This window comes from Streptomyces sp. NPDC059850 (assembly GCF_042731515.1).
Lineage (GTDB): Bacteria > Actinomycetota > Actinomycetes > Streptomycetales > Streptomycetaceae > Streptomyces.
On record NZ_JBHWJI010000004.1, the window covers coordinates 111,659 to 169,329 of the forward strand.

Genomic DNA, 57,671 nt, shown 5'->3' on the forward strand with positions numbered 1-57,671 from the left:
TGCCCGTGACCTGGCGCAGCCGGTGGGGGTCGCCGGTCGTCTCCACGACGTCCAGTTCCGCTTCGTCGGCGGTGTCGGCGGTGTCGGCGGTGTCGGCGGTGTCGGCGGCGCTCCCGGTGCCGAGGGGGCCCAGCCGGATCGGGTGGCCGCGGGTCTGGTGTGCCGTCGCGCTCACGGAGTCGGCGGCGACAGAGAGCAGGTCGACGGGTTCGCGGCGGTAGTCGGGTTCCTTGTCCAGCTTGGTCAGCAGCAGAAGGTCGTCCACGAGCAGGCTGATGCGCTCGGCGTTCTGGGCGATCAGCCGGTCGCCCTCGCGCCGTTCGGCGCTGGACCGCTCCTCGTGTCGCAGGGCCAGTTCGGCGAAGCCCTGGATGGAGGTGAGCGGGGTGCGCAGTTCGTGTCCGGCGTCGGCGACGAACCGGCGCAGCCGGTCCTCGGAGAACTCCCGTTCGCGCAGGGCCTGTTGGAGCCTGTCCAGCATGGTGTTCAGTACGGTGCCGAGGCGGCCCGTCTCGGTGCGGGGGTCGGTGTCCGGCAGCCGGGGGCTCAGATCACCGGCCGTGATGTCCTGCGCGGCCCGCTCCATACGGGTCAGCGGCAGCAGGCCGATGCGGACGACCCACCGGCTGAGCGCGATCAGGCCGGTGACGGTGGCCGCCAGCACGATGACGTTGAGCCACAGCAGTTTGGCGGTGGCACCGTCGAACGTGTCCAGGGGCAGCGCGACCACGTACGAGGTGCGCTCGGGGCCCGTCTTCTTCTGGATCCGCCAGTGTCCGTCGCCGGACACGGCCGGGACGGTGCCAGGACGGCCCTTGGACAGCCACAACTCGCCTATGGAAGCTGGCAGTTGCGGCCCCGGAGCCTCGCCGCCGCCGAGGATGCCGCGCCGGTGCCCTGACGCGCCGTAGAAGGTGATGCGGAAGTCGGAGGGCAGGGTCACCGAGCCGGGGTCCGGGGGCCGGGGCATCTGCTCGGAGCCGATATCGCGGGAGAAGGTGTGCGGCGGCAATTGGAAGTCGTCGAGCTGCTGGTCGACGCGGTCGAGCAGCCATGAGCGCAGCACCAGGAACCCGATGGCCTGGGCGGCGAGGACCGCGACGGCGGCCAGCAGCGCCGCGCCCCACACCAGACGGCTGCGCAGCGACGCGGGCCGTCCGCCACGCAGACCGGTGAGGCGGATCATCCGTCGGCCCGCTGCTGGGTGTGGTCGCGCGGCAGGCGCAGGCAGTAGCCCACGCCCCGCTCGGTGTGGATGAGCGGCGGATCGAGGTGGTCGATCTTGCGCCGCAGATAGCGCACATACGTCTCCACGATGCGGGCGTCGCCGGAGAAGTCGAAGCCCCACACGCGGTCGAGGATCCGGCTCTTGCTCAGCACCCGGTTGGCGTTCTCCAACAGCAGGGTGAGCAGCTTGAACTCGGTGGGGGACAGCGCGATGTACTGCCCCGCCCGGTGCACCTCGTGTGCCCGCTCGTCCAGTTCGAGGTCCGCGTAACGCAGCACCTCGGTATCGTCCTCGCCCGCGCCGTACGGCACATCGTGACCCGTACGGCGCAGGATGGCGCGGATGCGCAGCAGCACCTCCTCGATGCTGAACGGCTTGCCGACGTAGTCGTCGCCGCCCGCACCGAGACCGGCGATACGGTCGCCCACCTCGGTACGGGCCGTCAGGAACAGGACCGGTGTCCGCACCCCCACCACACGAAGATTCCGGGTGATCTCGAAACCGTCGAGGTCGGGCAGCATCACATCGAGCACCAGCAGATCCGGGCGGAACCGCTCGACCTCCAGCAGGCCGTCACGGCCGGTGGCGGCGCTGCTCACCTGGTATCCGGCCAGGCCCAGGGCCGACTCCAGCAACAGGCGGATGCCGGGGTCGTCCTCGACCACGAGGATGCGGTGGGTGAGCTGGGTGGCGGGCTGCTCGGCCATGGTGCGTGGTGGTCCGTTCTGCCGTCGCTTACTTCGATTTCGTGGCGGCGCAGTCGTACAGGCTGGTGGCGATGCCCATCATGCCGGTGGAGCCGCCTGACCCGCCGCCGTAGGCGGAGGCGGGGACCTTGGCGCAGTGGTCGCCGATCCACTGGGTGCGCTGGGTGGCGGGGCTGTCGGCGCCGCCCATCATGGCGCCGGGGCCCACGCCGCGCGAGCCCGGCTCGGAGCCCAGGACGTAGCGCAGCTCGCCCTTTTCCGTCCACGTCCGCAGCTGGCGGACGGAAGGCGCGTCGTCGGTGCCGATGAAGCCGCCCATGCCGATGACCGTGGCGTCGCTGTTCAGGATGTACGAGGACGCGGCCATGGCGCCCCCTTCGGCGGCGAGGCTGATCCGGGCGGAGCCGGAGTGTTCGACCGCGTAGTCGAGGATCTTGCGCTGATCGGCGCTGAGGCCGGTGCCGCCCATGAGCCGCGCCATGCCGCCCATGCCGTCCGCGCCACGCAAGTTTCCGGCGCCACCGCTGTCGTTGCCGCCACTGCCGCCGCCGAGGTCGGGCATCCCCGAAGGCGCGCCCTTCGGCTGCTTGCCCGAGCCCGCGCCCGGCATGCCACCCGGGCCGCCACCCGGGCCCCCGGGCAGTTCGAACCCACCCGGGCCGCCACCGGGGCCCCGGCCGAACGGCATGCCCCCGGAGATGGCCGGTCCGGCCGTGGGATTGGCGCCGCCCATCGCGGACGTCGTCCCCGGCACGCTGACCGCCCAGGCGCCGGGCGCCAGCAGCACCGCCAGGACGGCGCCGCCCAGCGCGGCCGGGAGCAGCCGGTGCGCTCGGCCCGCGAGCAACAGGAGCGCGGTCGCGCCGAGTCCGGCGGCCGCCACCGGCCACGTCAGCCAGCCGTTCCAGGACGGCTCCCGCTCGATCAGCACCACCGCCCACACCACGGTGACCAGCACGGCCCCGGCCCCCGTCGGCAGGGCCCAGCGGGCACCGGCCCGGTGGGCGCGGGCCAGCGCGGTCGCGAGGCCCGCGGTGAGCGCGGCGACGGCGGGGGCCAGCTGCGTCGTGTAGTACGGGTGGAACGTGCCCTCCTGGGTGGCGAACACCAGCCCGCACACCACCAGCCATGTCCCCCACAGCACCCACCCGGAGGTGGCCAGTGGTTCGCCGGTGGCCGTCTCACCGCGTCGGCGCAGCAGCGCGACGGCCGCCGCCACGCCCAGCGCCACCGCGCAGAGCGGCAGCAACCAGCTGATCTGGCCGCCGACTTGGTCGTTGAAGAGCCGCCCGGCACCGGCCGCGCCACCGAAGGACACCCCGCCCATACCCCCGGTGGCGCCGTTCTCGCCGAAGATCCGGCCGAGCCCGTTGTAGCCGATGACCAGGTCCCAGGCCGAGCCGTCCTCGCTGCCGCCGATGTACGGGCGGTCGCCGGGCCACAGCGCCACCATGGCCACCCACCACAGCGAGGACACCGCCAGCACCGCACCCGCGATGAGCAACCGGCGCACCCGTACGAGCCACGTCCCGGCCGCCCCGGCGAGCCACGCCGCCGCGAGGGCCGGGATCACCATCCAGGCGGCCAGCATCTTCGTCAGAAACCCGGCGCCGACGAGGAAGCCACTGCCGCACAGCCACCACAGCGCGCCCCGGCCGGACGGTGTCTCCAGGGCCCGGGTCAGCGCGTACGCGGCCGCGACCAGGGTCAGCACGAGCAGCGTGTCCGGGTTGTTGTCGCGGTTGATGGCCACCGTGATGGGCGTGAGGGTCAGCACCAGCGCGGCGAGCAGCCCGGCGCCTTCGCCCGCCCAGCGGCGTACCGTCCGGTGCAGGACGAACACCGCCGCGGCACCTTCCAGCACCTGGGGCAGGAGCATCGCCCAGCCGTGCAGGCCGAACACCTTGGTGCTGAGGACCTGCGGCCACAGCGCGGCCGGTGGCTTGTCGACGGTGAGCACCCCGGCCGGGTCGTACGCGCCGAAGACGACGTTGGTCCAGCTGCCGCCCATCGACTTCACCGCGGCCGCGTAGTAGCTGTTGCCCCAGCCGAGCGAGCCGGGGGCCCAGCCGTAGAGCGCCGCGGCCAGCAGCAGGATCGCGCCGAGCGCGGCCGGGGCGGCCCGGCGGGGGCCGTGTGACGTTCGGGTCATGGTGCGCTTCGCTTTCCTGAGGGGGGTACGGAGACTCACGGGCGCCGGAAGACGGCCAGCCGCAGCACCAGGAAGCGCACGGCGGTGACCAGCACGGAGGAGGCGGCCAGGACGAGCGCTTCGGCGCCCGTCGAGCCGTCCGGGCTGCTCTGGCGGTACAGCAGTACGGCGGCGGAGGTGACGAGGTAGCCCAGGACGAACAGGGCGCCCGCGCCCAGGTGTGCCCGTCCCACACCCGTCTCCGACCAGCGGAACGTGAGGCGGCGGTTGGCCTCGGTGTTGAGCACGGTGAGCACCAGCAGCGACACGAGGTTCGCCAGCACCGGCGGCCACCAGCCGCGCAGCAGCCAGTAGAGCAGCGCCTGTCCGATGGTCGAGACGATGCCGATGGCGACGAAGCAGCCGACCTCCCAGGTGAACCGGGACCGGCCGGTGTCGGGGGCCAGCACCGCGTCCGGGTGTTCGGCGGCCGGGGCGGGACGGCGCGGCAGCGCGACCCGGGCGGCGCCGGACGCCTTCAGCCGCGCCATCCGGTACAGGCCCCGCAGGTCGTCGGTGGCGGTGCCGACGACGTCGACCCGGGTGTCCACGTCCTCGATCCAGTCGACCGGGACCTCGTGGATGCGCAGCCCGTTGTGCTCGGCCAGCAGCAGGAGTTCGGTGTCGAAGAACCAGGCGTCGTCCCGCGTCTTCTCCAGCAGCGGGCGCAGCACCTCCGTACGGGCCGCCTTGAAGCCGCACTGCGCGTCGCTGAACCGGGCCCCGTGGGTCAGCCGGATCAGCCCGTTGTAGCAGCGCGAGATCGCCTCGCGGCGGGGCCCGCGCACGGTCCGCGCGCCGGACGCCAGCCGACTGCCGATGGCCAGGTCGGAATGGCCGCTGGCCAGGGGCGCGATCAGGGGCAGCAGCCCGTCGAGCCCGGTCGACAGGTCGACGTCCATGTACGCGACGATGTCGGCCTCGCTGGCGCCCCACACCGTACGCAGCGCCAGGCCACGGCCCTTGCGGTCCAGGTGGAACACGTCCACGCCGGGCAGTTCGCGGGCCAGTTCCATCGCCACCTCGAAGGTGCGGTCGACGCTGGCGTTGTCCGCCACCGTGATCCGCCAGGGGAACGGCAGTTGCTCACGCAGCTTGGTGTGCAGGGTGCGCAGGCAGCCGGGCAGGGCCCGCTCCTCGTTGTAGACAGGCACGACGAACTCAACGGTGGTGGTGCCACGAGCGATGCTCGGGCCATGGGATGTCTGGGGCATGGGGCAGAACCCTGGCGGCCCAACCAGGGAACTCCGCGACAGCGAGCTGGGAATTCGCCGAGAGTCCGCTGAGTCCTCGCTGAGAACTGTCGGCGAGGTCCGGGCGAGTGGTACCGCGGTACCACTGGCAGGCCGAAGTGTCCCCCGCGGTCCCAGTCCCGCGACCGGTGGCGCTCGTAGCGTCGAACGCATCAGTCGCGAGAAAGGCCCACCCATGATCGAAGCGCGTGAGTTGACGAAGCGGTACGGGGACAAGACGGTGGTCGACCGGTTGAGTTTCACCGTCAAGCCCGGTGAGGTGACCGGCTTCCTGGGTCCCAACGGCGCGGGCAAATCCACCACCATGCGCATGATCATCGGCCTGGACTCCCCCACCGGCGGCTCGGTCACCGTGGGCGGACGCCCGTACGCCCGCCACGCCGCGCCGTTGCGGGAGATCGGCACGCTGCTGGAGGCCAAGTCCGTCCACCCGGGGCGCACCGCGGTCAGCCATCTGATGACGCTCGCGCACACCCACGGCATCCCGCGCCGCCGGGTGGACGAGGTGATCGAACTGGCCGGACTGGGCAGCGTGGCCGACAAGCGCGTGGGCGCCTTCTCGCTCGGCATGGGCCAGCGGCTCGGCATCGCGGCGGCACTCCTCGGCGACCCGGCGGTCGTCATGCTCGACGAACCGGTCAACGGCCTCGACCCGGAGGGCGTGCTGTGGGTGCGCAATCTCCTGCGCGGGCTGGCCGACGAGGGCCGGGCCGTGATGCTCTCCTCGCATCTGATGAGCGAGACCGCGCTGATCGCCGACCATCTGGTGATCATCGGACGTGGCCGCCTGCTCGCGGACACCACGGTCGACGGCTTCACCCAGGAGGCCGGTGGCGGGGGCGTGAAGGTCGCCACTGCCGAGGCCGTGAAACTCCGCGCGCTGCTGGCGGGTCCCGAGGTCACGATCGCCTCCTCCTCCGACGAGGAACTGCTGGTCACCGGACGCGACGCCCGCGAGATCGGCGCGATCGCCGCCCGGCACGGGGTGCCGCTGTACGAACTCACCCCGCACTCCGTGTCGTTGGAGCAGGCCTTCATGGATCTCACCCGCGACTCCATCGAATACCACAGCGCTCCCGCCGAGACCGACCGAAAGGCCGCCTGATGTCTGCCACCACCCTTTCCCCTTACAAGGTGACCGGCCCGCGGGTCCTGCGTGCGGAGTGGGCCAAGTTCTGGTCGCTGCGCTCCAGCTGGATCACCCTGGGCGTGGCTGTGGTGCTGCTGATGCTCTTCGGGGCGATCGCCAGCTACACGTACAGCCCCGGCGCCGTCGCGACCGGCGGTCCGCCTGGCCCGGGAAGCACCGGCGCCGACAGCGACCCCGTCAGCCTGGCCCTGACCGGTGTGTCCTTCGCGCAGCTTGCCATCGGCGTGCTCGGGGTGCTGCTCTCGGCGGGCGAGTACAGCACCGGCATGATCCGCTCCACCCTCGCCGCCGTCCCGCGACGGCTGCCGGTCCTGTGGTCCAAGAGCCTGGTGATCGGACCCATCGCCGTGCTCCTCACCACCCTCGGCGCGCTGGCCGCGTTCCAGCTGGGCACCCCGGGCCTGGACGGTGAGAAGATCGCGCTCGCTCTGGGCGACGACGGTGTGCTGCGCAGCCTGGCCGGTGCCGGGGTCTACCTCGGCCTGGTGGCCGTGTTCGGCGTCGCCCTGGGCGTGCTGATCCGCTCCTCCGCCGGGGCCATCGCGGCGCTGGTCGGGACCCTGCTCATCCTCCCCGGCCTGGCCTCGCTGCTGCCCGACTCGATGTACGACACGCTCAGCCCCTATTTCCCCAGCAACGCCGGATCGGCCGTCTACGCCCTGCACCAGGCCACGAACTCCCTCTCACCCGGCGCCGGGCTCGCCGTCTTCGCGGGCTGGGTGCTGCTGACCCTCGCCGGGGCCGCCTTCCGGCTCGCCCGTACCGACGCCTGACCAGGGCGGGAGGACAATGGTGGCGATGAGTCCGGAACACGCGGCAGCCGCCGCGGACACCGCCCGGGGGACGGCGCTCCCGCCGTCCCCCGGGTTCGACGCCGCCTGGGCGCATCCGGTCCTGGGCCGTCTGCTGCGCGGCCAGCGGGAGCGGCAGCGGCTGGACCGGCGGCATCCGTGGCTGCTGGACACCGCCGTGGTGCTGTTCGTCGTCCTGGTCAGCGTGCCCGACCTGCTGTGGGGCAGTGGCAGCTCGCCCTTCGGGGACACGGACTCCCGCGACCAGCTGCCGTCCGCCGTCCCGTTCGTCTTCACCGCCGCGCTCGCCGTGCCGCTGTGGTGGCGGCGCAGGGCTCCGGCCGCCACCTTCTTCGTGATCGCGCTGGTGTCCCTGGCCCAGTGGTCGCTGGGCCTGTGGCTGCCGTCCGGTATCAGCGCCCTCATCGCCCTGTACACCCTGGCCCGGCAGGGTTCGCTGCGGGTGCTGGGCTGGGCCGCCGCGCTGGCAGCCACCAATGTGGTGCTGGCCGTGTGCGTCCTGGTGCCGGTCCGCCATCCGCTGCCCGGCGTGTTCTTCCTGCTGGGGACGGTGACGGCGGCCACCGCCGTCGGCCTGACGCTCCGTATCCGCCGGATGTATCTGGCGGCACTGGAGGACCGGGCCAGGCGGCTGGAGGTCGAACAGGAGCAACGTGTCCGGCTCACCGCCGCCGCCGAGCGGTCCCGGGTGGCCCGCGAGATGCACGACATCGTCGGCCACAACCTCTCCGTCATGGTCAGTGTCGCGGACGGCGCCGCGACCCTCGCCGCCACCAGGCACGAGCGCTCCGCCGAGGCGCTGCGCATCCTCGGCGACACCGGCCGCCAGGCCATGGACGAACTGCGCCGGGTGCTGGGCGTCCTGCGGGAGGAGCAGGAGGACGCGACGTCGCTCAGCCCGCAGCCGGGGATCCGCGATCTGGACCCGCTGCTGACGCGGGTGCGGGCGGCGGGGCTGGCGGTCACCTACCGGACCGTGGGCGGTCTCGACGCCCTGGGCGACGGCGTACAGCTCACCGTGTACCGCGTCGTCCAGGAGGCGCTGACCAACACGCTCAAGCACGCGGGGACGGGCTCCGCCGCCGAGGTCACCGTGGCCGCCGACACCGGCACCGTACGGATCCGGGTGGCGGACACCGGACCACCGCCGGGCGCGCCGACCGGCGCGGACGCGGGCTCAGACGGCACCGGACAAGGACACGGCCCAGGACACGGCCTGGTCGGCATCCGCCAGCGGGCCGCCATGTACGGCGGCGCCGTCACCATCGGCCCGCGCGGCAGCGGACACGGCTGGCTCGTGGACGTCGTGCTCGACGTGCCGTCCGCCCCGGCGGCACCAGGAGAGCGGCTGCCATGACCACCGTGCTGATCGCCGACGACCAGCCGCTGCAGCGCCTCGGCTTCAGCATGCTCCTGGAGGGCACCCCCGGCCTGACACCGGTCGGCCAGGCCGAGCACGGCGCCGAGGCCGTCCGGCTCGCCGCGGAACTGCGCCCCGACGTCGTCCTCATGGACATCCGCATGCCCGGCATGGACGGCCTGGAGGCGACACGCCGGATCGTCGCCACCGGCGGCCGCACCCGGGTGCTGATCGTGACCACCTTCGACCTCGACGAGTACGCGTACGAGGGGCTGCTGGCCGGGGCCAGTGGCTTTCTGCTCAAGGACGCCCGCCCCGAGGAGGTCGTGGCGGGCATCCGCGCGGTCGCGACCGGCGACGCCGTCGTGGCTCCACGGCTGACCCGGCGGCTGCTGGACGCCTACGCCCACCAGGTGCTCGCACCGCCCGGTGCGCCCGCGCCCGAGGATCCCCGGCTACGGGCGCTCAGCGACCGCGAACGGGAGGTGCTGGTCGCCATCGGCCAGGGCTGGACGAACGCGGAGATCGCGGAACGGCTCGTCCTCACCGAGTCCACGGTGAAGAAGCACGTCGGCCGGGTCCTCGCCAAGATCGGGGCCCGCGACCGCGTCCAGGCCGTGATCACGGCGTACGACACCGGGCTGGTCAGGGCGAAGCCGTAGGCGGCGGTGCGTCGCATACTGGCCACATGGCTGCTGCGGCGGGGCGGGAAGGTGAGGCGTTCCGGGAGTTCGTGCGGTTCACGCCCCGGCTCGGCGGGATGGTCGCGTCCGCGGTGGGCTATCGCACCGGCGGGCTGCCACCGGCCGTGCACCGGGGGCTGCCCTCCCCCTGGCTGACGTTGATCTTCTCGCTGGACGGCCCCGTGACCAGCGGGTTCACCCTGGAGCAGGCGCGGGGCGCGGACGCGGTGCGGACCGACATCGTCGTGGGCGGGCTGCACCAGAGCCCGGCGTACATCATCCAGCCGGAGCACGAGAGCGGAGTGCAGCTGGCCGTGCATCCGCTGGCGGCACGCAGGCTGCTCGGCCTTCCCGCGGGCGCGCTCGCGGAGCAGCTCGTGGTGTCGGGGACGGAGGTGCTGGGCGCGCGGGCCGCGGAGATCCACGAGCGGATGCGGGAGCGGCAGGGGTGGGAGGAGCGGTTCGCCCTCCTCGGCTCGTATCTGAGGGCGCGCGCGGCCGGGACGGACGGGGCCGCGCCGGTCCGACGCGAGGTGGTCGAGGCCTGGGCGTGGCTGGCCCGGCACCGGGGCGCGGGGACGCTGCGCGGGCTGGCCGAGCACGTGGCGCTCAGCCCTCGGCGGCTCACGGCGCTCTTCCGTGCCGAGACCGGTCTGAGCCCGAAACAGGCCGCCCGGCTGATGCGGTTCGAGCACGCCAAGGCCACCGTGGCCGGGGTCGTCGCCGCGGGCGGCTCGCCCGATCTGGCGCGGGTCGCGGCCGACTGCGGCTACTACGACCATTCGCATCTGGTGCGGGACTTCCGCCAGTACACCGGTGTCAGCCCCACGGCCTGGCTGGCCGAAGAGTGCCGGAATATCCAAGCGGGCGGGCACCGGAACGGCGAAGAGTGAAAGGCATGAACACCATGGAAAACCAGCAGCGTGCCCCGAGCGTCTGGCCGACCCTCCAGGCCCATGACGCGCCCGCCCTGATCGACTTCCTCGTCGGCACGGTCGGCTTCCTGCGCACCGCCGTGTACGAGGACGGCGACCGGGTGGCACACGCCCAGCTCGACTGGCCCGAGGGCGGCGCCATCATGCTCGGCTCCCACAAACCGGACAGCGCGGATTGGTGTCTGCGGCCGGGCACCTTCGGCGCCTACGTGGTCACCGACCACGTCGACAACCTGTATCAGCGGCTGAGCGCGGCGGGGGTGAAGGTCATCCGGGAGATCGCGGACCAGCCGTACGGCAGCCGCGAGTTCGCGATCGCCGACCCCGAGGGCAACAAGTGGTCCTTCGGCACCTACCGGGGCGAGCCCCGCCCGGCGGGCTGACCCGCCACGTGGCCGCCCGCCGGGCGAAGGCCTCTCCGGCCACCTGCGGCAGGTGGCCGGAGAGGCCCGGTCACGGCATCAGCCGAGGTTGAAATCGAGGTTGGTCACATACCAGGCGTCCTTGATCTTGGTGGACTCCACCTTCACATCCAGCTGCCCCGGCTTCACCCCGGTGGAGTTGGACACGATGACCTTGTCGAGCGTCTGCCCGTCGATGGTGATCTTGTCGGCGGGAATCGTCGCCTTGTCCCCGGTGGCCGGGGTCTTGGCGACCTCCACCTTCGGCTCGCCCGGGGACTGCTTGGGCGTGAACGACTCATGGAACCTTGTGACGCTCTCGCGCATCTGCCGCACCTCGGGCGCGTTACCGCTACACCTCTCCGGGGTGCCGACCTGCGCGGGCGACGACCCCTGGGCCGGGGCCGCCATCACCAGACACCCTTCCTTCGGCTTCTTCTGCACGACCGCGGTGACCCACGTGGCCACCGCCTCCTCGGCCGTGGTCTGGCGGGGCTCCGAGGCCTGCGAATCCGCCGACCCCTCCCCCTTCTTCTCCGCCCCGGCGCCGGTCGAGTTGCTCGCCACCGGCTTCTTCTCCACGGTGCCGGAGTCCGATTCCGCCTCCTTGGAGCAGCCCGTGACCCCGACGACGGCCGCCACCACGGCGGCCCCGGCGATCCAGCGGATGGTTCTGTTCCTGTAGCCCTCTGACACGCTTTCAGGAGCCTTTCCGTAGACATCTATACGGCCGATGTCACCCCGAGGCGTCTCTGACCGAGACGCCACATCGCCCATGGAGACGAGCGGGGCGGTCGAATGGTTCGCCGCCCCGCCCCACTCGGCGTCGCGTGTGACTGGCCACGAACCCTGACCGACTGACAAGATCATTTTGGATGACACCGCACACCGGCAAGCGAAGGGCGGACATTTGTCCGAGAAGTTCGGCCACGAGGAGTACGACTACATCATCGTCGGGGCCGGTTCGGCCGGTTGCGTGCTCGCGGCGCGGCTGTCCGAAGACCCGGAGAGAACGGTCCTCCTCCTGGAAGCCGGGGCGGCGGACACCAAGGCGGAGCTGGCCGTGCCACCCGCCTGGCCCGCGCTGTGGGGTACGGAGGTCGACTACGCGTACACCACCGTGCCGCAGGCCGGTACGGGCGGCCTGGCGCAGCCGTGGCCCCGGGGCCGGACGCTGGGCGGTTCGAGCGCCATCAACGCGATGGTGTTCCTGCGCGGACACCGCAACGACTTCGACCGCTGGGCGGCGGCCGGTTGCGCGGGATGGGGGTACGACGCGCTCCTGCCGTACTTCCGGCGGATGGAGACCGTCACCGGTAAGGACCCGGAGTTCCGCGGCGACAGCGGCCCGATGCGTCCGGCGCAGGCGCGGGACGGCAACCCGCTCTCGCAGGTCTTCGTCGATGCCGCCGCGTCGGCCGGGCACCCGACGACCGACGACTTCAACGGCGCCGACCAGGAGGGCGCCGGATGGCACGACCTGAGCATCGCGGACGGCGAGCGGCAGGGCACCGCCACCGCCTATCTGCACCCGGTCAGCGCGCAGCGGCCGAACCTGACGGTGTCCACCGACTCGCGCGCGCACCGGCTGCTCGTCGAGGGCAACCGGTGTACGGGCGTGGAGTTCCGGCGGGGCGGTGAGCCGGTCACCGCGCACGCCCGTGGCGAGGTGATCCTCAGCTCCGGCGCCGTCGACTCGCCCCGGCTGCTTCTGCTGTCGGGCATCGGACCGGCCGACGAACTGCGGCGGGCCGGGGTGGACGTCCGCCACGACCTGCCCGGTGTGGGGCGCAATCTGCACGACCATCCGCTGTGCGGGGTCGTCTACGAGGCGAGCAGGCCGGTGCCGGACGGACTCACCAACCACGCCGAGACCTCGATGCTGTGGCGCAGCGACGCGTCCGCCGAGGGCCCCGACATGCAGCTGATGTTCATTCATGTGCCGTTCCACCCACCGGGCATGGAGGCACCGCAGAACAGCTTCACCCTCGGAGTGGCGACCGTGCCCGAGAGCCGGGGCTCGGTACGCATCGCCGACGCCGACCCAAAGACGCCGCCGCTGATCGATCCGAACTACCTCGGCGAGGAGTCGGACGTCCGGCGCATGCTCCACGGCATCGAGGTGGCGCGGGACATCGCGGCCGCGGGCCCCTTCGCGGCGTGGCGCTCGCGCGAGGTGCTCGCCGGGGACGACGTCAAGGACGAGGCGGGGCTGCGCGCCTTCCTGGCGCGCGGCACCGGCACGTACTACCACCCCGTGGGCAGCTGCGCGATGGGGGTCGGCGAGGACGCCGTGGTCGCCCCGGATCTGACCGTGCACGGCCTTGAGGGGCTGCGGGTGGTGGACGCGTCGGTCATGCCGACGATCGTCTCCGTCAACACGAACCCCGCGACGATCGCCATCGCGGAGAAGGCGGCCGACCTCATCCGCCAGGCGGCGTAGGCCGCCCTCCTTCCGGGCCCCCATTTTTTTCGGGCCCCGGAAGGAGGCACCGGTCCGGCGCCGGGCCGCGCCCATGCGGGGCGCGGCCCGCTCGGCGACCCTGGGGGGTGTGACCCACCAGCCCCCTGCGCATGACGCGCGGAGCAGGCCGCCGACCGGTGCCGCACGCGTCGACTACAGCGGCGCGGTGTACGGCTCGCTGCTCGCCGCCTCCGTGGTGGCCGGTGTCGGCACACTCGGCTCGTATCCACGGCTGGAACTCGTACTGCTCCTGCTGTGTACCGGTGTGGTGTTCTGGGCCGCGCACGTCTTCTCCCGCCTCTTCGGCGTCCGGATGGCGCAGGAGCCCGGAAGCCGGGCGACGGTTCGCCGCGTGTGCGCCGACGAGCGGCCCATCCTCGAAGCGGCTGTTCCGCCAGCCGTCGCCGTGGCGATCAGCCCGCTCTTCGGGCTGGGCGTCGAGGGCGCGGCATGGCTGGCGCTCGGTGTCGCGCTGGCGGGGCAGGTCGGCTGGGCAGCGCTGGCCGCCGTCCGTGTCGGCGCCCCGCGCCGTCTGGTCCTGATCGCCGGTGCGGCCAATCTGCTCCTCGGCTTGGTCATCGTGATCTTCAAAGTCGCGCTCCAGCACTGACCCGACGCTGACCCGACGCCGATACAGGCGGTCGGGCCGACGCGGAGGGCGCCGGGACACTTCCGGGAAGGTCGTGTTCATGTCACGCTATGGGAGCGCTCCCATAGCGTGACCACACGCCATCCTCAAAGGAGAGACATGGCTCTTCCACAACGGCACGGCCGACGCCGCGTGACGGCACTCGGGCTCGGGCTCCTGGCCGCCACCGTCATGACGATGGCCGGGACCGCCGGTGCGGCGACCGGCCCCGTTCAGGACCGGACGGCGCCCGGATCCGCCAAGACCCCGACCGCGACCGGCTCCGCCAAGACCCCGACCGCGACCGGCTCCGCCAAGGCCTCCACCCTGGGCGCCCAAGCGGCCCAGTCCGGGCGGTACTTCGGGGCCGCCGTGGCCGCGGGCAAGCTCGGGGACGCCACGTACACGGGGATCCTGGGCCGGGAATTCAACATGGTCACCCCGGAGAACGAGATGAAGTGGGACACGATCGAGCGCTCCCGCGGCTCGTTCAACTTCGCTCCCGCCGACCAGATCGTCAACCACGCCACCTCGCGCGGACAGCGATTACGGGGACACACCCTGGTCTGGCACTCCCAGCTGCCCAGCTGGGTCAGCTCCATCGGCGACGCCACCACCCTGCGCAGCGTGATGAAGAACCACATCACCACCACGATGGCCCACTACAAGGGCAAGATCTACGCGTGGGACGTGGTGAACGAGGCGTTCGCCGACGGCGGCAGCGGCCAGCACCGCCCCTCGGTGTTCCAGAACGTGCTGGGCAACGGCTTCATCGAGGAGGCCTTCCGCGCCGCACGGTCGGCCGACCCGGCTGCCAAGCTCTGCTACAACGACTACAACATCGAGGACTGGAACGCCGCGAAGACCCAGGCCGTCTACCGCATGGTGCGCGACTTCAAGGCGCGCGGGGTGCCCATCGACTGCGTCGGCCTCCAGGCCCACTTCGGCACCGGTGGCCCGCCGTCCAGCTTCCAGACCACTCTGTCCAGCTTCGCCGCCCTCGGCGTGGACGTGCAGATCACCGAGCTGGACATCGCGCAGGCGCCGACGACCGCGTACGCGAACACCGTCAAGGCCTGCATGAACGTCCCGCGCTGCAACGGCATCACCGTCTGGGGCATCCGGGACCGCGACTCCTGGCGCGCCGGGGAGAACCCGCTGCTCTTCGACAACAACGGCAACAAGAAGCCCGCCTACAACGCCACGCTCACCGCGATGGGCGGCACCCCGGCGGCCAAGGCCACACCCAAGACCACACCCGAAACCACGCCCAAGAACGCGTCCGCACTGCCCTCCACCTTCCGCTGGAACTCCAGCGGCATCCTGATGTCCCCGAAGCCGGACGCCACCCACAACATCGCCGGGCTCAAGGACCCGACGGTGGTCCGCCACAACGGCAAGTGGCACGTGTTCGCCAGCGTCGCCAGCGCCTCCGGCTACAACCTGGTCTACCTGAGCTTCACCGACTGGTCCCAGGCGGCCTCGGCCACCCATCACTACCTGGACCGCAGCGGCATCGGAACCGGCTACCGGGCCGCGCCGCAGGTGTTCTTCTTCGCCCCCAAGAACACGTGGTACCTGGTGTACCAGACCGGGAACGCCTCGTACTCGACCAACAGCGACATCAGCAACCCGAACGGCTGGAGCGCCCCGCGCCACTTCTACTCCTCGATGCCGGACATCATCAAGCAGAACATCGGCAACGGCTACTGGGTGGACATGTGGGTGATCTGTGACAGCGCCAACTGCTACCTGTTCTCCTCCGACGACAACGGTCACCTGTACCGCTCGCAGACCACCCTGGCCCAGTTCCCGAACGGGTTCACCAACACCGTCATCGCGGCCCAGGACTCCAACAAATACGCCCTGTTCGAAGCGAGCAACGTCTACAAGGTGCAGGGCAGCAATCAATACCTGCTGATCGTCGAGGCGATCGGATCGGACGGCAAACGCTACTTCCGCTCCTGGACCTCCGGCAGCATCGCGGGCTCGTGGACCCCGCTGGCCGCCTCCGAGAGCAACCCCTTCGCCCGGGCCAACAACACCACCTTCCCCGCAGGCGCCTGGACCAAGGACGTCAGCCACGGCGAGCTGATCCGCGCCGGAACCGACCAGACGCTCACCGTCGACCCGTGCCAGCTCCAGTACCTCTACCAGGGCATGAACCCGAACGCCAGCGGTGACTACAACACCCTCCCATGGCGCCTCGGCCTCCTCACCCAGACCAACTCCACCTGCTGACCCACCGGAAACCGGCGCAGGAGCCCCGGAACCCCCAGCGCAACCCGGCAATCAGCCCAGAAAGCTCAGCCGGACCTTGCGGTGGGGGTTGTCCAGGCTGGCGTCCGCCAACCTCCGTACCGATCACGAGTCGTAGCGCTTGGTTACCACCATCGTCGTCATCGCCGGGTTCCGGCGCTTGGATCGTCAAGTAGAAACCGTCAGAATCGTACGGCTCCGCGAAGATCTCGCTGCTGGGGTCATCCAGTGAAGCCCACATGCCGACACACCGGAAGTGGGCTGTGACCAGCACCCGGAGGTCGGCGACAGCCTTCTCCCGCTCCTCCGTGGTGAACGCCGCCGGCGCCTGGTGAAGCCGTAGGCAAACGTACTCGTACCACAGACTGTGGGCGCCGCTGAGAAGATCGGCACGAGCAGCAGCGTCTGTCAGCGCCGCAAGGTGCTTGCGCGGGTAGTAGTCCAGTCGCTGTTCCCGGCGGTCGCGGACGCTGACAGGGACGGTGGCGAGGGCGCTTTCCGACGCTCCGTACCTCAAGACGACTGGGGGTGGCTCAGGTACTATTCCAAGCTCCATTCCGCCTGCAGGCTAAACAAATGCGGTGCGCGCCAGAAGCGGATTATCACTCCCGCTCAGGCGGGAAGGACGCCTCGCGCGGGCGCCGCAAGATATCAGCCGAGGAACGACAGCCTGACCTGACGGCGCGGGTTGTCGCGGTTGGTGTCGACCAGGCACACCGACTGCCACGTGCCGAGCGCCAGGCTGCCGCCGATGACCGGGAGGGTGGCGTGGGGCGGGACGATGGCCGGGAGGACGTGGTCGCGGCCGTGGCCCGGGGAGCCGTGGCGGTGGCGCCAGCGGTCGTCGGCGGGGAGCAGGTCGCGGAGGGCGGCGAGGAGGTCGGTGTCGCTGCCCGCGCCCGTTTCCAGGATCGCGATACCGGCGGTGGCGTGCGGGACGAAGACGTTGAGCAGGCCATCGGCGCCCCGCGCCACCTCGCGCAGATACGCCTCGCAGTCGGCGGTGAGGTCGGCGACGGTCTCGGTGCCGCCGGTGGTGATGTCGAGTGTGTGGGTGCGGAAAGTAGCCATGACTCCATCCTCGTACGTGCTCGCTTTAAAACTCCCGCAACAAAGGTCCGAGGGGCAAGACGCCGTTGACCTGTGCCGGACGTCGTCGCTAGCTTCGAGGACATGCCTACGTCAGCCCTGCTCACCACGCGCGGTCATATCGACCTGCTGCGGGTGGCGTCCGCCACGTGTCCCGGCGCCTGCTGACTTTTTCGCGTACCTCCCCCTCCTTCTCGTTCTCGCCGTACCGCGCTGACCGCTGAACACGTCATGCCGTGCGGGCGCCGAGGCGTATCCCCTCCCTGGAGTCCCCGTGTCCCCGGTTCTTCTCGAACCGGTCGTGCCCCTGTCCGCGCGCCGCCGCACCGTACCCCGTTGGCTGCGCCGCACGACCGGTCCTCTTCTTCTGCTGGTGCTCTGGCAGGTGTGCAGCGCGACCGGTGTGCTGCCCGCCGACATGCTCGCCGCGCCCGGCACCATCGCCGGTACCGCCTCCGGTCTGCTCCGGGACGGCACGCTGCCGCACGCCATGCTGGTGTCGGTGCAGCGGGTGCTGAACGGGCTGGTCATCGGCGGGATCGTCGGGGTCGGGCTGGCGCTGGTCTCCGGTCTTTCGCGGCTCGGTGAGGACCTGGTCGACGCGACCGTGCAGATGCTGCGCAGCATCCCCTGGGTCGGGATGATCCCCCTGTTCATCATCTGGATGGGCATCGGCGAGGCGCCGAAGATCGCGCTCATCGCGCTCGGTGTCGCGTTCCATCTGTATCTGAACGTGTACGCGGGCATCCGCGGCGTGGACGCGCAGCTCATCGAGGCCGGAAACGCGCTGGGACTCGGGCGCTGGGGGCTGATCCGCCATGTCGTACTGCCCGGGGCGCTGCCCGGGGCCATGACCGGGCTGCGGTACTCGCTGGCCACCGCCTGGCTGGCGCTGGTCTTCGGCGAGACGATCAACGCGGACGACGGGATCGGCTTCCTGCTCAACCGCGCGCGGGAGTTCTTCCAGACCGATGTGATCGTGGTCTGCCTGATCGTCTACGCCGCCCTCGGCCTGCTCGCCGATTTCATCGTCCGCACTCTGGAGAGGCTGCTGCTGCAATGGCGACCGACCTTCACCGGCAAGTGACACACGTCGAAACGGCTGATGACGCCGTACGGGTCGGCTCACTCACCCGCTCCTTCGACGGCCGCGCCGTCATCGACAACCTCGAACTGACCATCCAGCAGGGCGAGTTCGTGGCACTGCTCGGCCGCAGCGGCTGCGGCAAGTCGACGCTGCTGCGCGTACTGGCCGGGCTCGACCGGGAGATCGAGGGCGAGGTGCTGGTGCCGCGCCGCAAGGCCGTCGCCTTCCAGGCGCCCCGGCTGATGCCGTGGAAGAAGGTGTGGCGCAATGTGCTGCTCGGACTTCCCGGCCGCCCGGGGCGGGAGGTCGCCGAGAAGGCGCTGGAGGAGGTCGGGCTCGGCCACCGGACCGACGCATGGCCCAAGACCCTGTCCGGCGGCGAGGCGCAGCGCGCCTCGCTGGCCCGGGCGCTGGTGCGCGAACCCGATCTGCTGCTGCTCGACGAGCCGTTCGGCGCGCTGGACGCGCTGACCCGGATCACCGCACAGCGGCTGGTCGCCGAGTTGTGGCAGCGGCGCGGCTGCGCGGTGCTGCTGGTGACGCACGACGTCGAGGAGGCGTTGCTGCTCGCCGACCGGGTGCTGGTGATGGACGGCGGTGTCATCGCGCACGAGGTCCGGGTGAACCGGGACCGGCCGCGTGACATCGGCGATCCGTACCTCACGGACCTGCGCGCCGAACTGCTGGACCGGCTGGGCGTGGACGCGCCCGAGACCGCCGAGGTGGAGAAGGTCGCGTAACCAGTCGCGTCACCACCCCTCACCCCCCGTCCCCTCTTGTACGACCCTCACGAACGGAACCCCGCTGACATGAGACGGCGAATCCTCCCGGCCCTGCTCATCTCCCTCGCTCTGCCGCTGTCCGCATGCGTCAGCTCGAACACCCAGAACGCGTCCTCCGGCTCCGGCGGCCACGTCGACGGCAAGGGCGATGTGACGCTCAACGTCGGCGACCAGAAGGGCAATGACGAGGCGGTGCTGCGCGCCGCCGGTGAGCTGGAGAACCTCCCGTACAAGATCAAGTGGTCGACGTTCACCTCCGGCCCGCCGATCCTGGAAGCCGTCAGCGCCAAGGCCGTGGACATCGGCGGCGTCGGCAACACCCCGCCCGTCTTCGCCGCAGCCGCCAAGTCCAAGATCAAGATCGTGGGCGCCAAGCACGGCACGGCCGACGGCGAGGCGATCGTGGTGAAGAAGGGCTCGCCGCTGAAGAAGACCGCCGATCTCAAGGGCAAGAACGTGGCGGTGGCGCAGGGCAGTTCGGCCCACTACCAGCTCGTCGCCTCGCTCGCGAAGGCCGGGCTCTCGATCAAGGACGTCAAGGTCAGTTTCCTGCAGCCCGCCGACGCGCTGGCGGCCTTCAAGGGCGGCAAGGTGGACGCCTGGGCCATCTGGGACCCGTACACCGCACAGGCGGAGCGCCAGGCGGACGCGCGGGCCATCACCACCGGCAAGGGGGTGACCAACGGCCTCAACTTCCAGGTCGCCAACCCGGCCTCCCTCGACGACAAGAAGAAGACGAAGGTCATCAAGGACTACCTGGAGCGGCTGCGCCGGGCCCAGAACTGGGTCTACAAGCACCCCGAGGCGTGGGCCAAGGTGTGGGGCAAGGAGACCGGGCTGCCATACGACGTGGCGCTGGACTCCGTGAAGCGGACCAACGGCACCCGCGTGTACACCGCCGTCGACAAGCCCGCCATCGCCTCCGAGCAGCAGATCGCGGACACGTTCGCCAAGCTGAAGCTCACCCCGCGCCGCTTCAACTTCTCGGACTACGTGGACACCCGCTTCAACGGCGGTCTGCCGCCGTCCAGCACCGCGCCGCGCACCTTCCCGAAGGGCTCCTGATGTCCGCCCATCTCCACTGGTTCCTGCCCACGGGCGGAGACGGGCGCAGCCTCGTCGACCGGCACGCCTACACCGGCGGTGACCGTTCGCGCATCACGCCGGTGAGGGGCGTCCGGACACCGGACATCGACTACCTCACGCAGATCGCCAAGGCCGCCGAACACCTGGGGTTCGAGGCGGTGCTGACCCCGACCGGCACCTGGTGCGAGGACGCCTGGCTGACGACGGCCGCACTCGCCCAGCACACCGAGCGGCTGAAGTTCCTGGTGGCCTTCCGGCCGGGACTGATCTCACCGGTGCTGGCCGCGCAGATGGCGGCGACGTACCAGCGGATCACCCGGGGGCGGCTGCTGCTCAACATCGTCACCGGCGGTGACTCCGCCGAGCAGCGGCACTTCGGCGACCATCTCGACCATGACCAGCGATACGCCCGCACGGCGGAGTTCCTGGAGGTCGTACGGGGGGTGTGGGGCGGCAAGCCCTACGACTTCGACGGCGAGCACTACCAGATCGCGGGCGGACTGACCGCCGTACCGCCGGACCCCCTGCCGCAGATCTTCTTCGGCGGCTCCTCCCCGGCCGCCGGGCCGGTCGCCGCCCGGCACACGGATGTCTATCTGACCTGGGGCGAACCGCCCGCCCAGGTCAAGGAGAAGATCGACTGGATCCGGGGGCTCGCGGAGCGGGAGGGCCGGGAGGTCCGGTTCGGCATCCGGCTGCACACCATCGCGCGTGACTCCTCGCGCGAGGCGTGGGCCGTCGCCGACCGGCTGCTGGACGATCTCGACCCGCAGGCAGTCGCCGGGGCCCAACAGGCCCTGGGGCGCAGCGAGTCGGTCGGCCAGCAGCGGATGCTGGCCCTGCACGGCGGTTCGCGCGACAAGCTGGAGATCTCGCCCAACCTGTGGGCGGGGATCGGGCTGGTGCGCGGCGGCGCGGGCACGGCCCTGGTGGGCAGCCACGCGGAGGTGGCCGACCGGATCGAGGAGTACCACGCCCTGGGCGTCGAGCACTTCATCCTCTCCGGCTACCCGCACCTGGAGGAGGCGTACTGGTTCGGCGAGGGCGTGACACCGGAACTGGCCTCGCGCGGCCTGGTGGCGGACACCCCGGCCCCGGGCGGCGCCCCGCTGCTGGTCGCCGGGGGCCGGTAGGCCGTACGAACGTCCGTGGCCGGGCCCGCCGTTGGGGTCAGGACCACCCATGTGGTCAGGACCACCCATGTGGTCAGGACCCTCCCTCGACGAACATCAGCCTGCGGTCCAGGGCGTCCTCGCGGATCTCCAGCGCCTCGGCGTACTCGGGCGACGCGTACCAGCGGCGGGCCTCGGCCATGGAGGGGAACTCCAGGATCACCATCCTGCGCTCCTCCGGCCACTCCCCCTCCACCGCGTCCGGACGGCGGCCCCGGGCGAGGAAGCGGCCGCCGTACTGGGCGATCGAGGCAGTGGCCAGCTCTCGGTAGGCAGCGGCGCGCGACTCGTCGAGCACCTCGACCTCGGAAATGACATACGCAGGCATTTCGCCCCCCATGTCTCTTGTCGGACAGATGTCCTGGAAGGTACCACCGAACCGGCCGAGGTGATCACGCTGTCGGCATCCATCCCGGCCTAGGGGCTTTCGTTTGGATCACCGGGCGGACCAGAGGAAGATGCCAGCGATGTGGAGTCCGGCGAGGTTCGCTCGACGATGTTGCGCTGCTTGTAGGCCTCGCGGTCGAAGGCCGGGGGCCTGCCGCCTCGGCTGCCCCCGTCGCAGCCGGTGGCCACGTTGGTCGGCCGGGACCGGGATCACTGCCCGGATGCCGCGCTTGCGCACGTGGTCGCGGATGCCGCGGAATGAGTGGGCCTTGTCCGCCAGGACCATGTCCGGCCTGGTGCGCGGACGGCCACGCCGTCGGGGAACCCGGAGGCGGGCCATGACGTGAGGGAAGGCCAGGGGCATCACCGGCCTGTCCGGCAGTGAGCACGAACGCGAGGGGGCGGCACCGGGCATCCGCTGCGAGGTGGATCTTCGTGGTCAGTCCGCCGCGTGACCGGCCGGTGGCGTGGTCGGGCGCTTCGGCGTCCGGTCCGGGAGCAACGGCTCGATTCGCGCCCGTCACGCGGCGGGGCCCCTACTGGCCAAGATCATTCCTTAGCGTTAATGGCTGTGCCGTTGTTCCCCGAGACCGGTTTCCAGTCCTGAACGAGGAGCCCGAGGAGTACCTCGTCCAAGAACTCGCCCAGCACCCACGCCGAGGAGCGCAGTACGCCCTCGCGGATGAAGCCGTTGCGTTCGGCGGAGCGCAGCATGGCGTGATTGTCCGCCAGTGTCTCGATCTGCAGCCGCTGCAGGCCGCGGACCACGAAACCGTAGTAGCAGAGCGTCGCGACCACGTCCGTGCCGTAGCCCTTGCCGCGTGCCGCCGGCAGTAGCCCGAGTCCGATGTGGGCGGACCGGTGGTGGTTGTCGATGCTCCACAGCGTCGCGGTGCCGACCAGGGCGCCTCCTTCCAGCTCCACCACGGAGAACGCGACGCTGCCTTGCGCCGTGTCGTCCACCACGAGCCGCGAGTCCTTCGAACCGGGTGAGATCGGCCGCCACGGCCCGGCCTCGGCCCGCGCGGAGTTGACCACGTCGTCGTAGAGCTCGGTCCGCAGAGTGGGGATGTCGTCCTCGTGCCGGGCCCTCAGCCCGATCTTGCCGCCCTTTAACATGCGTGCTTCCTATCCGACTTGGCTCGCCTACGGCAAACGAATATATGGACAGCCCGAGTTGACGCGGTGGCGGCGGCAGCAGTCGTTGGGCGAGACGCCCGAAAACCGGTGGCATGGCCCCGTCGCGCGTCGCGCACTGCGCGCCGTGCTGGTTCTTGCTGCGGACTTTCTCACTGAAACCGGTGTACTTCTTTGCTCACCAACTGGGTGCTCACACCCACCTGCCTGCCCATCGTTCTCCGCCGTTGCCACAGGTGCGCTTCCGGACCTCACGGTCCTGGAGCGCATGAACGTCCGCTCCGTACGGCCTGATCTGCTGGAGCGGATGCACGACAACGACCACGGTCTGGCAGCCGAGTTGCTGCAGGATCCGGTCGTGCGGCGCCGTAACCGCATCGCCCTCGACTGGGACGGAGCCTGGCGTCTCGGCCGTGCGGCTAAGCGTCAAACACTCCGGCGACTTCACCTTCCTGCTCAAGCGCTGAGCCCGGCGCACCCAGCTCTCCCGGCTCGGCAACCGGTGCCCGCTACCCGGCGTCAGATCGCTCCGGCTCGCTCCCGCGTAGAAGCGCACGAGATCGATGCCCCGGCAAACCTCACCGACCGTCTCCGACCTGGGCTTCCCCCGTGCCAGCCTGCTCGGCCGCCACGTACTGTTCGGCGTTGTCCTCCATCAGGGACGCGAAGGCCAGCAGCCGTGATCCAAACGATGCCGCCTAGTAGCTGTCGTAGCTGGGCTTACCGTTCGGCCGGTAGACGCCGACGATGGTGCCGCCCTTCGTCGTCGAGACACTGACCGGCTCCAGCGCAGTGGGGATCGCTCCGTCGGCGAACAGCCGCTTGCCGGTGCCGATGATCACCGGATGGATGGTCAGCCGGTACTCGTCGACGAGGCCGTGCCGCATGAGGGTCTGGGCGAGGTCGCCACTGCCCACGACGTTGATGTTGCCGCCGTCGGACGCTTTCAGCTTGCGTACGGCATCGACGATGTCGCCCTCCAGCAGCGTGGAGTTCTGCCACTCGACGGATGTCAGGGTCCGAGACGCCACGTACTTGTGCATGCTGTTCATCCGATGGGTGAACGGGTTGTCGGGATCGGCGGTCGGCCAGTACGACGCGAAGATCTCGTACGTCTTGCGGCCGAGCAGCATCGCGTCGGAGGACTCGTACCAACCGGCGATGGCCGTGCCGACCTCGTCGTCGGCCACCGGCTTCTGCCAGCCGCCGTGCTCGAAGCCGCTCTGAGTGTCCTCGTCCGGACCGCCCGGCGCCTGCATGACGCCATCCAGCGTCAGGAACGTGCAAACGATGATCTTGCGCATGGTGCGCTCCCTTCGTCGACGGGTAGACCGCACAGCCACCGGAAACTCATCGGCGGAACTTCCGCGGCGCAGCACCAGGGCCGTCGCCTGGATCACCCCGGCTGTGAAGTGCGGTACCTCTTGGCCGACCCGAGGGGGTCTGATCCGCAGAGGGTGGTGCGGGCGCCCACCGCCAGGCATCGCCACCCGCCCGAAAATCTGTGGAACCGCGCCCCCGTGTGCCGTTACCGTGCTCCCGCCCACAGTCACCCTGCCAAGGACACGCCGTTGTACACCAAGTGAGCACCCCCAAGCGCTGATCCGTCGCGCGTCGCACATGTGCGCCGTGCTCCTTTTCGCTGCGGTCTTCTCACTGGAACCGGTGTAACTCTGTGTCCAAAAACTGGGCGGTCGTGCCCATCTGCCTGCCGATCGGTCTCCGCCGATGCCACACGTGCGCGTCCGAGCACTTCCGAGTGAACGGCACATTCCGCGTCACTGCGAACCACAAGCTCCTCAGCGCCTGGCTCCTCGCGCGAACCCAGCGGCCGGCCTGGCAGTCGCCGTACGGTCCGCCGCCGCACCGGGCACACCGCGGCCGGTGGGCGCCTGTGCCGGGGGTGGCCACGTCTCGATCCGCTGTGCGGCGTGGATACCTGTGCGGCCGGTGCGACTGATCGCAGTCCCGGGCCTGTCCGGCAGTATCCGATCCGCCGGACAGGCCCTAGTCGGCGGCCGAGCGTACGTTGGCCCGCAGGGTGTCCAGGTCCCGTCGGACCGCTTCGTACGCGGCCTTGTGCCGGGCGATGTCGGTCCGCTGACGCTCCTTCATCACGGACCACCACACCCCGAGGGTGTTGTGCTTCCGCTTGCACTCGATGTCCGCGACGGCGGTGGCCACTTCCCGCTTGGTGTGGGTGGTGTTGCCGTCGCGGCCGGTGTCCCAGGCCTTGTCCTCCCGCGCGGCCTCCGGGTTCCCGTATCGCTTGATCCCCTTGTCCACGACACAGTCCGACCAGGTGGCGAACGCCTTCCGGATACGGTGGTCCTTGGCCACCGCCGCCTCCAGCCGTTTCACGCGCCGATCCGGATACGTCCACATGCGGTTGGAGTCCGCCACGCCCTTGAGCAGCCGCGTGTCCCCCCATCCGGAGCAGCCGCCCTTGGGGGCGCCGGAGCCGGAGGACAGGCCGTACAGGGCCGCGAACTCCTGGTCCGTCATGGCGCGGCCCTTCGGCCCGGGCACGCCCAGTGGGTTCGTCTTCGGGGCCCAGCCGTAGCCCCACCGTTTCGCCCGGTCGAGGTCGAGCGGGCCGAGCGGCGTCTCCCTCACGCGGAGCGTCAGGAGCGACGACGCCCCTCCGGAACTCTTCGGGGGTTTCGGGTCCAGGGGGAAGTCGGTGAAGCCCAGCCCCACCATGCAGCGCTGGGCGAGGCGATCCCGCGCCGCGTCGAAGTCCTTCGCGGCCCGCTCACCGAGCCGGTACCGGTCCATGGGCAGCGCGGGCAGGTCGTCCGCCTCCTTGACCTGCGGCACGCCCCGCTTCTCCCCGGATGACCCGGTCGTGACACCGGCCCCGCAGCCCGCCACGACCACCGTCACCAGCAGTGCGGCGACCGACCACCGCCCGCGATGGAACCTCACAGCAATCCCCCTTCTGTCAGCAGGAGTTGGACCTTACCGCCCCAGACCGGGAAGATCCGGCGCCGGAGGAGAGTTGGCAGAAGCATGAACAAGGTGGACGTCGTGGTCGTGGGCGCCGGGCAAGCGGGGCTGTCCGGCGCGTATCACCTACGGAGGGCCGGGTACGAGCCGGGCACCGGATTCGTGGTGCTCGACCACTCCCCCGCGCCCGGCGGGGCGTGGCAGTTCCGGTGGCCGTCGCTGACGTACGGCAAGGTGCACGGGATGTACGACCTGCCCGGGATGCGGCTGACCGGCGACGACGCCCCTGCCGAGCGGCCGTCGTCCGAGGTGATCCCGGCGTACTTCGCACGCTACGAGCGCGCCTTCGACCTGCGGGTCGTCCGGCCCGTGCACGTCACCGCCGTACGGGACACCGGCGACGACGGCAGGCTAGGGGTGGAGACCTCGGCCGGGGCGTGGTCCGCCCGCGCGCTGATCAACGCCACCGGCACCTGGGACCGCCCCTTCTGGCCGCGCTACCCCGGTCAGGAGACCTTCCGGGGGCGGCAGCTGCACACCGCGCAGTACCCGGGCCCTGAGGCGTTCGCCGGGCGGCGGGTGATCGTCGTCGGGGGCGGGACGTCCGGGGTGCAGCATCTGCTGGAGATCGCCGAGGTGGCGGCCGCGACCACCTGGGTCACCCGCCGCCCGCCGGTCTTCCGCGCCGGGCCGTTCGGCGAGGACCAGGGGCGGGCCGCGGTGTCGCTGGTGGAGGAGCGGGTACGGCGGGGGCTGCCGCCGCAGAGCGTGGTGTCGGTGACCGGCCTGCCCATGACGGAGGCGATGGAGCGGGCCCGGGCGCGCGGTGTGCTGGACCGGCTGCCGATGTTCGACCGGGTCACTCCGTCCGGGGTGAGCTGGGCGGACGGCAGCACGGTGGCGGCGGACGTCATCCTGTGGGCCACCGGTTTCCGTGCCGCGATCGACCATCTCGCCCCGCTGCGGCTGCGCGAGCCGGGCGGCGGGATCGCCGTCGAGGGGACCCGGGCCGTCCGGGATCCGCGCGTGCATCTGGTCGGCTACGGGCCGTCGGCCAGCACGATCGGGGCGAACCGGGCGGGCCGGGCCGCGGTGCGCGAGATCCGGGCGCTGCTGGACGCGGCCCCCGCCCCGGCTGTCGTCTGACGTGGCGGGCCGGTGCCGGGCCCTGAACCGCCCGCGCCGTCCGTCGACGCAGCGTCGTCCACCCGCCCGCAGGCCGGGCATGGGCGCCCGGGCGGGGTCGACGCGTACGGCACGCGCCCGACACGTACCGCGCGCGGCCGACGCGTACGGCGCGGGGCCGACACCGTACGGCGCGGGGCCGCCCGTCCCGGGCGCGCGCCCGGGAACAGGACCCGGCTCACGCGCCCGGCTTCGACCCCAGCGTCGAGTCCCGTACGACCAGTTCCGGCTGGAGGACGATCCGCTGGTGGCGGTGGGCGTCCGCGTCCTCGCCGGTCTCCTCGATCAGCAGCTCGGCCGCCGTACGCCCCATCCGGAACGCGGGCTGGCGCACCGAGGTCAGCGGCACCGCCGCGGCCGCCGCGAACTCGATGTCGTCGTACCCCACCAGCGCCACATCGCCCGGCACCGACACCCCGGCCGCGAAGAGCGCCTGGAGGACGCCCAGCGCCAGCAGGTCGTTCGCGCAGAACACCGCCGTCGGCCGGGGTGAGATGCCCAGCAGCCGGGCCCCGGCGTCGCGGCCCGCGGCCACGTCCAGCCGGGCGGCCTCGATGTGCAGCAGCGCCTCCGGCGGCAGGCCCTCCTCGGCGAGCGCGGCGAGCGCCCCGGCGCGGCGGTCCTGGCACTGCGGGAGCTGCATCGGGCCGCTGACGTACACCAGCCCGCTGTGTCCCTGGGCGAGCAAGTGGCGGATGGCGAGCGCGCCGCCCTCGATGTCGTCCACCGACACCGAGCAGCCCTCGGTGCTGGGCACCTCGCGGTCGACCAGGACGAAGGGGATGTCGTGGCGGCGGAAGTTCTCCAGGTTGCCGCCGGTGGCGTCGGCGGGGGTCACCAGGACGCCGCGCACCCGGTGCTCGGCGAAGAGCCCCAGGTAGTCGGCCTCCTCGTCGGGGCTCTGCGCGCTGTTGCACACCATGACGCCGAGGCCCGCGTCCCGCGCGGCGCGCTCGGCGCCGCTGGCCACGTCCACGAAGAAGGGGTTCGCCATGTCGAGCACCAGGAGCGAGATGATCCGGCTGCGCCCGGCGCGCAGCTGGCGCGCGGATTCGCTGCGTACGTAGCCGAGTCGCTCGATGGCGGCCTGCACCCGGTCGCGGGTGGCCTCGGCGACCATCTCCGGCCGGTTGATCACGTTCGAGACGGTGCCGACGGACACTCCCGCCTGCCGCGCGACGTCCTTGATCCCCACCATGCGTCCCACGACCTCGGCCTCCGACTTCCCGCGACCCACCTCGGCCGCGGGACCCATGCTATGGCGTGCGCGGAGGGGATCGGTGCATGCCCCGGATACGCCGGAAGCCCGCCACGGGATGATCTTGTGCAAGCTACCCCAGCCCTTGCTCGTGGACGCCCCGGCATGCGGCGGTCACCCGGTACGGGCGGCCAGTTCGCCGATCGCGTGGCGGATCGCGGTGAGGAAGGTCTGGATCAGGGGATGGTCCCCGGCTCCGGCACGTACGGTCGCGAGCACGGAGCGGGTGTGGCCTGCTGAGCCGACGAGGAGGAGACCGGGGGTCCGATCGAACCACAGCATGTCGGGCAGGAAGGCCACCGCGTGGCCCTCCTCGACCAGCCGTGCGTGGACCAGCATGTCCGCGGACACGTAGACGACGTCCGGCTCGAACCCGGCGGCGTGACACCTGCCGGTCGCCCATGCCCGGGCGGGCGTGCCGACGGGTTCCATCACCCAGGGGCACTCGGCCAGATCAGCGAGCGACGCCACGGGTGCGGGTGTGGCCAGCCGCATGGCGTCCTCGCACAGCGGGTGGTGCTCGAACTCGGAGGCGCGGGCCGGCCGCGCGTGCCCGGGGAACGTCTCGTCGATCACGAGGTCGAAGTCCCGGGTGAGCAGCCCCGGCAGCGAGGTGTCGGGCTCGGCCTGCGTGGCCTCCACCCTTATCCGGGGATGGTTCTCCCGCAGCCAGGCCAACGCGACGGGCACCAGCGCGAGCATCGCGGTCTGGAAGGCCGCAACCTTGATCGTCCCGGAAGTTTCCCGCAGCGAGGCCGCGATCTCCGCCTCGGCGCGCTCCAGCTCCCGCAGGGCCTTCTCCGTGCGGGCGACGAGGATTTCCGCCTGCGGCGTCAGGCGGACCCCCCTGCCTTCCCGCTCCAGTAGCGGTGCGCCGACTTCGGATTCCAGCAGCGTCAGCTGCTGGGAGACGGCCGAGGGGCTGTAGGACATGGCCGCGGCGACAGCGGCCAGCGTGCCACGGTGCTTCAGCTCCCGCAGCACCACCAGGCGGCGCAGATTGTGCACAGCCCTCCCTCCATCCACCCATCAATTTTCATGGCCTGTCTCCTCCAGAAACGTTCACTTTACTAAAGGAAAGCGCATTGGAACCGTGAGGGGGGGGAGCATCACCGCACAGATGGGAAACGGGCATGGACATCGAAGCGCTCCGCCAGGACACCCCGGGCACCGCGAACCGGATTCACCTCAACAACGCGGGCGCGGGCCTGCTGTCGCGGCAGACGCTCAAGGCCGTGACGTCCCACCTGGAGCTGGAGGCCGCGATCGGCGGCTACGAGGCCGCGGGCCAGGAACGGGACCGCATCGACGCCACCCACGGGCACATCGCCCGACTGGTGGGCGGCCGGGCGGACGAGATCGCGCTGTTCGACAACTCCACCCACGCCTGGAACGCCGCGTTCTACTCCATGACGTTCAAGCCGGGCGACCGCATACTCACAGGCCGGGCCGAGTACGGCAGCAGCGTCCTGGCCTACTTGCAGACAGCCCAGCGCACCGGAGCCGAGGTCGTCGTCGTCCCCAACGACGAGTCCGGCCAGCTCGACACCACCGCCCTGGCAAACCTGATAGACGACCGCACCAAGCTGGTGGGCATCACCCACGTCCCCACCAGCGGCGGCCTGGTCAACCCGGCCGCCGAGATCGGTCGCGTCACCCGCGCCGCCGGCGTTCCCTTCCTTCTCGACGCCACCCAGTCCGTCGGCCAGTTCCCCGTGGACGTCGCCGAACTCGGCTGCGACATGCTCACTGCCACCGGCCGCAAATTCCTGCGCGGCCCGCGCGGCACGGGCTTCCTCTGGGTGCGTCCCGAGGCACACGCATACCTGGAGCCGCACGTGATCGAGGTCGCCGCTGCCACCTGGGACGGCAAGCGCAGCTTCACCTGGAACGACGGCGCGCGGCGTTTCGAGACATGGGAGGTCGGCTACTCCAACGTTCTGGGGCTGAGCACCGCCGTCCAGCAGGCCCTGGATCTCGGCCTGGACGAGATCGGCCGACGCACCCTCGACCTCGGCGCCCATCTGCGCGACCAGTTGGACGCCGTGCCCGGCATCACCACCTATGACGTCGGTCGGCAGCGGTGCGCGATCGTCACCTGCGAGGTCGGCACCATGGCGACGGCCGATGTCGCGGCCGCCCTCGCCGGGCGCGGCATCAACGTCAGCACCACCGATCCGGCGCAGACCCAGTTCGACACCGAGGACCGGGGCGTCCATCCGCTGGTACGGCTCTCGCCGCACTACTACAACACCGAGGCCGAGATCGACCGCGCCGTCGAGGTCCTCGCCGAACTCGCCACGGCCCGCTAGCCCCCTCAGCCGCGCAGCCGGGCCAGGCTCGAACCGCGGACCACGAGTTCGGGCCGCAGCACGATCCGCCGGTGGCGGTGGGCGTCGGCCGCCTCCCCCGTCTCGTCGATCAGCAGCTCGGCCGCCGTACGTCCCATCCGGAACGCGGGGCGGCGCACCGAGGTCAGGGGCACCGCCGCGGCCGCCGCGAACTCGATGTCGTCGTACCCCACCAGCGCCATCTCGCCGGGGACGGACACCCCCGCCGCGTACAGCGCCTGCAACACCCCCAGCGCCAGCAGGTCGTTCGCGCAGAACACCGCCGTCGGACACGGCGACATGCCCAGCAGCCGCGCCCCCGCGTCCCGGCCGCCCGCCACGTCCAGCCGCTCCACCTCCACATGGCGCAGCGCGGCCTCGCCGACCCCCTCCTCGCGCAGGGCGTTCAGCGCGCCGGTGCGGCGGTCGCGGCACTGGGCGAGGTGCATCGGGCCGCTGACGTACGCGAGCGCGCGGTGCCCCTGGTCGAGGAGGTGGCGGGCGGCGAGCGCGCCGCCCTCGATGTCGTCCACCGACACCGAGCAGCCCTCGGCGCTGGGCACCTCGCGGTCGACGTAGACGAACGGAATGCCGTGCCGCCGGAACGACTCCAGGTTGCGCCCGGTGGCGTCGGCGGGGGTGACGAGGACGCCACGTACCCGCTGCTCGGTGAAGAGCCCCAGGTAGTCCGCCTCCTCCTGGGGGCTCTGGGCGCTGTTGCACACCATCACCCCGAGGCCCGCCTCGCGCGCCGCGCGCTCGGCGCCGCCCGCCACGTCCACGAAGAAGGGGTTCGCCATGTCGAGCACCAGCAGTCCGACGATGCGGCTGTGGCCCGCGCGCAGCTGGCGCGCGGACTCGCTGCGGACGTACCCCAGCCGCTCGATGGTGGACAGCACCCGGGCCCGGGTCCGCTCGGACACCGCATCGGGGCGGTTGATGACATTGGAGACCGTGCCGACCGAGACCCCGGCCTCCTTCGCCACCTCCTTGATGCCCACGCCACGGGCCCTCAAGTCACCTCCCTAACCCGGTAGTTGGAAGTCGATGACCCGGAGGGCCGAGGGCGTGGTGCCACTGGACTTCCGCTGGTACATGAACGACAGCACACCGTCCTGGGCGAGGCGGGTGTCGTCCACGACGACCTCGCCGAAGGCGTTCAGCCCGCTGCCGTCGAAGAGCGTCTTCCAGTCGGTGTAGCCGGACGCGCTGGACGCGGCGACGACGCGTCCGTACGGCATGACGGCGTAGGCGTTGTCGTACTTGTCGAAGGCCAGGTGGGTGCGCTGGCTGGAGTTCGGGGCCACCGGGATCTCGGTCTTCTTCCAGGCGCCCGCGGCGTTCTTGAAGAGGTGGAAGGCGCGGCCGTTGGCGGTGCGGTCGGCCACGTAGTCGGTGGTGCACTGGCCGAAGCGGCCGGGGACGTAGCTGATGACGGCGTGCGGGCGCCCGGCGGAGTCGGTGGCCTGGCTCTCCTGGTTCATCAGCGAGTGGTCGGGGTTCAGCGGATCGACGACGGTGCCGGTGTCGTTCACGGCCACCTTGTCGGCGCCGCCGGTGGTGCCGACGACGGTGCCCGCCGCGTTGCGCCAGGTGCGGCCGCGGTCGGTGCTGTAGACGTAGCCGGTGTCGTGGTTGGTGAGGCCACCGGCATCGCACATCACGGCGTTGTTCTGCTCGCGCCACGTGTAGAAGGCGTGGAGACGGCCGTCAGCGCCGTAGTCGATGCCGTGCAGATACATGTTGCGGGCGGTGCTGGAGCCGTGCTCGCTGGTGTACGTACCGGTGGACGCGGACCATTCGCCGAGCGCGGTCCACTTGGTGCCGTCGTACTCGGCCAGCGCGTTGCGGCCATTGCCGGAGACGCCGACCCGGTAGCTGAGCTGGAGGCGGCCCTCGGGGGTGGCGACGAACTGCGGATACGTGAACTGGGAGGTGAGCGCGAGCCCGTCCAGGGTGGTCTGCACGGCGCCGAACCGCGCGCTGTCCCACGGCTGTCCGGCGGGGTCGTCCAGCAGTCCGGCCACCGACTTCACGTAGAAGAAGCCGCTGCTGTGCGAGTCCATGTTGAGGTGCAGTCGGCCGTCGACGCGGGAGATCCCCATGGAGATCACATTGTGGGAGTCGTCGGCGGTGAGCTTGTGCGGCAGCCGGGCGGTCTGCCAGTCCGCCCGGCCCAGCGCGCGGCGGCCGATGACGGCGGTGCGGTCGCCGGTGTACCAGACGGCGTACTGGTAGCCCTTGTAGGTGAGCAGCCCGTTCTTCTGGAACGCGTTGTTGTTGACGAGGCCGTTGTACGACTCGAAGTAGATGGCCTTCGGGTCGAGCTGGGTATCGGCCACCTTGCTGACCGCCGGGCCGGGGGCCCGTCCGGCCGCGTCGGCCGGGGTGGCGGCCGCGAGGAGGGCTGCGGCCAGCAGAGCCACGGGCAGGGGTCTCATATTCCTCTGTCTCCTACGTGTCCTAAGCAAGGTGGAACACTTCGGTGAGCGGTGTCATGGCCTCATCCGGCTTGGCACCGTCCAGCGCTTCGAAGAAGGGCGCCATCTCGGCCTGCCACCGCGCGTTGACATCGGTGGCGGCCATCGCGGCCTGCGCCGCCGCGAAGTCCTCGGTCTCCAGATAGCCGACCAGCAGCCCGTCCTCCCGCAGGAAGAGCGAGTAGTTGTGCCATCCGGCGGCCGAGAGCGCGTCCAGCATCTCCGGCCACACGGCCGCGTGCCGCTCGCGGTACTCGGCCAGCCGCTCCCGGCGGACCTTCAGCAGAAAACACACACGCCGCATCGCGGACCGCCCGCCTCAGAAGTGGAACTTGTCGATGTTGGACTTGTCGAAGACGGTCGGCGGGCCGAGGATGACCTCGCCGTTCTTGCCGACCGTGTACTCACCGAGCTTCCCGGCCGTGAACTTCTCCCCCTCGGCCCCGGTGATCTGCCCGGAGGCGAGCGCCGCGGCGGCGTACGAGCCCAGGTAGCCCAGCTTCTTGGGGTCCCAGAGCGCGAACTGCTCGACGGTGCCCTCCTTGACGTACTTGCGCATCTGGTTGGGCGTGCCGAGGCCGTTCAGCACGACCTTGCCCTTGTACGAGGAGTCGCTGATGTAGCGGGCGGCCGCGGCGATGCCGACCGTGGTGGGCGAGATGATGCCCTTCAGCTTGGGGTACGCCTTCAGCAGGCCCTGGGTCTCCTGGAACGACTTCTGGTCGTCGTCGTCCCCGTACACCGTCTTGACCAGCTTCATGTTCTTGTAGGCGGGCTTCTTCAGCTCGTCCTTCATGAACCCGATCCAGGTGTTCTGGTTGGTCGCGTTCTGGGTGGCCGAGAGGATCGCGATCTCGCCCTTGTAGTCGAGCTGCTTGGCCAGGTGCTGGACCTGGCTGCGGCCGATCTCCTCCGAGCTGGCCTGGTTGATGAACAGCTGGCGGCAGGCCGGGGCGGTGTCCGAGTCGTACGCGACGACCTTGATGTCCTTCTTCATGGCCTGCTTGAGCGGGCCGCACACCGCGTTGGGGTCGTTGGCGGCGATGAGGATGGCGTCCTGCCGCTGCTGGACCAGGCTGTTGATGTACGACACCTGGGAGGAGGCGCTGGCGTCGGACGGGCCGACCTCCTTGCCCTTGCCGCCGAACTCCCGGGCGGCGCCGATCCCGGAGGTGTCCAGGATTTTCAGATACGGGTTGTTGATCTGCTTGGGAAGGAAGGCGAGCTTCAGCCCCTTCTTCAGCGGGGCGTCGGGGTTGGCCTTGGCCCCCGATCCGCTGTTGGCCTTGCCGCTGTTGTCGGTGTCCTTCTTGGTGGTGCCGCCGCATGCGGCGAGGGTGACGGCGAGGGCGCACACCGCGGCGGCGGTGGCGGCGGCGCGGCGCCGCGAGGAGGAACGCTGGGTCATGGATGGACCTTTCACGTCTATCAATATCTGAAATCTGTCATCCGTCAGCTGCCAGCCGTTTGGCCATGCGGGGCGTGAGGACGGACGCCACCAGCAGCAGCCCGGTGACGATCACCTGGACCTCGTTGGCCACGTCGTTGAGCGTCAGCAGGTTCTTCAGGACGCCGATGAGCAGCACCCCGGCGACCGCGCCGAACAGGGTGCCCTTGCCGCCGTCGAAGTCGACGCCGCCCAGCAGGACGGCGGCGATGACCAGCATTTCGAAGCCCTGGCCGTTGTCCGCGCGGGCGCTCCCGTACCGCAGGGTGAACACCACCCCGGCGAAGGCGGAGACGAGCCCCGCCACGATGAACAGCAGCAGCTTGACCCGCTTGACGCGGATGCCCGCGAAGTACGCGGCGTCCTCCTGGGCGCCGATGGCGAACAGCGACCGGCCGAAGCCCGTGGAGTGCAGCACCACGGCGGCGGCGACAGCCAGCACGATGAACAGCGCCACCGGATAGGTGAGGAAGGTCCCGGGCACGGTGGTGGTGTCGACCGCCCACTTCGCGTACGTCTCCGGGAAGTCGGTGATGGCGTTCGAGCCGAGCACCACCGAGGCCAGCCCCCGGTAGAGCGCGAGCGTGCCGATGGTGACGGCCAGCGACGGCAGCCCGACCCGGGTGACCAGCCACCCGTTGAGCAGCCCGCCCGCCACACCGACCAGCAGCACGACCGGCACGATGGTCTCGAACGCCCAGCCCGCTTCCCACAGTTGACCGGTCAGCGCGCTGGACAGACCCAGCATCGAGGCCACCGAAAGATCGACCTGCCCGGCCACCACCAGCAGTGTCATCGGCAGCGCCATCAGCGCGACCTCGGCGATGTCGTTGAAGGCGAAGGCGAGGTTGTCGCGGCTCGCGAAGCCGTCCGTCGTACCGAGCCCGGTGAGGAACACCGCGACCAGCAGCACCCCGACGGCGGTGTCCCAGCGCAGCAGTGCCCTGTTCAACGTGCGCTCCTCTTCCTCAGCGCACGGGTCATGCGCACGTTCACGATCCGGTCGACGCTGATGGCGGCCAGCAGCAGCGCGCCCGCGATGGCGTCCGCCCAGAAGGAGTCGACCTTCAGCACGGCCAGCGCGCTGCCGATGGTGGTGAGCAGCAGCGCGCCCAGCGCCGCGCCCCACACGGTCCCGGTGCCGCCGACGATGGCGACACCGCCGACCACCACGGCGCTGACCACGGTCAGCTCCCAGCCGTGCGCGTTGTCCGCGACGACGGTCCCGAAGCGGGCCAGCCACAGCGCGCCCGCGAAGCCCGAGACGGCGCCGGAGAAGAGGTACGCGCCGAGCACCCGGCGCCGGATCGGCACCCCGGCGAGCCGGGCGGCCTCGGGGCTGGAGCCGATGGCGTACAGCTCCCGGCCACTGCGGTACGTCCGCAGGAAGTACGCGGTCCCGGCGAGCACCGCTATGGAGATCAGCGGCAGATACGGGACGCCCAGCACGCTGCCGCTGCCCAGGTCCAGCACGGACTGCGGCACATCGGCGGCGCTGATCTGCTCCCCTTGCGCCCACCAGTAGTCGAGGCCCTGGATGATGTAGAGCATCCCGAGCGTCACCACCAGCGCGGGCACCTTGCCGAAGCTGACCAGCGATCCGCTGACGGCGCCGCAGGCCGCGCCGACGAGGACGCCGAGCACCAGCACCGTCAGCACCCCGTGGTCCGTCCCCGAGACGAACTTCCCGCAGGCGAAGGCGGACAGGCCCACCACGGACCCCACCGACAGGTCGATGTTGCGGGTGATCACCACGACGGACTGCCCGATCGCGAGCAGCACCAGGATCGCGGCGTTCAGCAGCAGGTCCTTGACGCCCTGGTCGTTCAAGAAGCGGGGCTCGGCGACCCAGGTGAACAGCACCAGCAGCACCAGCGCGCCCGCGATGCTGATCTCCCGCGCCCGGAAGACGGCGTCGACGAGCGACCGCGCCGAACGCGCCTCGTCCGCCGGGGCGGCCGGTTTCTCGACAGTGACCGTCATGCCACGGCCCTCCCCTCGCCCGCCAGCCCCGTCGCGGCGGCCATCACCGACTCCTCGGTGGCCTCGGTGCGCGGGATCTCGGCGACCAGCCGTCCTTCGTGCATCACCAGCACCCGGTCCGCCATGCCGAGCACCTCGGGCAGATCGGAGGAGATCATCAGCACCGCGAGCCCGTCCGCGGCCAGCGACGACAGCAGCCGGTGCACCTCGGCCTTCGTCCCGACGTCGATGCCGCGCGTCGGCTCGTCCACGATGAGCACCGCCGGTTCGGTGGCCAGCCACTTGGCGAGCACGACCTTCTGCTGGTTGCCGCCGGACAGCACCCCGACGCGGTCGCCGAGACTGCCGTACTTCAGCTGCAGCCGTACCGCCCAGTCCGACGCCCGCCCGCGCTCCAGCGCGCGCTTCACCATCCCCGCGCGGCCCAGCCGGTCCAGGCCGGTCAGCCCGATGTTGCGCTCGATGGACATCTCCATGACCAGGCCGCGCTGGCGCCGGTCCTCGGGGACGAGCGCGAGCCCCGCGTCCATGGCGGCGGTCGGCGAGCCGGGCCGCAGCACCGTGCCGCCCACCCGCACCTCGCCCGCGTCCGCCCGGTCCACCCCGAAGACGGCCTGCGCGACCTCGCTGCGCCCCGCGCCGACCAGCCCCGCGAGCGCGACGATCTCCCCGCGCCGCACCTCGAACGACACATCCCGGAAGACGCCCTCCCGGGTCAGCCTGCGTACCGACAGCGCGGTCTCCCCGACCCGCGTCGGCTGCTTGGGATACAGCTCCTCCAGATCCCGGCCGACCATGCGGCGTACGAGATCGTCCTGCGCCAGCCCGGCCAGCGGCTCGGACGCCACCCAGCGCCCGTCCCGCAGCGTGGTGACCCGCTGGCACAGCTCGAAGATCTCCTCCAGCCGGTGCGAGATGAACAGCACCGCGGCACCCTCCGCGCGCAGCGCCTCGACCACCGCGAACAGCCGGGCGGTCTCGCTGCCGGTCAGCGCCGCCGTCGGCTCGTCCATGATCAGTACGCGGGCGTCGAAGGAGAGCGCCTTGGCGATCTCGACGATCTGCTGGTCGGCGATGGACAGCCCGCGCGCGGGCCGGTCCGGGTCGAGGTCGACACCGAGCCGCGCCATCAGCCCGGCCGTCGAAGCGCGCACCGCCTTGTGGTCGATCCGGCCCAGCGGCCGCCGGGGCTGACGGCCCATGAAGATGTTCTCGGCGATCGACAGGTCGGGGAAGAGCGTCGGCTCCTGGTAGATCACGGCGATGCCCACGTCCCGGGCGTCGGCGGGACCGTGGAAGACCACCGGCCGCCCGTCCAGCAGCACCTCGCCGGAGTCCGGCCGGTGCACTCCGGCCAGCGCCTTGATGAGCGTCGACTTGCCCGCGCCGTTCTCCCCCGCCAGGGCGTGCGCCTCACCGGCGAAGAGGTCCAGCGAAACGTCCACGAGGGCCCGTACGGCGCCGAAGGACTTGTTCACCCCCTTGAGGGCGAGGACCGGAACAGACTGACTCACGGAGGCTCCAGAATGAAATGTTTCAAAGCGGATTCCGGGAAGCTAGCCCTGCGCCATGACCCCGTCAAGGGGGTGCGCAGCAGGTAAATCCCGTACAGGCGCGACCACTTGACGCACCCCGGCCACCGCCCCTACGGTCCAGGCGCCGTTTGGTTGAATCGTTTTCATCCAGCCGTCCCTGGAGGAAGCTCGTGATCAGCAGACGCCACCTGCTCGCCACCACCGCTGCCACCGGTACGGCCCTCACGGGTCTGCCCGCACTCACCCCGTCCGCCGCCGCGGAGAACCGCCCCACCGCCGGACTGCACATCAGGAGCACCACGGTCGAGTACGCCACCCACCCGCTCGGCCTGGACACACCCCGCCCCCGGCTGAGCTGGATCCTCGCATCCGACGCCCGCGACCAGTCGCAGAGCGCCTACCGCGTCCGGGTCGCCACCTCCCCGGACAGACTCAACTCCCCCGACGTCTGGGACAGCGGCAAGCGGACATCGCGCCAATCGGTCCTGGTCCCCTACGACGGCCCGGCCCTGCGCCCGCGCACCCGCTACCACTGGTCCGTACGCGTCTGGGACGACCGCGGCCGCCCCTCCCCGTGGTCCGCCGCCGACTGGTGGGAGACCGGGCTGCTCGGCGCCGGGCAGTGGCAGGCGCGCTGGATCACCGCGCCCACCGGGGTGACCGCGCCCCCGCGGCTGGACGGCGCCACCTGGATCTGGTTCCCCGAAGGCGATCCGGCCGCCGACGCCCCGGCGGCCACCCGCTGGTTCCGCACCACCATCCCGGCCACCGGCACCGTCCGGCGCGCCCGCCTGGTCGTCGCGGCCGACGACGGCTTCACCGCCTACGTGGACGGCACCGAGGTCGCCACCCGCGAGGCGCTGGGCGTGGCCAAGGCGTGGGCCCACCCCGTCACCGTCGACATCACCGAACACCTGCGCCGGGGCTCGGCCACCCTCGCCATCGCGGCCACCAACGCCGAACAGGGCCCGGCCGGTCTGCTGGCCACCCTTGAAGTCACCACCGAGGACGGCACCACCCACCACCACACGGACCGGACCTGGCGCACCACCGACCGCCAGCCGCCCGCCACCTGGACCTCCCCCGGCCACGACGACAGCGAGTGGACCACCGCCAAGGAGCTGGCCCCCTGGGGCGGCGGGCCGTGGGGCCGGGTGCTGCCACAGCAGTCGCCCGCCCAGCTGCGCCGCACCTTCCGGCTCGCCCGCAAACCCGTCGCCCGGGCCAGGCTGTACGCCACGGCGCTCGGCCTCTACGAGGCGCACCTCAACGGCGTCCGCGTCGGCCACGACCAGCTGACCCCCGGCTGGACCGACTACCGCGAACGCGTGCAGTACCAGACGTACGACGTCACCGACGCCCTCCGCCACGGGACCAACGCCATCGGCGTGACACTCGCCCCCGGCTGGTACGCCGGAAACGTCGCCTGGCTCGGCCAGCACCAGTACGGCACCCACCCCGCGCTGCTCGCCCAGCTGGAGGTCACGTACGCCGACGGCAGCACCGAGCGCGTCACCACCGACCCCGAGTGGCGCGCCGCCACCGGCCCGCTGCTGACCGCCGACCCGCTGATGGGCGAGGCGTACGACGCCCGCCAGGAGACCCCGGGCTGGACCTCACCGGGCTTCGACGACACCGGATGGCAACCTGCCACCACCGCCGCGGACATCACCACCGAAGTGGTGGCCCAGATCGACGCGCCGACCCGGGTGGAACGCGAGCTGAAACCCGTCAAACGCACCGAACCCGCCCCCGGCGTCCACCTCTTCGACCTCGGCCAGAACATGGTCGGCAGCGTCCGCCTCACCGTCTCGGGACCGGCCGGTCACACGGTCCGGATCCGCCACGCGGAGGTGCTGAACCCTGACGGCACGGCGTACACCGCCAATCTGCGCACCGCCCACCCCGTCGACACGTACACGCTCAAGGGCGGTGGCACCGAGACCTACGCACCGCGCTTCACCTTTCACGGCTTCCGCTACGTCGAGGTCACCGGCTACCCCGGCACACCACCGCTCGACGCGGTGACCGGCCGGGTCATGCACACGGCCGCCCCGTTCACGATGTCCTTCCGCACCGACGTGCCGATGCTGAACCAACTCCACTCCAACATCACCTGGGGCCAGCGCGGCAACTTCCTCTCCGTCCCCACCGACACCCCGGCCCGCGACGAACGGCTCGGCTGGACCGGGGACATCAACGTCTTCTCCGGCACGGCCGCGTACACCATGGAGTCGGCCCGCTTCCTCACCAAGTGGCTCCAGGACCTGCGCGACGGACAGAGCGCGGACGGCGCCTTCCCCGATGTGGCCCCGGTCGTCAGCGGCCTCGGCAGCGGCACCGCGGGCTGGGGCGACGCCGGGGTGACCGTCCCCTGGAACCTGTACCAGGCGTACGGCGACACCCGGGTCCTGCGCGAGAACTGGTCCGCCATGCGCGACTGGATCGCATACCTGGAGAAGCACAGCTCGAATCTCCTGCGCCCCGCCGAGGGCTACGGCGACTGGCTCAACGTCGACGCCGAGACCCCCAAGGACGTCATCGGCACGGCCTACTTCGCCCACGCCACCGACCTCGTGGCCCGCACGGCACAGGTCCTCGGCGAGAACGCCACCCCCTACAAAGACCTGCTGGCCCGCATCAAGAGCGCGTTCACCGCCGCGTACGTCTCCACCGACGGCAAGGTCAAGGGCGACACCCAGACCGCGTACGTCCTCGCCCTCTCCATGGACCTGCTGCCCGCCACCCTGCGCCGCCCGGCGGCCGATCGCCTCGTCGCCCTGATCGAGGCCCGCGACGGGCACCTGTCCACCGGCTTCCTCGGCACCCCGCGGCTGCTCCCGACCCTCACCGCGACCGGCCACACCGACCTGGCCCACCGCCTCCTCCAGCAGCGCACCTTCCCCTCCTGGGGCTACCAGATCGACCGGGGCGCGACCACGATGTGGGAGCGCTGGGACTCCATCAAGCCGGACGGCGGCTTCCAGGACGTCGGGATGAACTCCTTCAACCACTACGCCTACGGCTCGGTCGGCGAGTGGATGTACCAGAACATCACCGGCATCACCCCCGCCGCCCCCGGCTTCCGCCGGATCCTGATCCGCCCCCGCCCCGGCGGCGAGGTGCGCTCCGCCGAGGGCCGCCACGACTCCCTCTACGGGCCGATCACCACCCGCTGGTCACAGCGAAACGGCCGGTTCGCCCTCTCCGTCTCGGTACCGGTCAACACCACCGCCGAGATCTGGGTCCCCGCCCGCCGCGAAACCGACGTGACCCAGCGCGGCGCCCGCTTCCTGCGGCTGGCCGACGGCTGCGCGGTGTACGCCGCGGGCTCGGGCTCGTACCACTTCTTGACGCGCGCCGACCAGCGCGCTTAGCTTTCTTGAATCGTTTCACTCCCAAGGAGACCCATGACTGACGTTCCGGCCGTGAAGGCAGCACTCAAGAGCCAGGCGATCGAGACGCCGTCATGGGCGTACGGCAACTCCGGAACCCGCTTCAAGGTCTTCGCCCAGCCCGGTGTCCCCCGCACCCCCCAGGAGAAGCTGGACGACGCCGCCCAGGTGCACGCCTTCACCGGCGTCGCCCCCACCGTCGCCCTGCACATCCCCTGGGACAAGACCGACGACTACGCGGCCCTCGCCAAGTACGCCGAGGAACGCGGCCTCGGGCTGGGCGCGATCAACTCCAACGTCTTCCAGGACGACGACTACAAGCTCGGCTCGGTAACCCACCCCGACCCGGCGGTCCGCCGCAAGGCCGTGGACCACCTCCTGGAATGCGTCGACATCATGGACGCCACCGGCTCCCGCGACCTCAAGCTCTGGTTCTCGGACGGCACCAACTACCCCGGCCAGGACGACATCGCCGCCCGCCAGGACCGCCTCGCCGAGGCCCTGCGCACCGTCTACGACCGCCTCGGCGACGACCAGCGCATGCTGCTGGAGTACAAGTTCTTCGAGCCCGCCTTCTACACCACCGACGTCCCGGACTGGGGCACCGCCTACGCCCACTGCCTGAAGCTCGGCCCCAGGGCCCAGGTCTGCGTCGACACCGGCCACCACGCCCCCGGCACCAACATCGAGTTCATCGTCGCCCTCCTCCTGCGCGAGGGAAAACTCGGCGCCTTCGACTTCAACTCCCGCTTCTACGCCGACGACGACCTCATGGTCGGCGCCGCCGACCCCTTCCAGCTCTTCCGCATCATGTACGAGGTCATCCGCGGCGGCGGGCTCACCTCCGACATCGCCTTCATGCTCGACCAGTGCCACAACATCGAGCCCAAGATCCCGGCCATCATCCGCTCGGTGATGAACGTCCAGGAGGCCACCGCCAAGGCCCTCCTGGTCGACCGCGACGCCCTCGCCGCCGTCCAGCGCTCGGGCGACGTCCTCGGCGCCAACGCGGTCCTGATGGACGCGTACAACACCGACGTACGCCCCCTCCTCGCCGAGGTCCGCGAGGACCTGGGCCTCGACCCCGACCCGATGGCCGCGTACCGGGCCTCCGGCTGGGCGGACCGGATCGTCGCGGAGCGCGTGGGCGGCGAACAGGCGGGCTGGGGCGCGTAGCGCCTGGCGGCGTGCACCCCGCCACTTCCCGCAGCATCCGATATGCGGCTCCGCCGCGTGGCGGGGCAAGCCCCCGGACCCCCGCTGGGGCTCCGCCCCAGACCCTGCTCCTCAAACGCCGGAGGGGCTGGGAGTTGGAAACCCACTGAGACAGGCCCACCCCCACCCCCCAGAGGACGACATGACCGCAGAACTCCACCCCACCGCGGCCGCGCTGCTGGAGCGGAGCCACCGCCTCGGTGCCGATCCGCGCAACACCAACTACGCGGGCGGCAACACGTCCGCCAAGGGCACCGGCACCGACCCCGTCACCGGCCAGGACGTCGAGCTGATGTGGGTCAAGGGCTCGGGCGGTGACCTGGGCACCCTCACCCACTCCGGCCTGGCCGCACTCCGCCTGGACCGCCTGCGCGCCCTCACCGGCGTCTACCCGGGCGTCGAGCGCGAGGACGAGATGGTCGCGGCCTTCGACTACTGCCTCCACGGCAAGGGCGGCGCGGCGCCGTCCATCGACACCGCCATGCACGGCCTGGTAGACGCCGCCCACGTGGACCACCTCCACCCCGACTCCGGCATCGCCCTGGCCTGCGCCGCCGATGGCGAAGCGCTCACCAAGGAGTGCTTCGGCAACCAGGTGGTCTGGGTGCCCTGGCGCCGCCCCGGCTTCCAACTGGGCCTGGACATCGCCGCCATCAAGAAGGCCAACCCCCAGGCCATCGGCTGCATCCTCGGCGGCCACGGCATCACCGCCTGGGGCGACACCTCCCCCGAATGCGAGCAGAACTCCCTCCGCATCATCCGCACAGCCGAGAAGTTCCTCACCGAACGCGGCAAACCGGACCCCTTCGGCCCCGCCATCCACACCACCCTTCCCCCGGCCGAACGCCGCGCCCGCGCCGCCGCCCTGGCCCCCTTGATCCGTGGCCTGGCCTCCACGGACCGCCCGCAGGTGGGCCACTTCACGGACAGCGACACCGTCCTGGACTTCGTCTCCCGCGCCGAACACCCCCGCCTGGCCGCACTCGGCACGTCCTGCCCGGACCACTTCCTCCGCACGAAGGTCCGCCCCCTGGTCCTGGACCTCCCCCCGAACACCCCCCTAGACGAAACAATCACCCGCCTCAAGGAACTCCACACCACCTACCGCACCGACTACGCGGCCTACTACGACCGCCACGCCACCCCCGACTCCCCGGCGATGCGCGGCGCGGACCCGGCGATCGTGCTGATCCCCGGGGTGGGGATGTTCAGCTACGGCAAGGACAAGCAGACGGCCCGGGTCGCGGGCGAGTTCTACGTCAACGCGATCAACGTGATGCGAGGCGCCGAAGCAGTCTCGTCCTACGCCCCCATCCAAGAATCAGAAAAATTCCGCATCGAGTACTGGGCACTGGAAGAGGCCAAGCTCCAGCGCATGCCCAAACCCAAGCCCCTGGCCACCCGCATCGCCCTGGTGACCGGCGCGGGATCGGGCATCGGCAAGGCGATCGCCCGCCGCCTGGTGGCCGAGGGCGCCTGCGTAGTGGTAGCGGACATCAACGCCACCACAGCGGCTGAGGTTGCCACCGAACTGGGCGGCCCGGACAAGGCAATCCCCGTAACAACCGACATCACCTCTGAAGACGACATCAAGGAAGCCTTCACCACCGCAGCCCTGGCCTTCGGCGGCGTAGACCTCCTGGTCAACAACGCCGGGATCAGCATCTCCAAACCACTCCTGGAAACCACAACCCAGGACTGGGACCTCCAGCACGACATCATGGCCCGCGGCTCCTTCCTCGCCTCCCGCGAGGCGGCCCGGGTGTTCATCGCCCAGAACATGGGCGGCGATATCGTCTACATCGCCTCCAAGAACTCCGTCTTCGCGGGCCCGAACAACATCGCGTACTCCGCCACCAAGGCCGACCAAGCCCACCAAGTACGCCTCCTAGCGGCCGAACTAGGAGAGCACGGCATCCGCGTCAACGGGGTGAACCCCGACGGCGTGGTCCAGGGCAGCGGCATCTTCGCGGGCGGCTGGGGCGCGCAGCGCGCGGCGGTGTACGGCGTGCCCGAGGAGAAGCTGGGCGAGTTCTACGCCCAGCGCACCCTGCTCAAGCGCGAGGTGCTTCCGTCCCACGTGGCGAACGCGGTCTTCGCGCTCACCGGCGGCGACCTGTCCCACACCACGGGCCTGCACATCCCGGTGGACGCAGGAGTCGCGGCGGCGTTCCTGCGCTGACGCGCGCGTGAGGGGGACGGGGTCGGAGGGGTGGGGTCCTGGACGACGACGTGTATTTGTGGCGCCGTGGACTTCCGGCCCACCCCACGTCTCCGAGCACCGGCGCCAAAAATATACGAGTCCAGGGACCTGCCCCGGAGGCCCCGGCACCCGCCCCGTACCGAACCACCGACACCAAGAACCCACCCCACCCACCACGAGGTCAAGGTGCCCCCAAGAGAACACCGCTTCGCCGCCGTAGACCTCGGCGCGTCCAGCGGCCGCGTCATGGTCGGCCACGTCACGCCGGACACGCTGACGCTCCACGAGGCGCACCGCTTCCCCAACGACCCGGTGCGCCTGGGCGGCACCCTGCACTGGAACATCCTGTCCCTCTACCAGGGCGTCCTGAACGGCCTCAAAGCAACCGCCGCAACCACCACCAAAACCCCCCTGACCAGCATCGGCATCGACACCTGGGCAGTCGACTACGGCCTCCTGGACGCCACCGGCGCGCTCCTCGCCACCCCAGTCCACTACCGCGACACCCGCACCACCGGCGCATCCGAGAAGGTGGCGACAACGCTCCCACCGAGCGATCTCTACGCCGCCACCGGCCTCCAGCACCTCCCCTTCAACACGATCTACCAGCTCATCGCCGCCCAGGGCACCCCCGCCCTGGCCGCCGCCCACCGCCTGCTCCTGATCCCCGACCTCATCTCGTACTGGCTGACGGGCGAGGCGGGCACGGAGCTGACGAACGCCTCCACCACCCAGCTCATAGACCCCCGCACCCGCACCTGGTCCCGCCACATCGCAGACACCCTCAACATCGACCTGTCCCTCTTCCCACCCCTCCGGACCCCCGGCACGCCCGCCGGAAACCTCCTCCCGGACGTCCTCGCCGAAACCGGCCTCCCACACCCCACCCCCGTAACGGCGGTCGGCTCGCACGACACCGCCTCCGCCGTAGTCGGCGTCCCCGCCACCACCCCCCGCTTCGCGTACATCGCCACCGGCACCTGGTCGCTGGCCGGGCTGGAGCTGGACGCGCCGGTCCTCACCGAGGCGAGCAGGCTGGCGAACTTCACCAATGAGCTGGGCGTGGACGGCACGGTGCGCTATCTGCGCAACATCATGGGCCTGTGGCTGCTCCAGGAGTGCCTGCGCACCTGGAAGGACACCAACCAAGAACACCACCTCCCCACCCTCCTGGAAGCAGCAACCCACGCCACCCCGCTCCGCTCCGTCGTGGACGCGGGCGACCCCGCGTTCATCGCGCCGGGCGACATGCCCGACCGCATCGCCGCCGCCTGCCACCGCACCGGCCAGCCCGCACCCCGTACCCCCGCCGAGACGACCCGCTGTGTCCTGGACTCCCTCGCCCTGGCGCACCGCCGTGCGATCGAGGACGCCACGCGCCTGTCGGGCCGTACGGTCGACACCGTGCACATCGTGGGCGGTGGCGCGCACAACGCACTCCTGTGCCAGCTCACCGCCGACGCCTGCGGCCTCCCCGTGGTGGCGGGCCCGGCGGAGGCGGCGGCGCTCGGAAACGTCCTGATCCAGGCGCGCACGGCCGGAACGATCAGCGGCGGGCTGCCGGAACTCCGCGCACTCCTTCACAGCACCCAGCCGCTGAGGCAGTATGAGCCCACAGGTGATCACTCGGCGTGGGACAGGGCAGCATCCCGCCTGGACAGCAAAAAGGTCACCGCGGCCGAGGAGGAACCGTGCGGGTAGCGCTCTTCATCACCTGCGTCAACGACACGCTCTATCCACGCACCGGCCAGGCCGTGGTCACCCTGCTGGAACGCCTCGGCGTGGAGGTCGGCTTCCCCCCGGAACAGAGCTGCTGCGGACAGCCGCAGTTCAATACGGGCTACCGCCACGAGACGGAACCCCTGCTCCGCCGCTACGCCACCGCCTTCCGGGACTACGACTACATCGTCACGCCCTCCGGATCGTGCGCCGCGATGGTGCGCGACAACTATCCGAGGATGGGCGCGAAGGCCGCCGCCGAGGGCCGTGGCCAGGAACTCTCGGACCTCGCGGCAACCGTCGTCCCGAAAACCCTGGAACTGACCGAGTTCCTGACCAACGTCCTGAAGGTGACGGACGTGGGCGCGTACTACCCGCACACCGTGACGTACCACCCCACCTGCCACGGCCTGCGCATGCTCCACCTCGGCGACCGCCCGCGCACACTGCTCTCCGCCGTCAAGGGCCTGGACCTGGTGGAGCTGCCGGGCGCGGAGGAGTGCTGCGGTTTCGGCGGCACGTTCGCGGTCAAGAACGCGGCCGTGTCGGCGGCGATGGGCGCGGACAAGGCGCGCAACATCACGGCGACCGGCGCCGAGGCGATCTGCACGGTCGACAATTCCTGCCAGATGCACATCGGCGGCACGCTCGCCCGCCAGGGTTCGGCGGTCCGGCCGGTGCACATCGCGGAGATCCTGGCCAGCACGGAAGGAGATGTCTGGTGAGCGGTACCCACCAAGCCACCTACCTGGGAATGCCCGCCTTCCCGGCGGCGGCCGACGCCTCCACCCGCGACACCCAGCTGCGCGCCAATCTGCGCCACGCCACCCACACCATCCGCGCGAAGCGCGCCACGGCCGTGTCCGAGCTGGACGACTGGCAGGGGCTGCGCGCCGCGGGCGCGGCCATCAAGGACCGTACGCTGCGCCACCTCGACCACTATCTGGAGCAGCTGGAGAGCGCGGTCACGGCAGCCGGGGGCCAGGTGCACTGGGCGGCCGACGCGGACGAGGCGAACCGGATCGTCACCGAGCTGGTACGGGCCACGGGCGAGCGCGAGGTCGTCAAGGTCAAGTCGATGGCGACGCAGGAAATCGGCCTCAACAACGCCCTCTCCACCGCCGGGATCACCGCGTACGAAACGGATCTCGCCGAGCTGATCGTGCAGCTCGGCGACGACCTCCCGTCGCACATCCTGGTCCCGGCGATCCACCGCAACCGCGGCGAGATCCGCGACATCTTCACGGAGCGGATGGCGGGGTGGGGCCGCCCGGCCCCGGAGGGCCTGACCGACGCGCCCGCCGACCTGGCGGAGGCCGCCCGTCTCCACCTCCGCGAGAAGTTCCTGAACGCCAAGGTGGGGATCTCCGGCGCCAACTTCATGATCGCGGAGACCGGCACCCTGGTGGTGGTCGAGTCCGAGGGCAACGGCCGTATGTGTCTGACGCTCCCGGAGACGCTGATCTCCGTCGTCGGTATCGAGAAGGTGGTCCCCACCTTCCAGGACCTGGAAGTCTTCCTCCAGCTCCTCCCCCGCTCCTCGACCGCCGAGCGGATGAACCCGTACACCTCCACCTGGACCGGCACCACGGACGGCGACGGCCCGCGCACCTTCCACCTCGTCCTGCTGGACAACGGCCGCACCGACACCCTCGCGGACACCGTGGGCCGCCAGGCGCTGCGCTGCATCCGCTGTTCGGCGTGTCTCAACGTGTGCCCGGTGTACGAGCGGGCGGGTGGCAACGCGTACGGCTCGGCGTACCCGGGCCCGATCGGCGCCATCCTCACCCCGCAACTGCGCGGCACGCAGAGCGAGTTGGACGCCTCGCTCCCGTACGCGTCCTCGCTGTGCGGCGCGTGCTACGAGGTGTGCCCGGTGGCCATCGACATCCCCGAGATCCTGGTGCATCTGCGCGAGCGGGTGGTCGAGGGCGGCCCGGCGTCGGTGCGCGGGACGCGCGCGGTGGTCAAGCCCGCCAAGGGCCACGCGGCGGAACGGGCCGCGATGCGGGCCGCGCGCTGGGCCCTGGACCACCCCGGGGTGCTGCGCACCGGCCAGCGCCTGGCCGCCCGCACCCGCCGTTTCCACCCGCGCCGCCTGCCGGGGCCGGGGCGGGCGTGGAGCGACACCCGGGAGGTGCCGAAGGTACCGGCGGAGTCGTTCCGCGACTGGTGGCAACGGACGCGGGGCGCCGCGCAGGCCGACCACGACGCGAGGAAGACCCGATGACGGCGCGGAAGGCGACGGCGCGAAACACGACGGCGAGGAAGACCCCATGAGCACCCCATCCGGTCCGTCCGGCTCCCGCGCCCTGGTGATGGCCCGTATCCGCCGCGCCCTGGCCGACGTCCCGCGCGCCGAGACGCCGCCCGAGGTGGCGGTCGACCGTACGTACCACCGCGTACACGGCGACCGCACCACCGCCGGGACCGTCGACCTACTCGCGGAGAACCTGGCCGACTACCGCGCGATCGTCCACCGCACCACGGCCTCCGCCCTGCCCGCCCTCATCGCGAGCCTGCTCACCGCGCGCGGCGCCACGAGCGTGGTCGCCCCCTCCGCCCTCCCCTCCGAATGGCTCTCGGCCACAGACGTCGTACGGCTGACGGACTCCCCCGACCAGACACCCCACGACCTGGACGAGGTATCCAGCGTGGTCACCGCCTGCGCGGTGGCCATCGCCGAGACCGGCACCATCGTCCTGAACGCCGACACCGACCAGGGCCGCCGCCGCATCTCCCTCGTCCCCGACCACCACATCTGCGTGATCCGCGTCCCGTCCCAGGTCGTGGACTCGGTCCCGCAGGCCCTCGAACTCCTCGACCCGGCCCGCCCGTTGACGTGGATCTCGGGCCCGTCGGCGACGAGCGACATCGAACTCGACCGCGTGGAGGGCGTCCACGGCCCCCGCACCCTGGAAGTCGTCCTCGTAGCGGACTGAGACCCGGAGACCCGGCTCCACAATCGAACACACCGCCTACCCTTCGTCGCTCGCGGTGATCGAGTGTCGTACGGTGCTGGTTGGATGGGGGCTGTGTCGAACGGGGAGGGCGAACGGTGAGCGGTGGCGAGGGCGGCGCCAAGGGTGGCAACGCGGACCTGGCTCTGGGAGAGGATTCGCAGGCGCTGATCGTCAAGGGTCTGCGCGGGGCGATCGATGAACTGCGGTCGATCGGCTCGGCGTCGGGCGCGGAGATGGGTGCCGGGTTCGACGAGCTGTCCATGACGTCCATGGAGGCCGGACACAACGGCCTGGCCAAGGACTTCGAGGACTTCTGCGAGCTATGGGACTGGGGCGTGCGCGGCCTCATCGAGGACGCCAGCAAGCTCGCCGAGAAGGTGGGACTGGCGGCCGGCTCGCAGTGGGAGCAGGAGCAGTACGCGCAGGGGACGTTCAAGGTCACCGCGAACGCGATCGCGGGCAATCCGCACCTGAGCGAGAAGGAAGTCGTCAAGAAGGACTGGGACGAGCTGTACTCGTCCGACACCTACGACCCCGACTACAGCAAGGAGTCCTTCGAGAAGAGCTGGTCCGGCGCCCAGCAGACCTGGGAGACCACCCGCGAGGAAACGTCCCAGGCGGCGCCCGGCCTTCAGCGCACCAGCGAGCAGTTCGCCCAGCAGGCGACGGAGAAGGGTGACCGCTGATGGGTCTCGGTGACCTGACGCCCGACTGGCTGGACGACGCCGCCGAGAAGGGCACCGAGGTCGTCGGCGACGGCATCGAATGGGCGGGCAACAAGACCGCGGACGGGCTGGACAAAGTCGGCTGGGAGAGCGGCGCGGACGCGGTCCGCGACACGTCCCGTTCCGCCGCGAACTACCTGGGCGCGGACGTCGCCGAGATGCAGCTCGGGGAGACCGAGGACCCCAAGAAGCTGATCTACGGCAGCGCGAGCAGGATCCGCTCCACGGTGAAGCACCTCAAGGACTTCCAGTCGGCGTTCGAGAAGGTCGGCAACGGCCTGAAGGCGCTGGACTCCTCCCACTGGAAGGGCGAGGCCGCCAACGCCTTCCGGGACGAGGTGTCGGTCAAGCCGAAGGAGTGGTTCAAGGCCGCGGACGCGTGCAAGAAGGCCGCCGGGGCGCTGGACGACTTCGCCGGGACGGTGGAGTGGGCACAGGGCCAGGCGCGGGAGGCGATCGACGCGTACAAGGCGGCCAAGACCGCCTCCGAGGAGGCCCGTTCGGCGCACAACGCCAAGGTGGACACGTACAACACGGCCGCCGAGGCGTACAACACGAAGGCGGAGTCCGGAAAGGACCCGGGCACCAAACCCACCAAACCGGGAGAGTTCCACGACCCCGGCACGGCCAAGGCGAAGGCGGCGCAGGAGAAGCTGGACGAGGCGCGGCGCCAGCGGGACGAGGCGGTCATCGCGGCGCGCAAGGCGGTCCAGCAGGCCAAGGACGCGGCCCCGCCGAAACCCTCGTACGGCAAACAGCTCGGAGACGGGTTCGAGGGCCTGCGACTGGACTCGATGCACTTCACCGGCGGCGTCCTCAAGGGCACCGCCGGGCTCATTGGTTTCGCGCGGTCGATGAACGCGCTCGATCCGTACAACCTCACTCATCCCGCCGAGTACTTCACGAACCTGAACAACACCGCGGCAGCGCTGCACACGGCGGCGAGCGACCCGGGCAAAGCCTTCAACCAGATGCTGGGGGAGTTCCGCAAGGACCCCACCGAGGCCACCGGCCGCCTCCTCCCCGAACTCCTCGGCACCAAGGGCGCGGGCAGCTTGAAGGGGGTGGCGCGCCTGGGCAAGGCGCGCAAGGCCCTGAAGAACGATGGACCGCACGGCCACGGGCAAAGGGACGGCGACAAGACGTGCGGCTGGGACCCGATCGACCTCGCCACGGGGAAGATGTTCCTGCCGCAGACCGACGTCTCCCTGCCCGGTGCATTGCCGCTGGTGTTCACGCGCCGGGTCGAGTCCGGCTACACAGCGGGGCGCTGGTTCGGACCGTCCTGGTCGAGTACGGCGGACCAGCGGCTGGAGATCGACGCCGAGGGTGTCGTCTTCATCAGCGAGGATGGCCTGCTGCTGTCCTACCCGCACCCGGCCCCGGATGTCCCCACCCTCCCCGAGGCGGGCCCCCGCTGGCCCCTCGAACGCGACCCCCACGGCGACTACACCCTCACCGACCCCGCCACCGGTCACGTCCGCCACTTCAACGGTCCGCAGGATATAAATCCGGGCGGCGACGGGATCGCACTGCTGGAGCAGATATCCGACCGCTCCGGCCACTGGATCACCTTCGAGTACGACGCAGAGGGCACCCCGACCGCCATCGCGCACAGCGCCGGGTACGAGCTGAAGCTCAGCACCGCCGAGGGCCGGATCACCGCCCTCCACCTGGCGGGCGCGGCCGAGGACGGCGGCGACCAAGAGCTGATGCGTTACGCCTACATCGACGGCAACCTCACCGAGGTCATCAACTCCAGCAGCCTGCCCCTCCGGTTCGAGTACGACGACGACCGCCGCGTCATCGCCTGGACCGACACCAACAACCGCCGGTACGACTACGTCTACGACCACCGCGACCGCTGCATCGCCGAAGGAGGCGAGGCAGGCCATGTATCCATCCACCTCTCGTACGACGAGGTCGACCAGGCAACCGGCCACCGCGTCACCAAAGTCACCACACCTGAGGGCCACACCACGCGGTACCTCGTCAATGACAAGGCACAGGCGGTCGCCGAGACCAACCCCCTGGGCCACACCACCCGCACCGAGTACGACCGCTACGACCGCATCCTTTCCCGCACCGACGCGCTGGGGCGCACCGCGGCTTTCGTCTACGACGAGGCAGGCCACCTCACCCGGATCACCACCCCCGACGGCAGCGAGTCCACGGCGACATACAACGACCTCGGCCTGCCGACGTCCATCACCGGCCCGGACGGCGCCACCTGGACCCAGACGTACGACGAGGCGGGCCACCGGACCTCGTCCACCGACGCGGCGGGCCACAGCACGCACTACGCCTACGACGCGTACGGCCACCTCTCCTCCGTCACCAACGCGCTGGACGAAACCACGCTGGTCCACTGCGACAAGGCGGGCCTCCCCGTAAAGATCACCGACCCCCTGGGCGCGGTGACCCACTACGAACGCGACGCCTTCGGCCGCCCCGTCACGATCACCGACGCGGTCGGCGCCACAACCCACCTGACCTGGACGGTGGAAGGCAAACTCACCCGCCGCACCAACCCCGACGGCTCCACGGAGACCTGGACGTACGACGGCGAAGGCAACTGCACCACCCACACCGACGCCATCGGCGGCACCACCGGCTTCGAGTACACCCACTTCGACCTGCTCGCGGCCCGCACCGGCCCGGACGGCGTCCGCTACGAGTTCGAGCACGACACCGATCTACGCCTCACCCAGGTCACCAACCCACAAGGCCTGACCTGGTCCTACGAGTACGACCCCGCTGGCCGCCTCACCGCCGAGACGGACTTCGACGACCGCACCGTCACGTACGAACACGACGCTGCCGCCCAGCTGATCCGCCGCACCAACCCCCTGGGCCAGGCCATCACGTACGAGCACAACACGCTGGGCCAGATCACCCGCAAGACCGCCGAAGACCAGGTGACGACCCTCACCTACGACCCAGCAGGCCGCCTGACCGCAGCCACCGGCCCCGACACGGAGGTGGTCTACCAACACGACCGCCTGGGCCGAATCAAGTCCGAGATGGTCAACGGCCGCGTCCTGGCCCACTCGTACGACCCCCTGGGCCGCCGCACCCGCCGCGTCACCCCGAGCGGCGCGATCACCACATACGCCTACGACGCGGCAGGCAACCGCACCGCCCTGACCGCAGGTGGCCACACCCTCGCCTCCGAACACGACGAGGCAGGCCGCGAGACAACCCGCCACATCGGCGACGCGCTCACCCTCACCAACACCTGGGACCCCCTGGGCCGCCTGACCACCCAGTCCCTCACGAACGCATCCGCCACGTCCCCCATCCAACACCGCGCCTACACCTACCGTGCGGACGGAAACGTTACTGCTGTGAACGACCGTCTGAGCGGCCCGAGCGCCTTCGACCTCGACGCGGCAGGCCGTGTGACAACAGTCCGCGCCGCTGGCTGGACCGAAACCTACGCCTACGACGAAGCAGGCAACCAAACCCAAGCAACCTGGCCCTCAAAGGGCGCACCCCAGGAAGCCACCGGCGAACGCACCTACACCGGCACCCGAATAACCCGCGCCGGCAGCCGGCGCTACGAACACGACGACGCAGGCCGTCTCACTCTCCGCCGGAGAACCCGCCTGTCTCGCAAACCCGACACCTGGCACTACACCTGGGACGCCGAAGACCGCCTCACAAGTGTCACCACCCCCGACGGCACGGTGTGGCGCTACCTCTACGACCCCCTCGGCCGCCGCACCACAAAGCAACGCCTCGCCACCGACGGCGAAACCGTCCTGGAGCAGACCGACTTCACCTGGGACGGCCCCATTCTCATAGAACAAACCACCGCCACCCCAGACCTACCGAACCCAGTCACTCTCACATGGGACCACGACGGCCTGCGCCCCATAGCCCAGACCGAACGCATCACCGAAGCTACCACCCAGCGCGAAATCGACGCCCGATTCTTCGCCATCATCACCGACCTCGCCGGCGCCCCAACCGAACTCGTCGACGAATCAGGCACCATCGCCTGGCACACCCGCTCCACCCTCTGGGGCACCACCACCTGGGCCGCCAACAGCACCGCCTACACCCCACTTCGATTCCCCGGCCAATACTTCGACCCCGAAACCGGCCTCCACTACAATTTCCACCGCTACTACGACCCAGACTCCGCCCGCTACCTCTCCCCCGACCCACTCGGCCTGGCGCCATCCCCCAACCCCGCGACCTACGTCCACAACCCCCACACCTGGACAGATGTCTTGGGGTTGGCCCCGGATTGCCATCCTGACGCGGAACCAATGCCGGGAGTCGTTTTTCGCGCACTGACCAAGGGAGAAGATCCTGCACTAGGATTGACGGCTCGCGCACCCGACGCTACACACGTCTCTCCGTTGTCTCACGTCGCAGGAAAGCGCCAGAGCCCATGGATATCGACATCGATGCTCCCTGAGACTGCTCTTGGGAAGTACAATTCCGGTAACGGGGTCGTTGCTATTGATCTTTCCAGAGTACCTAGCCGCATTGAAGACGTATCGTCAGGCTTCCCAGGAAAGGGAAGGATCGACCTCTACGCAAAAAAAGACCAAGAAGTGCTCATATTTCAACACGTCCCCGCAGACGCGATCATAGGATATTGGGAATGAAACATTCGAGCCCTGAAGCCCTTGAAGCCCTTGACTTTGCCTGGGATGACGAATCAGGCTTCCTCGGACTACTACGCTCCGGTCAATTCTCCTCATCACTAGCCGAGGAGTATCTGGGGGTTCTTAATTCCGTCGAGATCCCAGAGGGGGAAGAGCTACATCCAGACTTCGTTCGACTGACTTGGTTTACCCCCCTCTTCATGGAATGGCAAATCGATAGAGCTGTCGAACGCGGCGCGAACAAGCAAGAACTCGTCGATGCCATAGACCGAATCCGCGAGCGAATTATGGAAATCCTTGGAACTCCATGAACCACACTTAATATGCCGCCGCATACCTAGCCGACGAGGCCTAGAGCCAAATTTGAGGGATTTCTTGTGCGTTCACCCACGTGGCGCCAGTGAATAAGGTCGGACACATCCACTCCGGGGACGAGGAAGGGAAGTACGTCAAGATCCAGGAACTCGCCGACTCCCCGCCGAGCTATCTGATCCTGACAGCCCGCGACCGAGACTTCCGGAACGGTTGTGGAGACTACTGGGTGGAGGACCGTGAGTCGCTGGAAGCGTTCTTCGTCGAGGGCGGTTGGATCGTTGAGTGGAGTTGAGCGAGCGAGGCGCATTCCGGCAACCGACTTCCGCGGATCGCCTCAGACGTACGTCGCCCAGTTGGCGGTCACGGCCGAGGGGCTGGAGTCGCTGTGGGGATGCGCCGACACCACCCGTGACGACCTCGGCGAATGGTTCACCTTCGCATTCGCACTCCCGAGCGGGACCCTGGCAGCCCTAGTCCGAGAGATCCACAACGCGCCCTCGCCCGGCTACATCCTGACGGCGTTCGGCCACGCCGACGCCCGCGGCCTCCTGGCCGAGTTCATTACCGCGTCAGGCATGACACCCGAACACGTCACGCATCAAACCGCTTCTCAATCGCCGACATGACGGGGACCAACGCTGACCTCGCGGGGGCTTTCCCTTCGCAGCTCGTGCATGACGTGCGCGCCGTTCTGGCCGTCATGCCAGAACCGCAGCATCCCTTCATGTCGCCGTTCCCGGTCGACGTGTCCGGCGAGACCGTCAGCATCCCCTCCCGGATCTACAACGATGAGCCACCCGCCGACGCGGAGCACCGGCTCACTGCGACACAAGTGGGTATCCTCCACTGCCTGTACTCACGCCACGGCGACGGAATGATCCGCCAGCGCCACCTGGAGGAGATCGTCCGCTCCGACGAGCCATGGGTGGTCCCGTTCGTAGTGCAGCTGGTCGGCGAATACGTCGTGGAGATCCTGGACGCGATCCGGATCGGCATCGCCGACGTGGCCACTCCGGGGTCCGCACAGCGGCTCCTGTACGGGGAATTCATCGCGCGCAACCCGGCGTTCTTCGCGCGGACCGAGCGCCGGGTGGTGAGCTACTGGTCTCATTACTACCGGCGCGAGTACCCGGCGTTCGGCGCATACCCCGGCTGCCTCGTCCTGGGCCTTCTGCGGGCAGCTGCCGCCGACCGCACCGGCAGGCGTTGGCCCCGTCACACGCCACCCGGGCTCACCTCTACGCTGTCGCCATGCCTGCCGACCGCGCCCCCGAGCCCGTCCTGATCCTCTGGGACGTGGACCAGACGCTGGTCAGCATCAAGGGCGGGTGAGCCGCAGCCTCTACGAGCTCGCCTTCGAGAAGGTGACAGGCAAACGGCTCGGCGGGCTGGCGGACATGGCGGGGCGCACCGAGCAGGCCATCATGGTGGAGACGCTGCGTCTCAACGGGATCGATGAGCCGGAAGCGCTGTTCGGCGAGTTCTACGCCGCGCTCACGGCGGCAGCCGAAGAGCTGGAGGGGCGGATGCGCGCGGTCGGGGTGGTGTTGCCCGGTGCTCGGGAGGCCATCGCCTCGTGTGCCGGGCGGGGCGCCGTGCAGTCGGCGGTCACCGGCAACCTTCGCCCGGTGGCCATCACCAAGCTGGCCGCGCTCGGCCTGGGCGACGGGCTCGACTTCGCGGTCGGCGGCTACGGCGACGACGGTAGCGATCGAGTCGACCTCGTGCGGTTGGCGCGCAAGCGGGCGTCGGAGAAGTACGGGCACGCCTTCGACGGCAGGCGGACCATCGTCATCGGGGATACGCCGCACGATGTTCGCGGGGCCCTCGATGCCGAGGCTCTGGCCGTGGGGGTCGCCAGTGGCCGTAGCGAAGCCGGGGAGTTGAGCGAGGCCGGGGCGGAGATCGTGTGGGCGAGTCTCGTCGATTTCAGCCCTGAGGCACTGGGGTGGCGGAGGTAGCGGCCTCAGGCCTCAGCGCTCCCCCAGGACCGCTCGGATCACGTGGCGGGCGTTGCGGGCCATCGCCGGGGTTCTCGTCCGGTGGTACGGGAGGGCGATCAGGGCCTGGGAGAAGGTGCGGGCTCGGCCTCGGGTCCAGGTTGCATCGTCCACGGCCAGCGCGTCGCGGAAGGCCGCCCGCGCATCGGGCGGGAGGAGGCCCCAGGCCGGAAAGAGGTCGCAGGCCGGGTCGCCGACGCCCATGCAGCCGAAGTCGATCACCGAAGTGAGGCGACCGGTGGCATCCACCAGCAGGTTGCCCGGCATTAGGTCGGCGTGCAGCCATACCGGCGGGCCGGGCCAGTCGGGGGTGTGCAGGGCGTCGTTCCATACAGCGAGAGCGGCGTCGCAATCGACGTCCTCCTCCGGGATGGCGCGCAGTTGCTCGATCGCCGCCCGGGTCTCCGTGTCGAGGGTGGCGAGGGGGCCGCCGCGGTAGGCCCTCGGGGCGTCCGGCAGGGAGACGCCGCGCATCGCCGTCACGAACCCGGCCAGGTCCTTGGCCAGCAGCGACGGTTCGCTCAGTGCGCCTTCCT

Annotated in this window: 50 protein-coding genes and 2 pseudogenes (2 of these 52 running past the window's edge); 31 read left to right on the plus strand and 21 right to left on the minus strand. The window is 70.5% G+C overall.

Features of this window, described 5'->3' with window-relative positions; translation table 11 throughout:
• The 4 genes in view from ACFV9T_RS04810 to ACFV9T_RS04825 are tightly spaced (at most 35 nt apart) and all read right to left on the minus strand, a layout consistent with a single transcriptional unit that may run on beyond the window.
• Positions 1-1,186, minus strand: the 5' portion of a protein-coding gene (locus ACFV9T_RS04810; protein WP_385436652.1) for a sensor histidine kinase. Its footprint begins 392 nt before the window's first position; 1,186 of the gene's 1,578 nt are visible here — the first part of the coding sequence; it begins with the start codon at positions 1,184-1,186; its stop codon lies off the left edge, out of view.
• Positions 1,183-1,935 (minus strand): response regulator transcription factor, encoded by a 753-nt coding sequence (locus ACFV9T_RS04815; protein WP_385436653.1) that lies wholly within the window; start codon positions 1,933-1,935, stop codon positions 1,183-1,185. The genes ACFV9T_RS04810 and ACFV9T_RS04815 overlap by 4 nt, the downstream gene beginning before the upstream one ends.
• Positions 1,936-1,963: 28 nt before the next feature.
• Positions 1,964-4,087, minus strand: coding sequence for an ArnT family glycosyltransferase (locus ACFV9T_RS04820; RefSeq protein WP_385436654.1), 2,124 nt, complete (start codon positions 4,085-4,087; stop codon positions 1,964-1,966).
• A gap of 35 nt (positions 4,088-4,122) precedes the next feature.
• A complete protein-coding gene (locus ACFV9T_RS04825) occupies positions 4,123-5,340 on the minus strand; it encodes a glycosyltransferase (protein ID WP_385436655.1) in 1,218 nt (405 codons plus the stop codon).
• A gap of 214 nt (positions 5,341-5,554) precedes the next feature.
• On the opposite strand from ACFV9T_RS04825, the gene ACFV9T_RS04830 reads away from it, so the two are divergent.
• Genes ACFV9T_RS04830 through ACFV9T_RS04855 form a run of 6 tightly spaced genes read left to right on the plus strand, consistent with a single transcriptional unit; the run spans position 5,555 to position 10,702 of the window.
• Positions 5,555-6,484, plus strand: a complete 930-nt coding sequence (locus tag ACFV9T_RS04830; RefSeq protein WP_385436656.1) for an ATP-binding cassette domain-containing protein — start codon at positions 5,555-5,557, stop codon at positions 6,482-6,484.
• Positions 6,484-7,302 (plus strand): ABC transporter permease, encoded by an 819-nt coding sequence (locus ACFV9T_RS04835; RefSeq protein ID WP_385436657.1) that lies wholly within the window; start codon positions 6,484-6,486, stop codon positions 7,300-7,302. The genes ACFV9T_RS04830 and ACFV9T_RS04835 overlap by 1 nt, the downstream gene beginning before the upstream one ends.
• 25 nt (positions 7,303-7,327) lie before the next feature.
• Positions 7,328-8,698, plus strand: a complete 1,371-nt coding sequence (locus ACFV9T_RS04840; RefSeq protein WP_385436658.1) for a histidine kinase — start codon at positions 7,328-7,330, stop codon at positions 8,696-8,698.
• A complete protein-coding gene (locus tag ACFV9T_RS04845; RefSeq protein ID WP_385436659.1) occupies positions 8,695-9,363 on the plus strand; it encodes a response regulator in 669 nt (222 codons plus the stop codon). Before ACFV9T_RS04840 ends, ACFV9T_RS04845 begins: the two co-directional genes overlap by 4 nt.
• A gap of 26 nt (positions 9,364-9,389) precedes the next feature.
• Positions 9,390-10,277 (plus strand): helix-turn-helix domain-containing protein, encoded by an 888-nt coding sequence (locus ACFV9T_RS04850; RefSeq protein ID WP_385436660.1) that lies wholly within the window; start codon positions 9,390-9,392, stop codon positions 10,275-10,277.
• Between the two features lie 14 nt (positions 10,278-10,291).
• Positions 10,292-10,702, plus strand: coding sequence for a VOC family protein (locus ACFV9T_RS04855; RefSeq protein WP_385436811.1), 411 nt, complete (start codon positions 10,292-10,294; stop codon positions 10,700-10,702).
• A gap of 78 nt (positions 10,703-10,780) precedes the next feature.
• Here the strand turns inward: ACFV9T_RS04855 and ACFV9T_RS04860 are convergent, their stop codons facing one another.
• Positions 10,781-11,416 (minus strand): hypothetical protein, encoded by a 636-nt coding sequence (locus tag ACFV9T_RS04860; RefSeq protein ID WP_385436661.1) that lies wholly within the window; start codon positions 11,414-11,416, stop codon positions 10,781-10,783.
• A 214-nt stretch (positions 11,417-11,630) separates the two neighbouring features.
• On the opposite strand from ACFV9T_RS04860, the gene ACFV9T_RS04865 reads away from it, so the two are divergent.
• From ACFV9T_RS04865 to ACFV9T_RS04875, 3 genes are all read left to right on the plus strand, one after another.
• The gene (locus tag ACFV9T_RS04865; RefSeq protein WP_385436662.1) at positions 11,631-13,163 is read left to right on the plus strand and encodes a GMC family oxidoreductase; all 1,533 of its coding nucleotides are present in this window, start codon (positions 11,631-11,633) and stop codon (positions 13,161-13,163) included.
• Between the two features lie 109 nt (positions 13,164-13,272).
• Positions 13,273-13,794: a hypothetical protein gene (locus ACFV9T_RS04870; protein WP_385436663.1), complete on the plus strand. Its 522-nt coding sequence runs from the start codon at positions 13,273-13,275 to the stop codon at positions 13,792-13,794.
• Positions 13,795-13,932: 138 nt separating this feature from the next.
• On the plus strand, positions 13,933-16,053 hold the full coding sequence (locus ACFV9T_RS04875; protein WP_385436664.1) for a non-reducing end alpha-L-arabinofuranosidase family hydrolase: 2,121 nt from the start codon (positions 13,933-13,935) through the stop codon (positions 16,051-16,053).
• Between the two features lie 669 nt (positions 16,054-16,722).
• Here the strand turns inward: ACFV9T_RS04875 and ACFV9T_RS04880 are convergent.
• Entirely contained in the window at positions 16,723-17,142 is a 420-nt protein-coding gene (locus tag ACFV9T_RS04880; RefSeq protein ID WP_385436665.1) for a YjbQ family protein, read from the minus strand.
• 102 nt (positions 17,143-17,244) lie between these two features.
• On the opposite strand from ACFV9T_RS04880, the gene ACFV9T_RS04885 reads away from it, so the two are divergent.
• The 5 genes from ACFV9T_RS04885 to ACFV9T_RS04905 all read left to right on the plus strand — a co-directional run bounded on the left by ACFV9T_RS04885 (position 17,245) and on the right by ACFV9T_RS04905 (position 21,248).
• Complete coding sequence (locus tag ACFV9T_RS04885) at positions 17,245-17,328, plus strand: putative leader peptide (RefSeq protein WP_385436813.1); 84 nt, start codon at positions 17,245-17,247, stop codon at positions 17,326-17,328.
• Positions 17,329-17,434: 106 nt separating this feature from the next.
• Positions 17,435-18,247, plus strand: a complete 813-nt coding sequence (locus tag ACFV9T_RS04890; RefSeq protein ID WP_385436666.1) for an ABC transporter permease — start codon at positions 17,435-17,437, stop codon at positions 18,245-18,247.
• On the plus strand, positions 18,220-18,987 hold the full coding sequence (locus ACFV9T_RS04895) for an ABC transporter ATP-binding protein (protein WP_385436667.1): 768 nt from the start codon (positions 18,220-18,222) through the stop codon (positions 18,985-18,987). The genes ACFV9T_RS04890 and ACFV9T_RS04895 overlap by 28 nt, the downstream gene beginning before the upstream one ends.
• 69 nt (positions 18,988-19,056) lie before the next feature.
• Positions 19,057-20,094, plus strand: coding sequence for an ABC transporter substrate-binding protein (locus ACFV9T_RS04900; protein WP_385436668.1), 1,038 nt, complete (start codon positions 19,057-19,059; stop codon positions 20,092-20,094).
• Positions 20,094-21,248, plus strand: a complete 1,155-nt coding sequence (locus tag ACFV9T_RS04905; protein WP_385436669.1) for an LLM class flavin-dependent oxidoreductase — start codon at positions 20,094-20,096, stop codon at positions 21,246-21,248. Before ACFV9T_RS04900 ends, ACFV9T_RS04905 begins: the two co-directional genes overlap by 1 nt.
• Before the next feature lie 73 nt (positions 21,249-21,321).
• Here the strand turns inward: ACFV9T_RS04905 and ACFV9T_RS04910 are convergent, their stop codons facing one another.
• From ACFV9T_RS04910 to ACFV9T_RS04920, 3 genes and pseudogenes are all read right to left on the minus strand, one after another.
• Positions 21,322-21,615: a DUF1330 domain-containing protein gene (locus ACFV9T_RS04910; RefSeq protein ID WP_385436670.1), complete on the minus strand. Its 294-nt coding sequence runs from the start codon at positions 21,613-21,615 to the stop codon at positions 21,322-21,324.
• Between the two features lie 158 nt (positions 21,616-21,773).
• Positions 21,774-22,141: pseudogene (locus ACFV9T_RS04915) on the minus strand (transposase); the annotation flags it as partial.
• A gap of 82 nt (positions 22,142-22,223) precedes the next feature.
• Positions 22,224-22,793, minus strand: coding sequence for a GNAT family N-acetyltransferase (locus ACFV9T_RS04920; RefSeq protein ID WP_385436671.1), 570 nt, complete (start codon positions 22,791-22,793; stop codon positions 22,224-22,226).
• Between the two features lie 192 nt (positions 22,794-22,985).
• Here ACFV9T_RS04920 and ACFV9T_RS04925 point away from each other — a divergent pair.
• A pseudogene (locus ACFV9T_RS04925) lies at positions 22,986-23,220 on the plus strand (DUF1062 domain-containing protein); the annotation flags it as partial.
• Between the two features lie 289 nt (positions 23,221-23,509).
• Here the strand turns inward: ACFV9T_RS04925 and ACFV9T_RS04930 are convergent.
• Entirely contained in the window at positions 23,510-24,115 is a 606-nt protein-coding gene (locus ACFV9T_RS04930) for a dihydrofolate reductase family protein (protein WP_385436672.1), read from the minus strand.
• A 703-nt stretch (positions 24,116-24,818) separates the two neighbouring features.
• Positions 24,819-25,739, minus strand: a complete 921-nt coding sequence (locus tag ACFV9T_RS04935; RefSeq protein ID WP_385436673.1) for a hypothetical protein — start codon at positions 25,737-25,739, stop codon at positions 24,819-24,821.
• Positions 25,740-25,823: 84 nt separating this feature from the next.
• Between ACFV9T_RS04935 and ACFV9T_RS04940 the strand changes: the two genes are divergently transcribed.
• Positions 25,824-26,906: an NAD(P)-binding domain-containing protein gene (locus ACFV9T_RS04940; protein ID WP_385436674.1), complete on the plus strand. Its 1,083-nt coding sequence runs from the start codon at positions 25,824-25,826 to the stop codon at positions 26,904-26,906.
• Positions 26,907-27,123: 217 nt separating this feature from the next.
• On the opposite strand, the gene ACFV9T_RS04945 is transcribed toward ACFV9T_RS04940, so the two are convergent.
• Together ACFV9T_RS04945 and ACFV9T_RS04950 are read right to left on the minus strand one after the other, a co-directional pair.
• On the minus strand, positions 27,124-28,143 hold the full coding sequence (locus ACFV9T_RS04945; RefSeq protein ID WP_385436815.1) for a LacI family DNA-binding transcriptional regulator: 1,020 nt from the start codon (positions 28,141-28,143) through the stop codon (positions 27,124-27,126).
• A 174-nt stretch (positions 28,144-28,317) separates the two neighbouring features.
• The gene (locus ACFV9T_RS04950; protein ID WP_385436675.1) at positions 28,318-29,211 is read right to left on the minus strand and encodes a LysR family transcriptional regulator; all 894 of its coding nucleotides are present in this window, start codon (positions 29,209-29,211) and stop codon (positions 28,318-28,320) included.
• 125 nt (positions 29,212-29,336) lie between these two features.
• Between ACFV9T_RS04950 and ACFV9T_RS04955 the strand changes: the two genes are divergently transcribed.
• Complete coding sequence (locus ACFV9T_RS04955; protein ID WP_385436676.1) at positions 29,337-30,515, plus strand: aminotransferase class V-fold PLP-dependent enzyme; 1,179 nt, start codon at positions 29,337-29,339, stop codon at positions 30,513-30,515.
• Positions 30,516-30,520: 5 nt separating this feature from the next.
• Here the strand turns inward: ACFV9T_RS04955 and ACFV9T_RS04960 are convergent, their stop codons facing one another.
• The 7 genes from ACFV9T_RS04960 to ACFV9T_RS04990 are packed head-to-tail and all read right to left on the minus strand — an operon-like array spanning position 30,521 to position 37,957.
• Positions 30,521-31,549 carry a LacI family DNA-binding transcriptional regulator gene (locus ACFV9T_RS04960; protein ID WP_385436677.1) on the minus strand — a complete coding sequence of 343 codons (1,029 nt, stop codon included), beginning with the start codon at positions 31,547-31,549 and terminating at the stop codon, positions 30,521-30,523.
• Positions 31,550-31,558: 9 nt separating this feature from the next.
• Complete coding sequence (locus ACFV9T_RS04965; protein ID WP_385436678.1) at positions 31,559-32,974, minus strand: BNR repeat-containing protein; 1,416 nt, start codon at positions 32,972-32,974, stop codon at positions 31,559-31,561.
• A 22-nt stretch (positions 32,975-32,996) separates the two neighbouring features.
• On the minus strand, positions 32,997-33,317 hold the full coding sequence (locus tag ACFV9T_RS04970) for an L-rhamnose mutarotase (RefSeq protein WP_385436679.1): 321 nt from the start codon (positions 33,315-33,317) through the stop codon (positions 32,997-32,999).
• Between the two features lie 15 nt (positions 33,318-33,332).
• Positions 33,333-34,421 carry a rhamnose ABC transporter substrate-binding protein gene (gene rhaS / locus ACFV9T_RS04975; protein ID WP_385436680.1) on the minus strand — a complete coding sequence of 363 codons (1,089 nt, stop codon included), beginning with the start codon at positions 34,419-34,421 and terminating at the stop codon, positions 33,333-33,335.
• 37 nt (positions 34,422-34,458) lie between these two features.
• On the minus strand, positions 34,459-35,412 hold the full coding sequence (locus tag ACFV9T_RS04980; protein ID WP_385436681.1) for an ABC transporter permease: 954 nt from the start codon (positions 35,410-35,412) through the stop codon (positions 34,459-34,461).
• On the minus strand, positions 35,409-36,443 hold the full coding sequence (locus ACFV9T_RS04985) for an ABC transporter permease (protein ID WP_385436682.1): 1,035 nt from the start codon (positions 36,441-36,443) through the stop codon (positions 35,409-35,411). Before ACFV9T_RS04985 ends, ACFV9T_RS04980 begins: the two co-directional genes overlap by 4 nt.
• Positions 36,440-37,957: a sugar ABC transporter ATP-binding protein gene (locus ACFV9T_RS04990; protein WP_385436683.1), complete on the minus strand. Its 1,518-nt coding sequence runs from the start codon at positions 37,955-37,957 to the stop codon at positions 36,440-36,442. Before ACFV9T_RS04990 ends, ACFV9T_RS04985 begins: the two co-directional genes overlap by 4 nt.
• 191 nt (positions 37,958-38,148) lie before the next feature.
• Between ACFV9T_RS04990 and ACFV9T_RS04995 the strand changes: the two genes are divergently transcribed.
• The 14 genes from ACFV9T_RS04995 (at position 38,149) to ACFV9T_RS05060 (ending at position 57,096) form a co-directional block, all read left to right on the plus strand.
• Complete coding sequence (locus ACFV9T_RS04995) at positions 38,149-41,355, plus strand: alpha-L-rhamnosidase (protein WP_385436684.1); 3,207 nt, start codon at positions 38,149-38,151, stop codon at positions 41,353-41,355.
• A gap of 33 nt (positions 41,356-41,388) precedes the next feature.
• A complete protein-coding gene (gene rhaI / locus ACFV9T_RS05000) occupies positions 41,389-42,549 on the plus strand; it encodes an L-rhamnose isomerase (RefSeq protein ID WP_385436685.1) in 1,161 nt (386 codons plus the stop codon).
• Positions 42,550-42,730: 181 nt separating this feature from the next.
• A complete protein-coding gene (locus ACFV9T_RS05005) occupies positions 42,731-44,770 on the plus strand; it encodes a bifunctional aldolase/short-chain dehydrogenase (protein ID WP_385436686.1) in 2,040 nt (679 codons plus the stop codon).
• 207 nt (positions 44,771-44,977) lie between these two features.
• Entirely contained in the window at positions 44,978-46,492 is a 1,515-nt protein-coding gene (locus ACFV9T_RS05010) for a rhamnulokinase family protein (RefSeq protein ID WP_385436687.1), read from the plus strand.
• Positions 46,483-47,235: a (Fe-S)-binding protein gene (locus ACFV9T_RS05015; RefSeq protein ID WP_385436688.1), complete on the plus strand. Its 753-nt coding sequence runs from the start codon at positions 46,483-46,485 to the stop codon at positions 47,233-47,235. The genes ACFV9T_RS05010 and ACFV9T_RS05015 overlap by 10 nt, the downstream gene beginning before the upstream one ends.
• 29 nt (positions 47,236-47,264) lie before the next feature.
• Positions 47,265-48,740 carry a lactate utilization protein B gene (locus tag ACFV9T_RS05020; RefSeq protein WP_385436816.1) on the plus strand — a complete coding sequence of 492 codons (1,476 nt, stop codon included), beginning with the start codon at positions 47,265-47,267 and terminating at the stop codon, positions 48,738-48,740.
• Positions 48,741-48,786: 46 nt separating this feature from the next.
• The gene (locus ACFV9T_RS05025; protein WP_385436689.1) at positions 48,787-49,452 is read left to right on the plus strand and encodes a lactate utilization protein C; all 666 of its coding nucleotides are present in this window, start codon (positions 48,787-48,789) and stop codon (positions 49,450-49,452) included.
• Between the two features lie 116 nt (positions 49,453-49,568).
• Positions 49,569-50,159 (plus strand): hypothetical protein, encoded by a 591-nt coding sequence (locus ACFV9T_RS05030; RefSeq protein ID WP_385436690.1) that lies wholly within the window; start codon positions 49,569-49,571, stop codon positions 50,157-50,159.
• A complete protein-coding gene (locus tag ACFV9T_RS05035) occupies positions 50,159-54,820 on the plus strand; it encodes a putative T7SS-secreted protein (RefSeq protein ID WP_385436692.1) in 4,662 nt (1,553 codons plus the stop codon). Before ACFV9T_RS05030 ends, ACFV9T_RS05035 begins: the two co-directional genes overlap by 1 nt.
• Entirely contained in the window at positions 54,817-55,131 is a 315-nt protein-coding gene (locus tag ACFV9T_RS05040; RefSeq protein ID WP_385436694.1) for a hypothetical protein, read from the plus strand. Before ACFV9T_RS05035 ends, ACFV9T_RS05040 begins: the two co-directional genes overlap by 4 nt.
• Positions 55,132-55,211: 80 nt before the next feature.
• Complete coding sequence (locus ACFV9T_RS05045) at positions 55,212-55,427, plus strand: hypothetical protein (RefSeq protein ID WP_385436696.1); 216 nt, start codon at positions 55,212-55,214, stop codon at positions 55,425-55,427.
• Between the two features lie 61 nt (positions 55,428-55,488).
• Positions 55,489-55,761 carry a hypothetical protein gene (locus ACFV9T_RS05050; protein WP_385436698.1) on the plus strand — a complete coding sequence of 91 codons (273 nt, stop codon included), beginning with the start codon at positions 55,489-55,491 and terminating at the stop codon, positions 55,759-55,761.
• On the plus strand, positions 55,758-56,420 hold the full coding sequence (locus ACFV9T_RS05055) for a hypothetical protein (RefSeq protein ID WP_385436699.1): 663 nt from the start codon (positions 55,758-55,760) through the stop codon (positions 56,418-56,420). Before ACFV9T_RS05050 ends, ACFV9T_RS05055 begins: the two co-directional genes overlap by 4 nt.
• 43 nt (positions 56,421-56,463) lie before the next feature.
• Positions 56,464-57,096, plus strand: coding sequence for a haloacid dehalogenase-like hydrolase (locus ACFV9T_RS05060; protein WP_385436701.1), 633 nt, complete (start codon positions 56,464-56,466; stop codon positions 57,094-57,096).
• A gap of 12 nt (positions 57,097-57,108) precedes the next feature.
• Here ACFV9T_RS05060 and ACFV9T_RS05065 read toward each other — a convergent pair whose 3' ends face one another.
• Positions 57,109-57,671, minus strand: partial view of an aminoglycoside phosphotransferase family protein gene (locus tag ACFV9T_RS05065; protein WP_385436703.1) — the 3' portion only. The gene runs 313 nt beyond the window's last position; only the last 563 of its 876 coding nucleotides appear in the window; its start codon lies off the right edge, out of view — the gene reads right to left on this strand; it ends in the stop codon at positions 57,109-57,111.

Bases quoted from the DNA above. Each gene is read 5' to 3' on its own strand.
- ACFV9T_RS05035 (WP_385436692.1), top strand. From the start codon at position 50,159: ATGGGTCTCGGTGACCTGACGCCCGACTGGCTGGACGACGCCGCCGAG.
- ACFV9T_RS04830 (WP_385436656.1), top strand. From the start codon at position 5,555: ATGATCGAAGCGCGTGAGTTGACGAAGCGGTACGGGGACAAGACGGTG.
- ACFV9T_RS04985 (WP_385436682.1), bottom strand. From the start codon at position 36,443: ATGACGGTCACTGTCGAGAAACCGGCCGCCCCGGCGGACGAGGCGCGT.
- ACFV9T_RS04930 (WP_385436672.1), bottom strand. From the start codon at position 24,115: ATGCGCAAGATCATCGTTTGCACGTTCCTGACGCTGGATGGCGTCATG.
- ACFV9T_RS04970 (WP_385436679.1), bottom strand. From the start codon at position 33,317: ATGCGGCGTGTGTGTTTTCTGCTGAAGGTCCGCCGGGAGCGGCTGGCC.
- ACFV9T_RS04840 (WP_385436658.1), top strand. From the start codon at position 7,328: ATGAGTCCGGAACACGCGGCAGCCGCCGCGGACACCGCCCGGGGGACG.
- ACFV9T_RS04910 (WP_385436670.1), bottom strand. From the start codon at position 21,615: ATGCCTGCGTATGTCATTTCCGAGGTCGAGGTGCTCGACGAGTCGCGC.
- ACFV9T_RS04940 (WP_385436674.1), top strand. From the start codon at position 25,824: ATGAACAAGGTGGACGTCGTGGTCGTGGGCGCCGGGCAAGCGGGGCTG.
- ACFV9T_RS05020 (WP_385436816.1), top strand. From the start codon at position 47,265: ATGCCCGCCTTCCCGGCGGCGGCCGACGCCTCCACCCGCGACACCCAG.
- ACFV9T_RS04855 (WP_385436811.1), top strand. From the start codon at position 10,292: ATGGAAAACCAGCAGCGTGCCCCGAGCGTCTGGCCGACCCTCCAGGCC.
- ACFV9T_RS04885 (WP_385436813.1), top strand. From the start codon at position 17,245: ATGCCTACGTCAGCCCTGCTCACCACGCGCGGTCATATCGACCTGCTG.
- ACFV9T_RS04895 (WP_385436667.1), top strand. From the start codon at position 18,220: ATGGCGACCGACCTTCACCGGCAAGTGACACACGTCGAAACGGCTGAT.
- ACFV9T_RS05025 (WP_385436689.1), top strand. From the start codon at position 48,787: ATGAGCACCCCATCCGGTCCGTCCGGCTCCCGCGCCCTGGTGATGGCC.
- ACFV9T_RS04945 (WP_385436815.1), bottom strand. From the start codon at position 28,143: ATGGTGGGGATCAAGGACGTCGCGCGGCAGGCGGGAGTGTCCGTCGGC.
- ACFV9T_RS04880 (WP_385436665.1), bottom strand. From the start codon at position 17,142: ATGGCTACTTTCCGCACCCACACACTCGACATCACCACCGGCGGCACC.
- ACFV9T_RS04835 (WP_385436657.1), top strand. From the start codon at position 6,484: ATGTCTGCCACCACCCTTTCCCCTTACAAGGTGACCGGCCCGCGGGTC.
- ACFV9T_RS04875 (WP_385436664.1), top strand. From the start codon at position 13,933: ATGGCTCTTCCACAACGGCACGGCCGACGCCGCGTGACGGCACTCGGG.
- ACFV9T_RS04900 (WP_385436668.1), top strand. From the start codon at position 19,057: ATGAGACGGCGAATCCTCCCGGCCCTGCTCATCTCCCTCGCTCTGCCG.
- ACFV9T_RS05055 (WP_385436699.1), top strand. From the start codon at position 55,758: ATGACGGGGACCAACGCTGACCTCGCGGGGGCTTTCCCTTCGCAGCTC.
- ACFV9T_RS04820 (WP_385436654.1), bottom strand. From the start codon at position 4,087: ATGACCCGAACGTCACACGGCCCCCGCCGGGCCGCCCCGGCCGCGCTC.
- ACFV9T_RS04955 (WP_385436676.1), top strand. From the start codon at position 29,337: ATGGACATCGAAGCGCTCCGCCAGGACACCCCGGGCACCGCGAACCGG.
- ACFV9T_RS04815 (WP_385436653.1), bottom strand. From the start codon at position 1,935: ATGGCCGAGCAGCCCGCCACCCAGCTCACCCACCGCATCCTCGTGGTC.
- ACFV9T_RS05005 (WP_385436686.1), top strand. From the start codon at position 42,731: ATGACCGCAGAACTCCACCCCACCGCGGCCGCGCTGCTGGAGCGGAGC.
- ACFV9T_RS05040 (WP_385436694.1), top strand. From the start codon at position 54,817: ATGAAACATTCGAGCCCTGAAGCCCTTGAAGCCCTTGACTTTGCCTGG.
- rhaS (WP_385436680.1), bottom strand. From the start codon at position 34,421: ATGACCCAGCGTTCCTCCTCGCGGCGCCGCGCCGCCGCCACCGCCGCC.
- ACFV9T_RS04845 (WP_385436659.1), top strand. From the start codon at position 8,695: ATGACCACCGTGCTGATCGCCGACGACCAGCCGCTGCAGCGCCTCGGC.
- ACFV9T_RS04850 (WP_385436660.1), top strand. From the start codon at position 9,390: ATGGCTGCTGCGGCGGGGCGGGAAGGTGAGGCGTTCCGGGAGTTCGTG.
- ACFV9T_RS04905 (WP_385436669.1), top strand. From the start codon at position 20,094: ATGTCCGCCCATCTCCACTGGTTCCTGCCCACGGGCGGAGACGGGCGC.
- rhaI (WP_385436685.1), top strand. From the start codon at position 41,389: ATGACTGACGTTCCGGCCGTGAAGGCAGCACTCAAGAGCCAGGCGATC.
- ACFV9T_RS04965 (WP_385436678.1), bottom strand. From the start codon at position 32,974: ATGAGACCCCTGCCCGTGGCTCTGCTGGCCGCAGCCCTCCTCGCGGCC.
- ACFV9T_RS04920 (WP_385436671.1), bottom strand. From the start codon at position 22,793: ATGTTAAAGGGCGGCAAGATCGGGCTGAGGGCCCGGCACGAGGACGAC.
- ACFV9T_RS04825 (WP_385436655.1), bottom strand. From the start codon at position 5,340: ATGCCCCAGACATCCCATGGCCCGAGCATCGCTCGTGGCACCACCACC.